Raw genomic sequence first — 55,467 nt, forward strand, 5'->3', positions numbered from 1 at the left:
TGGTGCCGCGACCGCAGACCGCGGTCGTGGGCGGCAAGCCCATCGCCGGCATCGCCCTGCTTCAATGGGCCCACGGTGTGATCGACGCCATCATCGACCCGCCGGAGACCACCAGCTGACCGCCCCGGTCCACCTCCAGGAGACGCCGTGAAGCAAGCCCGTCCCCTCCTCGGCCTCGCCGCCGCCTCGACCCTGCTCGCCTCCGGCCTGCTCAGCGGGTGCGGGGTGGCAGGGACCGGGTTCTCCCCGGGCGTCGCCGCCTCGGTCGGGGACACCGACATCACGGTCGACCGGGTGGACGGGCTGGCGGCGTCGTACTGCGACGCGATCACGCCGCAGCTCGAGGGGCAGGTGCTGCCGAACAGCTACCTGACCAGCGGCGTCGCCGGGCAGCTGACGCTCGCGGCGGCCGCCGAGCAGCTGGCCGAGGAGAACGGCGTGGAGCCCGGTGCGGAGTACTCCGGGCAGGTCGCCCAGCTCGAGTCCGCCGTCGCCGACCTCCCCGAGGACCAGCAGGAGGCGGTCGTCGAGGTCGAGTCGGCCGGCAGCCTGGTCAGCGACCTCGTCGTCGGGGTCGGCCGCCGGCTGGCCGAGGAGCAGGGCCTGGCCGACGCCTCGGAGGAGCAGGTCGCCCAGCTCGGCAACGAGGCCCTCGCCGCCTGGATCGACGACCACGACGTGGATGTCAACCCGCGCTACGGCGTGACGCTCGAGGGCGGGCAGCCGGTGGACACCGACACCTCGACCTCGGTCGCGGTCGGGGACGTCGCCACCGCCGCGATGGCCGAGTCGCCCGACGCGGAGTACGCCGCCACGCTGCCCGAGTCGCAGCGCTGCGGCTGACCGCATGCCCGACCCCCAGGCCGACCCGCAGGCCGACCCGCAGACCGACCCGCAGACCGACCCGCAGACCGACGGGGCACCGCTGCTGGAGTTCCTGGCCGTCATGCGCCGGTTGCGGGCCGAGTGCGGCTGGAAGCGCGCCCAGACCCACCGCACCCTGGCCCGGCACCTGCTCGAGGAGACCCACGAGACGCTCGAGGCGATCGACGTGGGGGAGGAGACCGGCGACTGGTCCCACCTGCGCGAGGAGCTCGGCGACCTGCTGCTCCAGGTCTACTTCCACGCGGTCGTGGCCGAGGAGCGCGGCGCGTTCACCATCGACGACGTGGCCGCCGACGTGACCGCGAAGATGCACCGGCGCAACCCGCACGTCTTCGGCTCCGCCGCGGACGCCGCGGGGGTCGACGCCGACGACCCGGCCGCGGTGAACGAGGCGTGGGAGGCCGCCAAGGCCGTGGAGAAGCAGCGCTCCTCGGTCACCGAGGGGCTGCCGCCCGGGCTCCCCGCGCTGCTGTACGCCGACAAGGTGCTCGACCGGCTCGAGCGGGCCGGCACGCCGGTCGCCGCGAGCCGGGGCGACGACGTGGGGGACCGCCTGCTCGCGCTCGTGGCGGAGTCCCGCGCGGCGGGCACCGACCCCGAGCAGGCGCTGCGCGACGCCGTACGCCGGGCACTGCGGCAGGCGGAGGGGCCGCGGGACTAGGGTCGGCCACGGCCCGTTCCGCCCCGAGAACCGTAGGAGACAACCCAACGTGGCATCCATCGAAGCTGTCGGCGCCCGCGAGATCCTGGACTCGCGCGGCAACCCCACGGTCGAGGTCGAGGTCCTCCTCGACGACGGCGCGTTCGCCCGCGCCGCGGTCCCCAGCGGCGCCTCCACCGGCGCCTTCGAGGCGGTCGAGCTGCGCGACGGCGGCGACCGGTACCTCGGCAAGGGCGTCGAGAAGGCCGTCGAGGCCGTGATCCAGACGATCGGCCCCGCCATCGAGGGCCTCGACGCCGACGACCAGCGCGTCGTCGACCAGACGATGCTCGACGCGGACGCCACGCCCAACAAGGCGACGCTCGGCGCGAACGCGATCCTCGGTGTCTCCCTCGCCGTCGCCCGCGCGGCCGCGGACTCCGCCGGCCTCCCGCTCTACCGGTACGTCGGCGGCCCCAACGCCCACCTGCTCCCGGTGCCGATGATGAACATCCTCAACGGTGGCGCGCACGCCGACACGAACGTCGACATCCAGGAGTTCATGATCGCGCCGATCGGCGCGCCCACCTTCCGCGAGGCGCTGCGCACCGGCGCGGAGGTCTACCACGCGCTGAAGTCGGTGCTCAAGCAGCGCGGCCTGGCCACCGGCGTCGGCGACGAGGGCGGCTTCGCGCCGGACCTGGAGTCCAACCGCGCCGCGCTCGACCTGATCGCCGAGGCGGTCGGGGCCGCCGGCCTCACGCTCGGCCGGGACGTCGTCCTCGCGCTGGACGTCGCCGCCTCGGAGTTCTGCGAGGGCGGGTCCTACACCTTCGAGGGTCAGCAGAAGAGCGCCGAGCAGATGACGGCGTACTACGCCGACCTGGTCTCCTCCTACCCGATCGTCTCCATCGAGGACCCCCTCGACGAGGACGACTGGGACGGCTGGAAGGCCATCACCGACCAGCTCGGCGCGAAGACCCAGCTGGTCGGCGACGACCTGTTCGTCACCAACGTCGAGCGGCTGCAGCGCGGCATCACCGGCGGCCAGGCCAATGCGCTGCTGGTCAAGGTCAACCAGATCGGCTCGCTCACCGAGACCCTCGACTCCGTCGAGCTCGCGCACCGCAACGGCTACCGCTGCATGATGAGCCACCGCTCCGGCGAGACCGAGGACACCACCATCGCCGACCTCGCCGTGGCCACCAACTGCGGCCAGATCAAGACCGGCGCCCCCGCCCGGTCCGAGCGCGTCGCCAAGTACAACCAGCTGCTGCGCATCGAGGACGAGCTGGGTGACGCAGCCCGCTACGCCGGCCCCGGCGCGTTCCCCCGCTACCAGGGCTGATCGTCGGGCAGGCTTGGCCCATGGCCGACGACCGACGCGACCCCCGCGGGGCACGACGCCCGCGGGGGCGCACCGGGCCCGGCCGGCCGAGCGCCGGTGCCGCTGCCGGAGCGGCGCGCGGCACCCGGCCCGGCCGCCCGGACGACGCACCTGCGCGGCGCCGCCCCCGGCTCACCGGCCGGGCGGCGGTGCTCGTGCTGGTGCTCGCCGTGCTGGCGGTCTCCTACGCCTCCTCGATGCGGGCCTTCCTGCACCAGCGGGGCGAGATCGCCGAGCTCAAGGCGCAGATCGCCGAGCGCAAGGCCGCGATCGACGACCTGGAGCGGGAGAAGAAGCGCTGGCAGGACCCGGCGTTCGTGCAGTCCCGGGCTCGGGCCGAGCTCGGCTACGTGCTGCCCGGTGAGACGCCGTTCGTCGTGCTCCAGGACGGCGAGCCGCTGACGACCGGCGCCCGCCTCAGCGACCCCGACGACCTCCCGGAGCAGGCCCCCGAGGCCTGGTGGGTCGGCGCATGGGAGTCGGTCGAGCTGGCCGGCCACCCACCCAAGGACGGCGCACCCCCGGCCGCCGAGATCGACGGCAGCGCCGAAGAGAACGAGGAGACCGAGTGATCGAGCCCCGCGACGAGGCGGCCATCGCCTCGCAGCTGGGACGTGAGCCGCGAGCCATCCACGAGGTCGGGCACCGCTGCCCCTGCGGCAACCCCGACGTCGTGACCACCGAGCCGCGGCTGCCGAACGGGACCCCGTTCCCGACGACGTTCTACCTGACCTGCCCGCGCGCGGCCTCCCGCATCGGCACCCTCGAGGGCTCGGGGCTGATGAAGGAGATGCAGGAGCGGCTGGCCGAGGACCCCGCGCTCGCCGAGCAGTACGCCGCGGCGCACGAGCGCTACCTCGAGGCCCGCGACGCGATCGGCCGGGAGGCCGGGCTCGACGTGCCGGAGATCGCGGGCATCTCGGCCGGCGGCATGCCCGACCGGGTCAAGTGCCTGCACGTGCTCGCGGGGCAGTCGCTGGCCCAGGGGCGCGGGGTGAACCCGCTCGGCGACGAGGTCCTCGACCTGCTCGGCGAGTGGTGGGCGGCCGGCCCGTGCGTGACGCCCGAGGCCCCGCCCGCGTGATCGCGGCGATCGACTGCGGGACCAACTCGATCCGCCTGCTCGTCTGCGAGACCCCCCACCGGCCGGTGGTCCGCGAGATGCGCGTGGTCCGGCTCGGGGAGGGCATCGACGCGACCGGTCGGATGTCGGAGGCCGCGCTGGCGCGGACCTTCGCCGCGCTCGACGAGTACGCCGCGCTGGTCCGCGAGCACGGCGCGACCCGGGTCCGGCTCTGCGCGACCTCGGCGACGCGGGACGCGGCGAACGCCGAGGTGTTCGCCGCCGGCGTCCGCGAGCGCCTGGGGATCGACCCCGACGTGGTGACCGGCGAGGAGGAGGCCGCGCTGTCGTTCGCCGGCGCCGCCCGCGGGCTGCGCGAGGAGCCGGCCTGGCCGGTCCTCGTGGTCGACCTCGGCGGCGGCTCCACCGAGCTGGTCCTCGGTGGTCCCGACGGCCCGCCGGAGGGGCACTCGATGGACGTCGGCTCGGTGCGCCTGCACGAGCGGCACGACTTCTCCGACCCCCCGACGGCGGCGGAGGTCGACGCCTGCGCCCGCGACGTCGACGCCGCGCTCGACGCCTGCCCGGTCGACCCGGCCCGGGCCGCGACGGTCGTCGGGGTCGCCGGCACGATCACGACGGTCGCCGCCGCGGCGCTGGACCTCACGGCGTACGACGCCGGCGCGATCGACCAGCAGGTGCTGGACGTCGCGGACGTGCACGCCGCGGTCGACCGGCTCGTCGCGATGACCGTCGAGCAGCGGCGCGCCCTGCCGTTCATGCACCCCGGCCGGGCCGACGTGGTCGGCGCGGGGGCGATCGTCCTGCGGCAGGTGCTGCGCCGCTCCGGCGTCGGCCGGCTGGTGGTCTCGGAGGCCGACATCCTCGACGGGATCGCCTGGTCGCTGGTCGACTGAGCGCCGCATCCGGGCCGTGACCGTTTGCGGCTCGCGCCTCGGGCAACCGGGTCAGGCATGAGCCACTCGACGACGGCGCACGGCAGCCACGCCGGCCCTCCCCGGGACGAGCCGGGGGACGACACCACGGTCGGCGCACTGGTGCACCGGCTGAGCGAGCAGGTCCCCGACCTGATCCGCAGCGAGATGCGGCTGGCCCAGGCCGAGCTCGCCGAGAAGGGCAAGAAGGCCGGTCTCGGCGTGGGCCTCTTCAGCGTGGCCGGGCTGCTCGGCTTCCTCGGCCTCGCGACGCTCGTCGCGACCGCCGTCCTGGCGCTCGACCTCGTGCTGCCCGCCTGGGCCGCCGCGCTGATCGTGGCCGCGGTCCTGCTGGTCGGCGCGGGCATCGCCGCGCTGGTCGGCAAGAAGGAGGCCCAGCAGGCGACCCCGGCGGCTCCCGAGCGAGCGGTCGCGGGCGTCAAGCAGGACGTCGCGACGGTGAAGGGAGCCCGGTCATGAGCCAGACGCCGGAGGAGATCGAGGCCGACATCGCGCGCCAGCGCGCGGAGCTGGCCGGGACCGTCACCGAGCTGCAGGCCAAGCTCGACGTCAAGACCCGGGCGCGCCGCAAGGTCGACGAGCTCGGTGGCCCACCGGTCGTCCTCGGCGCCGCCGGCGGCGTGGTCCTCCTCGTCGTCGTGCTCAAGGTGTGGCGCTCCCGGCGCTCCCGGCGCTGACCCCGGGCCACCGACCCGCAGACCTGTCCATCCACCGCACCACCCTCGAGGAGCAACCGTGAAGAAGCTCATCCTGCTGACCGGCATCGCCATCGGCTACGTCCTGGGCTCCAAGGCCGGGCGCGAGCGCTACGAGCAGATCCGCGCCGGCGCCAGCAAGGTCGCGGAGAACCCGACCGTCCAGACCGCCGCGGCCAAGGCGACCGAGCAGGCCGCCGCCGTGGCCGAGGCCGCCAAGGACAAGGCCACCGAGGCCGCCTCCAGCGTCGCCGACAAGGCCCGCCGCGAGACCTCGATCCAGCCCGCGCCCTGACCGAGGACACCGGCAGCCTCCTCCCGCACCCGGCGACCGGGCGCCCCTTCGCCTCGCCCGTGCCGCCCGGCACGGGCTGGCCGGGGGACCCGGCCGACGCGGCCACCCCGGTGGCCACCACGCCGGCGCAGGTACGCCGCACCGCCCGCGACGCCGGCCTCCACGAGCTGGGGGCCGGCGTCAGCGTGTGCCGGGCCTGCCCCCGGCTCGTCCGGTGGCGCGAGGACGTCGCGCACACGAAGCGGGCGTCGTTCGCCGGCGAGCCCTACTGGGGCCGCCCGATCCCCGGGTTCGGCGCCGAGCACCCGCGCATCCTGGTCGTCGGCCTGGCACCGGCCGCGAACGGCGCCAACCGGACCGGTCGGGTATTCACCGGCGACCGCTCCGGGGACTGGCTGTTCGCGAGCCTGCACCGGGTGGGGCTCGCGAACCGGCCGACCAGCGTGCACGCGGCCGACGGGCTGGAGCTGGTCGACACCCGGCTGGTGGCCACCGTCCGGTGCGCGCCGCCGCTGAACAAGCCGACCCCCGAGGAGCGCGACACCTGCGCCCCGTGGCTGGACCGCGAGGTGGCGCTGGTCGCCGACTCGGTCCGCGTGGTCGTCGCCCTCGGCTCCTTCGGCTGGGACGCCGCGCTGCGCACCTACCGCCGGGCCGGGCACGCCGTACCCGTCCCCAAGCCGCGGTTCGGGCACGGCGCGGAGGTCGAGCTGCCCGCGGAGGGTGGGGGAGTGACCCTGCTCGGCTGCTACCACCCCAGCCAGCAGAACACCTTCACCGGCACCCTCACCGAGCCGATGCTGGACGAGGTGCTCGGCCGCGCGGCGGCCCTTGCGAGAATGCCCGGGTGACCACCCCCGCACCCCTGCACGCCATCACCGTCCTGGGCCACGACCGGCCCGGCATCATCGCCGAGGCCACCGGTCGGCTGGCCGACCTCGGGCTCAACCTCGAGGACTCCACGATGACCTTGCTGCGGGGTCACTTCGCGATGATGCTGCTGTGCGCGGGCCCGGCCGAGGTCGCCGCCATCGAGGCCGCGCTGCAGCCGCTCACCGCCGACGGCACCCTCACCGTCACCGTCCGCGACGTGCCGCAGGAGGACACCGCCGGTCCGGCCGGCACCTCGTGGGTGCTCACCGTCCACGGCGGTGACCGGCCCGGCATCGTCTCCTCGGTCGTCGCGCGCGTCGCCGCGGTCGGCGGCAACATCACCGACCTCACCACGCGCCTGGCCGGCGACCTCTACCTGCTCGTCGCCGAGATCGACCTGCCCGCGGGTGCCGACGTGCCGGCCCTCGAGGCCGCCGTCGGCGCGGCCGCCGCCGAGCTCGGCGTCGGCGCGACCCTGCGTGCGGTGGAGGCAGACGACCTGTGAGCGTCAACGACACCGTCCTCGGCTGGTCGGAGCGGGAGCTCGGCGTCGAGGGGCGGGTGCTCGACGTCGTCCGCGCGCCCGACCCGGTGCTGTCGACCCGGGGGGCCGACGTCGACCCCACGGACGCCGCGACGGTCCGGCTCGCCGCCGACCTGGTCGCCACCATGCGGGTCAGCCCCGGTTGCGTCGGGCTCGCCGCCAACCAGGTCGGGGTGTCGGCGCGCGTCTTCTGCGTGGACGTCTCCGAGCACCCCAAGACCCGCGACCACCACGGCACGTTCGTGCTGTGCAACGCCGAGGTCGTGGAGTCCAGCCGCAACGAGAAGGCCCGTGAGGGCTGCATGAGCGTCCCGGACCTCACCGGCGACGTGAAGCGCTCCTCCCGGGTCGTCGTCCGCGGGCAGCTCCCCGGCAGCGGCGAGGAGGTCACCGTGACCGCCAACGCCTTCGAGGCGCGGGCCCTGCAGCACGAGATCGACCACACCGACGGCTTCCTGTTCGTGGACCGGGTCGCCGGCGCGCACGCCATCCACCCGCGCAAGACTTACCTGTAGCCACGCCGTGGCTGCGGGCCCCCGTGTCCCAACCGGCAGAGGAGACCGCCTTAAAAGCGGGTAGTTGCGGGTTCGAGTCCCGCCGGGGGCACCGTCGGGGCCGGCACGCTTGACTTCAGGTCGACCTGAAGCGGCAGGCTCCTCGACATGAGCGAGCACACCCACAGCCCCGAGCACACCCACCGGCACGGCACCGAGGGCCACGACCCGAGCCGGCCGGTCGACCCGGCCATGTGGACCGCCGGCTTCTGGGACGAGAGGTACGGCGCCACCGACGCGGTCTGGTCGGGCAACCCCAACCGGCGGCTGGTCGAGCAGGTCGCCGACCTCGCGCCGGGTCGCGCGGTCGACGTCGGGTGCGGCGAGGGTGCCGACGCCGTCTGGCTGGCCCAGCAGGGCTGGCAGGTCACCGGGGTCGACGTCTCCCCGGTGGCGCTGCAGAAGGCGGCGGCCCACGCCGCCGCGGCCGGGGTGGCGGTGGAGTGGGCGCTGGTCGACCTGGTCGCGGGGGAGGGGCTCCCGGCGACGTACGACCTGGTCTCGGCGCACTTCCTGCACCCGCCGGTCGAGCTGCGCGGCGACGTCCTGCGCCGGCTGGGCGCGGCGGTGACCGTCGGCGGCACGCTGCTGTACGTCGGTCACCACCCCCAGGACCTCGCTGCGCGCGACCAGCACGCGGCGATGCTGCCGCTGATGTCCACGCCGGAGGACGTCGTCGCCCACCTGGACCCCGCCACCTGGGACGTCCGGGTGGCCGAGGTGCAGACGCGCCGGCAGCTGGTCGAGGGCCGCGAGGTCACCGTCCACGACTCCGTCGTCCGGGCCGTGCGGATCTCCTGAGGGAAACGCGCCGGGACGGGAACGCGGGACGCTCGCCGGGCGTTGTACCTGCACAGGCCCCACTAGGGTGGGCCCACCAGTTCCACGGCCTCCAAGGAGAGACCATGCAGAGCAACAACCCGGTGTTCCGTCGCTCGGAGGAGTTCAACCGCGGCGGCGCGAACACCTACGGCAACCAGACGTACGCCGGAGGAGCCTCCTACCCCGGCGGCTCCGACCCGTCCCAGTGGGGCGTGGGCACCCCGGGTGCCCCCACCACCCCGCAGGCCACCGGCGGCCCGATGACGATCGACTCGACGGTGCAGAAGACCGCGATCACGCTCGGCACCGTCATCGTGTTCGCGTTCCTGACCTGGGTCCTGACCCCGGCCATCGACACCGCGACCACCGCCGAGGACCTCAGCGGCCTCTACGCCGCCGTGACGATCGGTGCCCTCGGCGCCTTCCTCCTCTCGATGGTGAACTCCTTCAAGCGCGTGATCAGCCCGGCCCTGGTGCTGGCGTTCGCGGCGCTCGAGGGCGTGGCCCTCGGCGGCCTGAGCAAGGTGTTCGACGCCCAGTTCGGCGGCGGCATCGTGACCCAGGCGGTCATCGGCACCTTCGCGGCGTTCGCGGGCACGCTCGCGGCGTACAAGTTCTTCAACATCCAGGTCGGGCAGAAGTTCCGCACCTTCGTCGTCGCCGCCGTCTTCGGCATGGTGGCGCTGAGCCTGCTCGAGCTCGTGCTCGGGTTCTTCGGCCCCTCGCTGGGCCTCTACGGCTTCGGCGGCGTGGGCCTGCTGTTCTCGCTGGCCGGCCTGGTGCTCGGTGTCTTCATGCTGATCCTCGACTTCGACTTCGTCGAGCAGGGTGTCGCCAACCGCGTCCCCGAGCGTGAGTCGTGGCGCGCGGCGTTCGCGATGACGGTCAGCCTCGTCTGGATCTACACCAACCTGCTGCGCCTCCTGGCGATCTTCAGCCAGGACTGACCCCCAGGTTCCGACCCCCGCAACGGTCGGCGCGGTACACGACGGCCCCGGACCTCGGTCCGGGGCCGTCGTGCGCCCGGACCCGCTCAGGTCTGGGCGGGCTCCGTCTGCGTGGCCGACTGGTCGCCGGCCTCGTCGTCGGCCTGCTCGGGCGCGGTGCCGTCGGTGGAGGGGTGGCGGCGGCGGTGCCGCAGCTCGACCCAGAGGCCGCGCACACCGCGGCGGTTGCCGCCGACCTCGGTGCCGCCGAGCTCGGTGCCCGGTGTGTTGACCGCCTGCAGCGCGGCCGCGGTGATCGGCAGGACGCCCTCGCCGCGGTACGGCTCGACGTCGGTGTCGCCGACGGCGAGCAGGCCGAGCGCGGCGAGCGTCGAGGGGAGCAGAACCGAGGCCAGCGAGCGGTAGCCCTGCGCGGAGGGGTGGAACTGGTCGGGCCCGAAGAGCAGGGCCGGCGCCGCGGCGAACTCCGGGCCGAGGATCGAGGCCAGCGAGACGGTCCGCCCGCCCTCCTCGACCACGGCGATCGTCTGGCCGGCGGCGAGCCGCCGCGACCAGGCGCGGGCGACCTGCTTGAGCGGGGGAGCGATCGGCTTGAGGGTGCCCAGGTCCGGGCAGGTGCCGACGAGCACCGCGACGCCGGCCTCGCGCAGGCGACGGACGCCCTCGGCGAGGTGGCGGACCGAGTGCGACGGCAGCACGGTGTGGGTGACGTCGTTGGCGCCCACGAGGATCACCGCGACGTCCGGCTCGATCGGCAGCGCACGCGTGATCTGCTCGTCGAGGTCGGAGGACTTGGCCCCCACGACGGCGAAGCTGCGCAGGTAGACGCGCCGGTGGGCGCGCTCCGCGACGCCGCTGGCGAGCAGGGCCCCGGGGGTCTCCTCGACCCGCTCCGCGCCGTACCCGGCGGCGCTGGAGTCACCGAGCAGCGCGACCTTGACGGCCGGTCCGGGACGACCCCGGCCGTACCACCCGGTCGCGTCCGGGGGCGGCTCGTCGCGCGGCTCGCCGATCGTCTTGCGGGCCAGCTTCGCCTCGACGCGCATCACCCCGTAGAGCGCGGCGCCCAGCGCGGACACCCCGCCCCCTCCGAAGGCCGCGGCGCCGGCGAGCTTCCGTGCTGCAGCTGCTTTCCCCACGCGTGCACTCTACGGATGCCCCTCGCCGGGTGGGTGCGGGGATGAGCGCGGGGTTTAGACGGGCGTGACGACCGCCTCTAGCCTGGTTCGGTGCAGTACGTGAACTCGCTCCTCGACCTCATCGGCAACACCCCGCTGCTCCGCCTCGGTCGCACGCTCGACGACCTGGGCGACGCCGAGGGACCGCTCGTGCTCGCCAAGGTCGAGTACCTCAACCCCGGCGGGTCGGTGAAGGACCGCATCGCGACGCGGATGATCGACGCGGCGGAGGCCTCCGGCGAGCTGAAGCCCGGCGGCACCATCGTCGAGCCGACCTCCGGCAACACCGGTGTCGGCCTGGCCATGGTCGCCCAGCAGCGGGGCTACAAGTGCGTCTTCGTGTGCCCGGACAAGGTGAGCGAGGACAAGCGCAACGTGCTGCGTGCGTACGGCGCGGAGGTCGTGGTCTGCCCGACCGCCGTCGACCCCGACCACCCGGACTCCTACTACAACGTCTCCGACCGGCTCTCCTCCCAGCCGGGCGCGTGGAAGCCGAACCAGTACGCCAACCAGAACAACCCCCGCTCCCACTACGAGACCACCGGTCCGGAGATCTGGGCGCAGACCGAGGGGCGGATCACCCACTTCGTCACCGGCATGGGCACCGGCGGCACGATCAGCGGCGTCGGCCGCTACCTCAAGGAGCAGAACCCCGAGATCCAGGTGGTCGGCGCCGACCCCTCGGGCTCGGTCTACTCCGGCGGGACCGGCCGGCCCTACCTCGTCGAGGGCGTCGGGGAGGACTTCTGGCCCGACACCTACGACCGCAGCGTCGCCGACCGGGTCATCGAGGTCTCCGACGCCGACTCCTTCGCCTTCACCCGCCGGCTGGCCCGCGAGGAGGCGCTGCTCGTCGGCGGCTCCTCCGGGATGGCGGCGTACGCCGCGAAGCAGCTGGCGACCGAGCTCGCCGCGGAGGGCCGCACCGACGCGGTGGTCGTGGTGCTGCTGCCGGACTCCGGCCGCGGCTACCTCGGCAAGATCTTCAACGACCAGTGGCTCTCGCAGTACGGCTTCGGCGGCGAGCAGGCCGCCCAGACCGTCGGCGAGGTCCTGCGCGGCAAGGACGGCCGGGTGCCCGACCTCGTGCACACCCACCCCGGCGAGACGCTCGCCGAGGCGGTGCAGATCCTCGAGGAGTACGGCGTGTCCCAGATGCCCGTCGTCCGCGCCGAGCCGCCGCTGGTCGCCGCGGAGGTCGCGGGGTCGGTGTCGTCCCGGACCCTGCTCGACGCGCTCTTCGCCGGCCACGCCAAGCTGACCGACCCGGTGGAGCAGCACATGTCGCCGGCGCTGCCGACGATCGGCGCCAACGCCGACGCCCGCGACGCCGTCGCGCTGCTCGAGGGCGCCGACGCCCTGCTGGTCCAGGAGGAGGGCAAGCCGGTCGGCGTCGTCACCCGCCAGGACCTGCTCAGCTTCCTCGCCGGCGCCTGACCGGCCGCGGGGCGGCGCCGCAGCCGCGCGCGACCGCTCCTGACCGGCGGGACCGTCCGTTTGGGTGAACGACGGGTGGGCACGGTGCCTGCGTCATGTGGGACTTCATCGTGGACCGTCGCGACCAGATCGCGTTCAACGCGCTCCAGCACGCCAACCTGGTGGTCCAGGCGGTGCTGGTCGCGACGGTGCTCGCGATCCTCGTCGCCGTCCTGGTGACCCGGGTGCCCCGGCTCCAGGGGGTCGCGAACGCCGTGAGCGCCATCGGGCTGACCATGCCGGCGTTCGCGCTGGTGGGTCTGCTCCTCGCGCTCATCGGCCTGGGGCCGATCACCGCTCTGGTGGCGGTCACGTTCTACGCCGTGCTGCCGATCCTCCGCAACGCCGTCGTCGGGTTCCAGGGGGTCGACCCGACCCTGGTGGAGTCCGCCCGCGGCATGGGGATGAGCGAGCTCGGTGCGCTGTGGCGGGTGCAGCTCCCGCTGGCGTGGCCGGTGGTCCTCGCCGGCATCCGCGTCTCGACCCAGATGTCGATGGGCGTGGCCGCGATCGCGGCGTACGTCCTCGGCCCCGGCCTGGGTGGCTTCATCTTCACCGGCCTGGCCCAGATCGGCGGGGCCAACGCCGTCAACTACGCGGTCGTCGGCACCGTGGGCATCGTGCTGGTGGCGCTCGTCGCCGACGCGCTGCTCGTGCTGCTCGGCCGGCTCACGATCTCGAAGGGGGTCCGCAGCTGATGGACCGGACCGTGCCCACCGCACCCGACGACCAGGTCGCCGAGCGCGCCGTCAGCGGTGCTGAGATCGTCCTCGAGGACGTCGTCAAGCGCTACCCCGGGCAGGAGCGGGCGGCCGTCGACTCGCTGTCGCTGACCATCCCGGCCGGCGAGATCGTCATGTTCGTCGGCCCCTCGGGCTGCGGCAAGACGACCTCGCTGAAGATGATCAACCGGCTCGTCGAGCCCACCTCCGGCACGATCCGGATCGGCGGCGAGGACATCAGCGGTCGCAGCCCGGACGAGCTGCGCCGCCACGTCGGCTACGTCATCCAGGGTGGCAGCCTCTTCCCGCACATGACGGTGGAGAAGAACATCGCGATCGTGCCGAGGCTGCTCGGCTGGAGCAGCGAGGACGTCGACCGGCGGGTGCACGAGCTGCTGGAGCTGGTCGGCCTGGACCCGGACCGGTACCGCGGGCGCTACCCGCGTGAGCTCTCCGGCGGCCAGCAGCAGCGGGTCGGCGTGGCCCGAGGCCTGGCGGCGGACCCGCCGGTAATCCTCATGGACGAGCCGTTCGGCGCCGTCGACCCGATCACCCGCCAGCGGCTCCAGGACGAGCTGCTCAGCATCCAGCGCGAGCTGGGCAAGACGATCGTCTGCGTCACCCACGACGTCGACGAGGCGATCAAGCTGGGCGACCGGATCGTCATCCTCGACGAGGGCGCCCGGGTCGCGCAGTACGACACCCCCGCGAACATCCTCGCCGCGCCGGCCGACGACTTCGTCAGCGACTTCATCGGCTCCGGCTCGACGCTCAAGCAGCTGTCGCTGGCGCGGGTCTCCGAGCTGCAGCTGTCGACCACCACCACCGCGACCGTGGGTGAGCCGGTCGCCGACGTGGTGACCCGTGCCGAGGAGGCCGGGGATCGCGCGGTGGTCGTGCTCGACCAGCGCGGCCGGCCCGTCGGCTGGCCCTGGGTGCGCCGGCTCCGCGGCCAGGACCGCGTGCCGTCGTACGACCCCGAGCGGCTGAACACCCTCGACCGCGGCGCCACGCTCAACGACGCGCTCGACCTGATGCTCACCTCCTCCCACGGCGCGGCGGTCGTCTGCGGCGACCGGGACCAGTACCTCGGCGTCGTCGACTTCGACCTCGTTACCGGGCACATGCGCGCGCTCGAGGAGCAGGCCGGTGACTGAGGCGGTCACGCAGCAGGCACCCGCGCCGAGCGCGGCACGACGGCGGCGGTTCGATGCCGAGACGCTGCTGATGCTCGTCGTGCCCCCGGCGCTGGTCCTCGTGGCCTTCCTCGCGTACGTCGTGTGGCGGCAGACCGCGGACCTCGGCTCGGTCGAGCGCTCCCAGCTGGGCTGGTCGACCGTCTGGGGCCTGATCGGCGAGCACGTGCGGCTCACCGTCTACAGCGCCGTGGCCGTGGTCGCTGTCGCGGTGCCGCTGGGCGTCCTCGTCACCCGGGGTCGCGCCCGCCGCGCAGCGCCGCTCGTCGTCGGCGTCGCGAACGCCGGGCAGGCGGCCCCGTCGGTGGGGCTCATCGTGCTCCTCGCGATGTGGCTCGGCTTCGGCCTGACGACCTCGGTGGTGGCCCTCACGCTCTACGGCCTGCTGCCGGTGCTGCGCAACACGATCACCGGCCTGCAGGGCGTCGACCCGATGCTGGTCGAGGCCGGCCGGGGGATGGGCATGTCCGCCGCGGGGGTGCTGCTGCGGGTCGAGCTGCCGCTCGCGGTGCCGGTGATCATGGCCGGCGTCCGCACCGCGCTGGTGCTGCTGGTCGGCACGGCCACGCTGGCGACGTTCATCAACGGCGGCGGCCTCGGCGCGATCCTGCAGACCGGCATCACGCTGTTCGAGACCTCGCTGATGGTGGTCGGCGCGCTGCTCGTCGCGCTGCTGGCCCTGCTCGTGGAGTGGGTCGGCCGGCTCCTCGAGCTCCTCGCCCGACCGAAGGGGGTCTGACGTGAAGCGCCTGCTCGCGGGCCTGGCCTGCGTCGCGACCCTCGCCTCCGGGTGCGGCCTGGCGACCGCGGGCGGCTACGTGCCCGACGCCGAGCTCGCCGGCCCGCTGGAGGACGTCGAGGGGCTCGACGGCGCCTCGATCGCGATCGGGTCGAAGAACTTCTCCGAGTCGATCCTGCTCGGCAAGATCGCCCTGATCCTGCTCAAGGCGGCCGGTGCCGAGGTCACCGACCTCACCAACATCCCCGGCAGCGCCTCCTCCCGGCAGGCGCAGCTGCAGGGCGAGATCGCTGCGATGTGGGAGTACACCGGCACCGGGTGGATCACCTACCTCGGCCACGAGAAGCCGATCAAGGACGAGCGCGAGCAGTACGAGGCGGTCGCGGAGGAGGACCTCGAGCAGAACTCGCTGGTGTGGCTCCCGCCGGCGCCGATGAACAACACCTACGGCTTCGCCGTCACCCAGGCCGGCAAGGAGAAGTACGGGATCGAGAAGCTCTCGCAGATCGGCGAGGTGCCGGTCCGGGAGCGGACGTTCTGCGTGGAGTCGGAGTTCGCGAACCGGCCCGACGGGCTCGAGGGGATGCTCCGCACCTACGGCGTGCCCCGCGGCAAGGCCGACGGCGTGCCCGGCGACAACATCCAGCTGTACCAGACCGGTGCGGTCTACGACGCGCTCGCAAGCGGGGAGTGCACCTTCGGGGAGGTCTTCACCACCGACGGCCGGATCGTCTCCCTCGACCTCGAGGTCCTCGCCGACGACAAGCAGTACTTCCCGAACTACAACGTCTCGCTGGTGGTCCGCGACGAGGTGCTCGAGGAGCACCCCCAGGTGGAGGAGCTGGTCGCCCCGGTGACCGAGGAGCTCACCAACGAGGTGCTGCTCCGGCTCAACGCGCGCATCGACGTCGAGGGCCTCGAGCCCGCCGACGTCGCCGAGGAGTGGCTGCGCGAGGAGGGCTTCATCTCGTGACGGACGCCTCCTGATCGGTTGACCGTCCAGCAGGACGTGGACGGGTTCCCCGGCGACCGGCCGCTAGGGTCGAAACACGTTCTAGTTTCGGAGGCCGGATGACGACGACCGCCACGCCCGCGATCGACGGGTGGTTCACCACGGGGGCCGAGCCGGCCCTCGTCGGATCACGCTGCACCGCGTGCACCACGGTGTACTTCCCGCCCGCCGGCGGCTTCTGCCGGAACCCGGCGTGCTCGGGTGAGGAGTTCGAGCAGGTCGAGCTCTCGCGGCGGGGGACCATCTGGTCCTACACCGACGCGCAGTACCAGCCGCCGCCGCCGTACGTGCCGGCCACCGACCCCTACGTGCCGTTCGCCCTCGCCGCCGTCGAGCTGCCCGAGGGCCTGACGGTCCTGGGCCAGGTCGCCGAGGGCTACGGCGTGGCCGACCTGCGGGTGGGTGCCGAGGCCGAGCTGGTCGTCGAGACGCTCTACACCGACGAGACGGGCGAGCGGTCGATCTGGCGCTGGAAGCCGGTCACCGAGCTGGGCGAGGAGGCCGAGCAGTGAGCGCCGGTCAGGTCAGCGTCCTCGGGGTGGGCATGCACCCCTGGGGCAAGTGGGGCAAGCCGTTCGTGGAGTACGGCGTCCACGCCGCACGCGCCGCGCTCGCCGACGCCGGCGTCGCCTGGGGCGACGTCGACCTGGTGGTCGGCGGCGAGACGGTCCGCAACGGCTACGGCGGGTACGTCGCCGGCGCGACGTTCGCGCAGGCGCTGGGGTGGAACGGCGCCCGCGTCGCGACGTCGTACGCCGCGTGCGCGACCGGCGCCCAGGCGCTCGACACCGCCCGGGCACGGATCCTCGCCGGGCTCTCCGAGGTCGCGCTGGTCGTCGGTGCCGACACGACCCCCAAGGGCTTCCTCGCCCCCAATGCCGGCGAGCGCTGGGACGACCCCGACTGGTTGCGGTTCCGCCTGCTCGGCATGACCAACCCGGCCTACTTCGCGCTCTACGCCCGCCGCCGGATGGACCTCTACGGGGCCACCAGCGAGGACTTCGCGCAGGTGAAGGTCAAGAACGCCCGCCACGGCCTGGCCAACCCCTACGCGCGCTACCGCAAGGAGGTCACCGTCGCGGACGTCCTCGGGTCCGCGGTCGTCTCCGACCCGCTGCACCTGCTCGACATCTGCGCGACCTCCGACGGCGCCGCCGCGGTGCTGGTGACCAGCACGGAGTACGCCCAGCGGCACGGCCTCGGCGACGCGGTCCGGATCGCTGGCATCTCCACGGTCACCCCGACCTTCCCGAACACGGTCATGGACATGCCGAACCTCTCCACCGACTCCACCGTCGCCACGGGCGAGCCCGAGCGGACCTTCAAGTCCTCCATCGGCCACGCGGCGTACGAGGAGGCCGGGGTGGGACCGGCGGACGTGGACGTCGCCGAGGTCTATGACCTCTCCACCGCGCTGGAGCTGGACTGGATCGAGGACCTCGCGCTGTGCGGGCCCGGCGAGGCCGAGAAGCTGCTGCGTGCCGGGGAGACCACCATCGGCGGCCGGATCCCGGTCAACCCGTCCGGCGGCCTGGCCTGCTTCGGCGAGGCCGTCCCTGCCCAGGCGCTCGCGCAGGTCTGCGAGCTCACCTGGCAGCTGCGCGGGCAGGCCGAGGGCCGCCAGGTCGAGGGCGCGCGCGTCGGCATCACCGCCAACCAGGGCCTCTTCGGCCACGGCTCCTCGGTCGTGCTCACCCGCTGAGGCTCCGCGCTGAGGCAGGTGCTCCTGCCGAAGTGCTGAACCAACGTCGCGGTTGACGGCTCGCTCGGGCGGCGTCCCGTCCCCCCGGGCCTCGTTGGTTCAGCACTTCGGCGAGCGCTACCGCTCGCAGGAGCACTGCGCGCACCTCGTCGGGGTGGAACATCACGTCCTCGTAGCTGAACCGGAGGACGATCCAGCCCGCGACCACCAGCCGGTTGTAGCGGCGGGCGTCGGAGGCCAGCGCGGACCGCCCGCCGTGCCACTCGAAGGAGTCGGCCTCGCACACGATGCGCAGCCGCTCGTCGACCAGGTCCGGGCGGGCCGCGAACGCGCCGTCGGTGACGGTCACCTGCGGACGCACCGCGAGGCCCGGCACGTCCATGCAGACGGCGCGGAGCGTCGACTCGAACGGGTTCGCCGCCAGGGCCGTGGCCTGCTCCGCCACGGCCCGCACCCGCCGTGAGCCCGGCCCCTGGGCCCGGTCCGCGACCTGCTGCAGCAGCTGGTGGCAGCCGGACTCGCGCAGTGCGGAGTCGGCCACGGCGAGCGCCTCGCTGAACGGCAGCGACCGGGCGCAGTCGAGCAGGGTCCGCGCGGGGCTCGTCACGCCGTCCTCGATCTCGCAGGGGGCGAGCTCGGCGCGGTGGACCGTCGCGGCGCCGGCCCTCGACCCGAGGCGCCGCCCTCGGCTGACGGTGACGTGCGGCCGGGTGGGCACGGTCGCGACGCCCCAGCCGTGGCGCAGCGCCGCACTGGTGTGGGACACCACGCCGCCCAGGCGCGCCGCGACCTCGACCGACTCGTCGACCCCGGGCAGCGCGTAGAGACCGCGCCCGACGCGGCCGACCCGGCCGGCGGAGACGGCGGCCTCCAGCACCCCTCGGTCGACGGCTGCCAGCAGGACTCCCCGGCGGGCGACCCCGCCGAGGTCGGCGAGCAGCTCGACGACGTCCGGCACGCGGCCGAGTCTGGTTCAGGCGGGCACCGCTCGCCCGCCGCTCTCCACAGGCCCGGGCGGCAGGGTCATCAGGACCACGTCGTCCTCGTCGACCGGCAGCCAGTCGGGGCGGACCCGACCGACCTCGACCCAGCCGCGGTGGCGGTAGACCGCGATCGCGCGGGAGTGGCGGGGGACGACGTCGAGCACCGGCACGCGCTCGTGCTCGTGGGCCCACGCCACGGCGGTGTCGAGCAGCAGCCCGCCGGTGCCGGTGCCGCGGACGGCGAGGTCGACGAACAGCACGGCGACCGAGACCATGTCGCCGGGGACCCCGAAGGCCTCGGGGTCGGGGACCGAGCAGACGGCGACGTGGCCGACGACGCGGCCGTCCAGCTCCGCGACCCAGGCCGCCTCCTCGGTCCCGCGGACCAGGAAGCGCTCGACGGGGAACGGCAGCGGCCACCGCATCGGGTAGCGCGAGCCGGGCTGCTGCGCGGCCAGCACCTCCACCAGGACGGGTACGTCGTCGGGCCGGCGTGGCCGGACCACCACGTCCGCCGTGCTCACCCGAAGACCCCGTCCAGGTAGACCCAGCGACCGGCGCGCCGCTCGAAGCGGGACCGCTCCCGCAGCTCGCCCGGCCCCGCCGGGGAGTCGTAGGACGCCACGAACTCCACCCAGTCCTCGCCGGAGCCGAGCACGGCGAGACCGGTCCAGGTCTGCGAGGCGTCCAGGACGAGGTCGTCGGGGCGGGTGCGCGGGTGCCAGGTGCGCCAGAGGTACGCCGTGTCGCCGAGCGCGAACGCGGCGTACCGCGAGCGCATCAGCTCCTCGGCGGTCGCCGCCTGCGCGGCGCCGCGGTGCAGCCGGCCGCAGCACGCGTCGTACGCCTCGCCGGATCCGCAGGGGCACAGGGGTCGCAGGGGCGGGGCGCTCACGTGCCGACGGTACGGGGGCCGGTCGCGGGTTTGCCTGCTGAGTAGCGTGAAAGCGTGACTTCTGCTCCCACGATCTCCACCGTCGGCGAGCTCCGCGCGTCGGGCCACGTGCACCGGCCCCTGCGCGTCGAGATCCGCGACAACCTGCTCGCCGCCCTCCGCGAGGGCCGCGACCCCTGGCCCGGCCTGCACGGCTTCGAGGACACCGTCGTCCCCCAGCTCGAGCGGGCGCTCATCGCCGGCCACGACGTCGTCCTGCTCGGCGAGCGCGGCCAGGGCAAGACCCGCCTGCTGCGCACGATGGTCGGCCTGCTCGACGAGTGGACGCCGGTCATCGCCGGCTCCGAGCTCGGCGAGCACCCGTTCGACCCCATCACCCACGTCTCCCGGCGGCGCGCCGCCGAGCTCGGCGACGACCTGCCCGTCGAGTGGCGGCACCGCGACGAGCGGTACGCCGAGAAGCTGGCCACCCCCGACACCAGCGTGGCCGACCTGATCGGCGACGTGGACCCGATGAAGGTGGCCGAGGGCCGCAGCCTCGGGGACCCCGAGACGATCCACTTCGGGCTGATCCCGCGCAGCCACCGCGGCATCGTGGCGATCAACGAGCTGCCCGACCTCGCCGAGCGCATCCAGGTCGCGATGCTCAACGTGATGGAGGAGCGCGACATCCAGATCCGCGGCTACGTGCTCCGGCTGCCGCTCGACGTGCTCGTCGTGGCCAGCGCCAACCCCGAGGACTACACCAACCGCGGCCGGATCATCACCCCGCTCAAGGACCGCTTCGGCGCGGAGATCCGCACCCACTACCCGACGGCGCTCGAGGACGAGGTCGCCGTCATCCGGCAGGAGGCCGACCTCGTCGCCGAGGTCCCCGACCACCTCGTCGAGATCCTCGCCCGCTTCACCCGCAACCTGCGCGAGTCCAGCGCCGTCGACCAGCGCTCGGGCGTCTCCGCCCGCTTTGCGATCGCGGGCGCCGAGACCATCGCCGCCGCCGCGATCCACCGCGCGACCAGCCGCGGCGAGGACGAGGCGGTCGCCCGGGTCGTCGACCTCGAGACCGCGGTCGAGGTGCTCGGCGGCAAGGTCGAGTTCGAGTCGGGCGAGGAGGGCCGCGAGGAGGAGGTGCTGATGCACCTGCTGCGCACCGCCACCGCCGAGACCGTCCGGACCCACCTGCGCGGGCTCGACATGAGCCTGCTGGTCGACGCGATCGAGAACGGCGCGATGGTCACCACCGGCGAGCGGGTCACGGCCCGGGACTTCCTGACCGGCCTGCCGGTGCTGGGCGAGTCCGAGCTGTACGACGACATCTGTGACCGGCTGGGGGCCACCAACGACGGCCAGCGCGCCGGTGCCATCGAGCTCGCCCTCGAGGGCCTCTACCTCGCGCGGAAGGTCGGCAAGGACACCGACGGCTCCGAGACGGTCTACGGCTGATGAAGGACCGCACGCGGTTCCGGCGCTACGAGGGGGGTGACCCGCTCGCGCCGCCGGTGGACCTCGCCGAGGCGCTCGACGCCATCGGCGAGGACGTCATGGCCGGCTACTCCCCGGAGCGGGCGATGCAGGAGTTCCTGCGCCGCGGCGGGCAGGACCAGCGCGGGCTCGACGACCTGGCGCGGCGGGTGGCCGAGCGGCGGCGCGAGCTGCTCCAGCGGCACAACCTCGACGGGACGCTGCAGGAGGTCAAGGAGCTGCTCGACCGGGCGGTGCTGGAGGAGCGCAAGCAGCTGGCCCGCGACGCGATGATGGACGACGCGGACCGGTCCTTCCGGGAGATGCAGCTGGAGAACCTGCCGAGCAGTCCCGCGGCCGCGGTGAGCGAGCTGTCGTCGTACGACTGGCAGAGCCGGCAGGCGCGCGAGGACTACGAGCGGATCAAGGACCTGCTCGGGCGGGAGATGCTGGAGCAGCGGTTCGCCGGCATGAAGCAGGCGCTCGAGGGCGCGACCGACGAGGACCGCGCGCGCGTCAACGAGATGCTGCAGGACCTCAACCGGCTGCTCGACGCGCACCGCCGTGGTGAGGACACCGACGAGCAGTTCGCGGACTTCATGGACAAGCACGGGGACTTCTTCCCCGAGGGTCCCTCGAACGTCGACGAGCTGCTCGACTCCCTCGCCCAACGCGCGGCCGCGGCCCAGCGGATGCGCAACTCGATGACCCAGGAGCAGCGCGACGAGCTCGACGCGCTCGCGGCCGAGGCCTTCGGCAGCCCCGAGCTGATGGACTCCCTGTCCCAGCTCGACTCGAACCTGCAGGCGCTGCGTCCCGACGAGGACTGGGGCGGCTCGGAGCGGATGGACGGCGAGGAGGGACTCGGCCTCGGCGACGGCACCGGGGTCTTCCAGGACCTGGCCGACCTCGACGAGCTGTCCGACCAGCTCTCGCAGTCCTACGGCGGCGCCCGGATGGACGACCTGGACCTCGACAAGCTGGCCCGCCAGCTCGGGGACCAGGCCGCCGCCGACGCCCGGACGCTGCAGCAGCTGGAGAAGGCGCTGCGCGACTCCGGGACCCTCAAGCGCGACTCCTCCGGGCAGCTGCGGCTGACGCCGAAGGCGATGCGCCAGCTCGGCAAGGCGCTGCTGCGCGACGTGGCCCAGCGGCTCTCGGGCCGCCAGGGCCAGCGCGACATGGACCGCGCGGGCGCTGCCGGCGAGCGCTCCGGGGCCACCCGCGAGTGGGCGTTCGGCGACACCGAGCCGTGGGACGTCACCCGCACCGTGCTCAACGGGGTCCTGCGGCGCGCCGGCGACCCGGGCGGACCTCTGGTCGAGATCGGCGACGTCGAGGTCCAGGAGACCGAGGCCCGGACGCAGGCCGCGGTCGCGCTGCTGGTCGACACGTCGTTCTCGATGGCGATGGACGGCCGGTGGGTGCCGATGAAGCGCACCGCGCTCGCGCTGCACACGCTGATCCGCTCCCGCTTCCGCGGCGACCACCTCCAGCTGATCGGCTTCGGCCGGCACGCGGAGGTCATGGACATCGAGCAGCTCACCGCGCTGGACGCGATGTGGGACAAGGGGACCAACCTCCACCACGCGCTGCTGCTCGCCAACCGCCACTTCCGCAAGCACCCCAACGCCCAGCCGGTGCTGCTGATCGTCACCGACGGCGAGCCGACCTCCCACCTCGAGCCCGGCGGCGAGGTGTGGTTCAGCTACCCGCCGCACCCGCTGACCGTCGCGTACGCCGTGCGCGAGCTGGACAACGCGGGGCGGCTCGGTGCCCAGACCACCTTCTTCCGCCTCGGCGAGGACCCCGGCCTGGCCCGCTTCATCGAGTCGATGGCCCGCCGGGTCGACGGCCGGGTCGTCGCGCCGGAGCTCGACGACCTCGGCGCGGCCGTGGTCGGCTCCTACCTCGGCAGCAGGGGCGGCTCGTCCGGCGGGGCCGGTGGCTCCGGGGACCTGGGCGGCTGGTTCGGCGGGCGGGGCTTCTGGGTCGGCTGACGCCGTACCCGCTCCCAGTTCGCGCAGGGGTGCGTCGACGTCGCGCCGACCCCGGCGCAGCGGGGCGCCTCAGGCGGCTGCTCGAGCTCGTCGGTGCGCACGTCGCGCACGAGCAGGTGCCGCCCCAGGGTCCACCGCTCGAGGGTGGCGCAGTCGCACGACGCGACCCTCTTCTCCAGACCCGTGGCGGCGGGCGACCGCAGCTCCCGGAACGTCCCCACCCACCGCAGCGTGTGGTCGCACCCCTCCAGCAGGACCTGGCGGGTGGTGAAGCAGACGAGGCACTCGGCACGCACGGGGACCGTCCTACCGGCGACCACCGACGGTGCCGAGCGGCGGCTTCCCGGGGCAGTACCTTGCTTCCCGGGGCAGATCTGCCCCGGGAAGCGAGGGAGTCACCGGTGGACCGGGGACCCCTGCGTCGCGCCCCACCCGTGCAGGAAACCCGCCAGCTCCTCGACGCCGTCGACCAGCCGGGTGCCGGGGCGGGCCCAGGAGGCGTCGGCGTCGACGGCGAGCACGCGGGCTCCGGCGGGGAGCAGCCCGGCGGCCAGCAGGGCGTCGGCCTGCGCCTGCGCGCCGGCCCGGTCGAACCCGCACGGCGCGACGACGTACACCTCCGGCTCGGCCGCGCGGACGGTCTCCCAGGTGACCCGCTCCGACTTCTTCCCGGCCGCTCCCAGCACGCACGTGCCGCCGGCGAGCTCGACCATCTCGGGGATCCAGTGGCCCGGCGCGTACGGCGGGTCGGTCCACTCCAGCACCGCGACCCGGGGCCGTCGGCGGCCGGCCACGTGCGCGGCCACGGCCGCCAGCCGGGCGCGGGTGGCGGCGACGAGCGCCTCGGCCTCGGCGGTGCGCCCGGTGGCCGCGCCGAGCCGCAGGAAGGAGTCCAGGACCTCCTCCAGCGTGTGCGGGTCGACGGTCAGCACGTCCGCGGTGCAGCCGAGGTGGGCCAGCGCGTCGTCGACGACCGAGACGTCGACCGCGCACACCGCGCAGAGGTCCTGGGTGACGACCAGGTCGGCGTCCAGCCCCGCCAGCGCGCCCTCGTCGAGGTGGTAGAGGTCCTCGCCGGCCGCCACCGCCCGCGCGACGTACGCGTCGATCTCGGCCGGCGGGAGCCCGGGTGGCATCGCCGACGTCGAGACGATCGGGCGGTCCCGCGCCTCGGGCGGGTGGTCGCACTCGAAGGTCACGCCGACCACGTCGGGGCCCGCGCCGAGGGCGAAGAGGACCTCCGTGGTCGACGGGAGCAGGGAGACGATGCGCATGCCTCGGACCCTAGGTGGGAGGTCCAGGTCACACCCGATTCGGGGGTGACGGCTACCACACGGTAACTTTCCGCCCTGAGGGTTCTAGGGAGAGGTACGGGAGCAAACGTGCGTGTGATCGTGGGACGAGTTCTGCTGGGGCTGGGCGCCTTTCTGCTGGTGGCCGGGATCCTGGGTGTCGCCTGGGCACCGGGGGCGGTGAAGAAGACGCCGGTGGAGGTCGACCAGAAGACCGACCTGACCGGCACCGCGGAGCGGTTGAACACCTCGACCGGGGAGACCCGCGAGCTCGAGGTGAAGTACACCAGCACCACCAAGTCCGACACCGACGCCTCGGACGACGACACCGTCTACTTCAAGCAGGCCACCTGCCTGGTCGAGGTCGACGGGGAGACGCCCGACTGCGTCGCGGACGACGACGACCGGCTGATCTCCGCCGGCGAGGAGACCTTCGCCACCGACCGGGAGACCGCGCTGGCGGTCGACGGCTCCGAGCTGCCCGACGACGTCGAGCCCTTCGAGGGCCTGGTCAACAAGTGGCCCTTCGACGCCGAGGAGAAGGACTACGAGGTCTACGACAACGTGATCGACGAGCCGGTCACCGCGCGCTTCGACCGCACCGAGGAGATCGACGGCCTCGACGTGAACGTCTACGTCACCGAGACCGAGCGCGCCCCGATCGACCTCGGCAGCGACATCGACGGCCTCTACTCCGACCGCAAGGAGTACTCCGTCGACCCGCGCACCGGCGCGATCATCAAGCAGGTCATCGACCAGCAGCGCTACCTCGCCGACGGCACCGAGGTGCTGGACCTGCAGATCCAGTACACCGACGAGGAGGTCGCCGACAACGTCGCCGACGCCGAGGACAACATCGCCAGCGTCGACCTGCTCACCAAGACGGTGCCGCTCGTCGGGTTCATCGGGGGCGCGCTGTGCGTCCTGGCCGGCATCGCCCTGGTCCTGACCGGCCGCCGGCAGAAGAAGGCCGCCCACACCGCCTGACCGGCCGGCGACTAGCGTCCTCCCGGTGGAGGACCCGACGCTGACCGTGCTGGCCCTCCTCGGGCTGGCGGCGCTGACCGCAGGCTTCGTGGACGCGGTGGTCGGCGGCGGGGGACTCATCCAGCTGCCCGCGCTGCTGGTGGGTCTCCCGGCCGCCTCGCCGGTCGAGATCCTGGCGACCAACAAGCTGGGCTCGATCTGCGGCACCACCGTCAGCTCCGCGACGTACTACCGACGGGTCCGGCCGGACCCCCGGACGTTCCTGCCGATGATGGCGCTCGCGCTGGCCGGTGCGTTCCTCGGAGCGCTGGCGGCCTCGCAGGTCCCGCGGGAGGCGTTCGAGCCGATCGTCCTGGTCGTGCTGGTGCTCGTCGGCGCCTACGTGCTCGCGAGGCCGCGGCTGGGCGAAGCCACCTCGCTGCGCTTCAGCGGCCACCAGCACGTCGGCCTGGCGATGCTCGTGGGCTTCGTGATCGGCTTCTACGACGGCGCCCTGGGCCCGGGCACCGGCAGCTTCTTCGTCTTCGCGCTGGTCGGGCTGCTCGGCTACGGCTTCCTCGAGGCGTCGGCGAAGGCACGGCTGGCCAACTGGGCCACCAACCTCGGTGCGCTGCTGCTGTTCGTGCCTCAGGGCGCCGTGCTGTGGCGCACCGGCCTGGTCCTGGGCGTGTGCAACCTCGTCGGCGGGTACCTCGGCGCGCGCACCGCCGTGAGCCGCGGCTCGGGCTTCGTCCGGGTCTTCTTCGTGCTGGTGGTCGCCGCCTTCGTCGTGCGCATCGGCGGCGAGGTGCTCGGGCTGTGGTCCTGAGCGGCTACCGCACGCTGGCCCGTGCCGCCGAGGCGGAGATCGAGGTCAAGCGCTCGCGCTTCCTGTGCACCCTGCGCCGGGTCGAGGACGAGCCGGCGGCCCGGGCGGTCGTCGAGGCGCTGCGCAAGGAGCACTGGGACGCCCGGCACCACTGCAGCGCGTTCGTCCTGGGCCCGCCTCCGGTCCCGGTCGAGCGGTCCAGCGACGACGGCGAGCCCGCCGGCACGGCCGGCGCGCCGATGCTGGAGGTGCTCCGCGGGAACGAGGTCTCCGACGTGGTGGCCGTGGTGACCCGCTGGTTCGGCGGGACCCTCCTGGGTGCGGGCGGTCTGGTCCGTGCCTACGGCGACGCGGTGCGTGCGGGACTGGAGGCGGCCGGCACCCTGCGCCGCGAGCTGCGCCGGGAGCTGGTCGTCGAGGTCGCCCACGCGGACGCCGGACGGGTCGAGACCGAGCTGCGCACGCGTGGCGTGGCGGTGCTCGGCACGGCGTACGCCGCGGCCGTCGAGCTGACCGTCGGGGTCGCCCCGCAGGAGGAGGACCGGCTGCACGCGCTCCTGGCCGAGCTGACCCACGGGGCGGCGTCGGCCCGGAACGCCGGTGAGCGCTGGGTCGACGTTCCCTAGGCTGGTGGGCGTGCACCCGTCCTGGCTCAGCGCGTTCCTCGACCTGGCCCCCGACGAGCTCGAGCGCGGGCTCGCCCACTGGGCGGCCGTCACCGGCTACGGGGTCTCCACCACCCGCGGCGACGACGGCGAGTTCGCCACGCTGCTGCCCGCCGACGGCGACGACCACCTGCGGGTCCAGCGCCTCGGGGAGGGTCCCTCCCGCATCCACCTCGACCTCCACGTGGCCGAGGTCGGGCCGGCCGTCGAGCGTGCGGTCGCCGAGGGTGCGACGCTCGTGCGGCCGGGGGAGTACGCCGTCCTCCGCTCGCCCGGCGGGCTGCCGTTCTGCTTCGTCACCCACCGTGCGGTGGTGCGACCCGCACCGGTCGACTGGGGCGGGCACACCTCGGCGGTCGACCAGGTGTGCCTGGACGTGCCGCCGCGGCTGCACGACGCGGAGCTCGCCTTCTGGGCGGCGGTGACCGGCTGGCCGGTGCAGTCGTCGGGCTCGGAGTTCCACCGGCTCACGCGCCCGCCGCAGCTCCCGCTCCAGGTCCTCGTCCAGCGCCTCGACGACGACCAGGAGCAGGTCACCGCGCACCTCGACCTCGCCACCACCGACCGGGCCGCCGAGACCGCGCGGCACGCGGCCCTCGGCGCGGAGGTGGCGGGCGTCTTCGAGGAGTGGACCGTGCTGCGGCCGCCCGTGGGGCCGGCGTACTGCATCACCGACCGCGTGCCCGACGTGCCGCCGCCGGCCTGAGTCAGCCGGCGAACCCGGGCAGGTGCTCCTCCAGGATCGCGCGGAACGGCGCCTCGGCCTCGAGCTGGCTGAGCACCCCGATCCCACCCAGCCAGGTGCGGTGGATGAGCAGGTACGACGGCGGCAGGTTCAGCTTCATCGCCAGCGTGTACGTCGGGGAGCGGGGGTCGTTGATCCGCTGGAACTGCTCGCGCATCCACTCCCGGGAGAACCGGAACCGCTCGACCTGGGTCGGCTCGACGAACGGCGCGAGGTACTCCAGCACCAGCTCGGGGTCGACCTGGATGCCGGGGCGCAGGAAGCCCTCCGCGCGCAGGCCCTCGACCAGTCCCTGGGTGTCGCCGGCCGCGGCGAGCCGGATCAGCGTGCCCATGGCCTCCGGCAGGCCCTGGGTCTCCAGCCGGGCGACGGCGCCGTAGTCGAGCACGCCCATCCTCGCCGGTCCGCCGTCGGGGTCCCGGACGACGCGGAAGTTCCCGGGGTGCGGGTCGGCGTGCAGCATGCCGGTGCGCTCGGGCCCGGCGAAGAGGAAGCGGGCGAACAGCTCGCCGAAGCGGTCGCGGTCCTCCCGGGTGCCCCCGGCGATGACGGCCGCGAGGGACGACTCGCTCTCGAGCCACTCGGTGACCAGGACGGTCTCGCCGACGGCGACCACGCCCGGGACCGCGATGTAGGGGTCGCCGGCGAACGCGTCGGCGTACACCTGCTGCGCCTCCGCCTCGAGCCGGTAGTCGAGCTCGTCGACCGCGCGCGCCTGCAGCTCGGCGACCAGCGGCTTGATGTCGACGCCGGGCACGACCGAGCCCACGGTGCGGGCGAGCCGCGCGAGCTGGCGCAGGTCGGAGCGGAGGGCGTCGCCGGCGCCGGGGTACTGCACCTTGACCGCGACCTCGCGCCCGTCGTGCCAGCGGCCGCGGTGGACCTGGCCGATGGAGGCGGCCGCGGTCGGCCCGCCGTCGAGCCAGACCAGCTGCTCGCGCCAGCCGGGGCCGAGGTCCCGGGCGAGCGCCTCTCGGACGGTGGAGGTGGGCATCGGGGGAGCGGAGTCCTGCAGCAGGGTGAGCTGCTCGCGGTAGGGACCGGCGAGCTCGTCGGGCAGGGCCGCCTCGAGCACCGAGAGCGCTTGCCCGAACTTCATCGCCCCGCCCTTGAGCTCGCCGAGGGTGCGGAAGAGCTGCTCGGCCGTGCGCTGCTGGATCTCGGTCATCACCGTCTCGGCCGGCCGGCCGCCGAGGCGCTTGCCCAGCCCGAGTGCGTTGCGCCCGGCGAAGCCGAGCGGCAGGGCCGCCAGCCGAGCGGTGCGGGCGACCGCCTTGCGCGGGAGCTCGGTCATGACTCCATCATGCCGTCGGGGTGGGCACCCGTCGGGGCGGTCCGGGCGTGGCGTCGCCGGGAGCACGACCTGGCCGTGGGCGTGCAACCGATCCGCCGCCCACCTCGTTCATGGGGCGTGCAGCTGAGCAGGAGCGACCGGTGACCGGGCGACGGGACCGCACCGACGAGGGGTTCACCGAGTTCGCGGTGGCCGCCCGCGGCCGGCTCCGACGTACGGCGTACCTCATGTGCGGCGACTGGGACCGGGCCTCCGACCACGTCCAGGAGGCGCTGGTCCGGGTCTACACGAACTGGCCCCGCCTGGAGCGGCAGGGCGGCGAGATGGCCTACGCGCGGCGCGCGGTGGTCAGCGCGTTCCTGGACGCGAGCCGGCGCCGCTCGAGCCGGGAGAGACCGGTGGAGGCCGACGTCACCCTGGCGTCGGGTGAGGACGTCGCCGCCGCGGTCACCGACCGGGCGGCGCTGATGGCGGCCCTCGGCCGGTTGCCGCGGCGGCAACGGGCCTGCGTCGTCCTGCGGTACTTCGAGGACCTCGACGTCCGCGAGACCGCGGCGGTCCTCGGCTGCCGCGAGGGCACGGTCAAGAGCCAGACCGCCCGAGGCCTCGCCTCGCTGCGCGACATGTTCGAGAGCGCGTCGTCCGACGAGCTCGCCATCCCCGGCACCCGGAGGTACCCGTGAACGAGCTCAGGCAGCTGCTGCACGACACGTCGGCCACCGAGCCGCCCGACCACCTCGACCTCACGGAGGTGGTGCGGCTCGGGGGACGCCGGCGCCGCCACCGCCGCGCGGCGACGGTCGCGTCGGTCGCCGCAGCCACGGCGATGGTGGCCGTGGTCGGTGCGACCGTCGGCGGGCCGGGACCCGACGGCCCGGCGCCCGCGACGGACGGCTCCGCCGGCCCGTCGGTGACGCTCGACGAGGCCCGGCCCGCGGTCGAGGGCACCGACTACCGCGTGCTGGCCAGCCGCCTGGAGGACCGCCGACGGGCCGAGAGGTTCGTGGGGGTCACCGACGACGGTCAGGGAGTCGTCCTCCGCGCGTCCACCGGGCGAGGCGGTCGCACGCCGGTGGGGATCGTCGACCCGTCCGACGGCGCGACGAGCTGGCTGCCCGGCGGTCCCCAGCCCCTCGACGAGACCTCGACGATCGCTCTCGGCGAGGACCGCCTGGTCTTCCGCGAGAGCCACTGGTCCGACGAGCGGCTGGCCGTGCGCGTCCTCGACCGCGCCGCCGGAACCTGGTCGACCATGCGCTGGCCCGGGCTGCCCCCGGCACAGGCGTACAGCCCGACCGAGCACGACGGGCGCCTCTACCTCACGCTCTACACCGAGCCGGGGCAGGCCGAGCACGAGCTCTGGTCGGTGTCGCTCGACGACAGCTCGGACGTCCGCGACGAGCACGCGACCGTGGTGGGTGACCTCGACGTCACCGGTGACGAGCTGACCTGGTCCGACGGGTCGACCGGGACGGCGGCCCGCGTGCACGTGCGGGACCTGGTCTCCGGGGAGGAGCAGTCGATCGACCCGCACCTGGACCCGGGCTGCGGCGTCCAGGCGCTGGAGCGGATCGGGGACCGGCTGCTGCTCGGCCAGGTCTGCGGCCGCTCGAGCGACCGGTTGCAGGTCGTCACCACCGAGGGGGACCGGGTCCTCACCATCGACGACGCGGGCGTCGGCGGGCACATCGGCGACGGGGGCCGGGTCGCGGTGGTCTCCGGCGGCGAGGGTGGCCCCTACGTCCTGGACCCGGTGAGCGGGGAGCTGTGGGCGGTGGGGGCCGCGACGTCGCTCTGGACCAGCCGGGAGCCGGTGCCGGACGGGTCCGACCTCACGCTGTGGAGCACGATCCAGGAGGTGGGTGGGGAGCCGGCGCCGGGCGTGGAGCCCGGGGCAGACGACGGCCCCGCGACCGAGCACCTCGTGGAGTGGCTCTCCTGAGCCCCGCCCGCGAGCGACGACGGGCCCCCGCCTGCGAGGCGGGGGCCCGTCGTCGGTCGATCAGGCGGTCTGCGGGAACTTCACGCCGGTGTTGGCGTGGCAGCGGTAGCCGTGCGGGTTCTTCGCGAGGTACTGCTGGTGCACGTCCTCGGCGTAGTAGTACGTCGGGACCTCGCGGATCTCGGTGGTGATCTCGCCCAGCCCGCGGCGGCGCAGCTCGGCGCCGTACACCTCGGTCAGCTCGCGGGCGACCCGCTCCTGCTCGGGGCTGGTGAAGTACAGCGCCGAGCGGTACTGCGTGCCCACGTCGTTGCCCTGGCGCATGCCCTGGGTCGGGTCGTGGACCTCGAAGAAGATCTTGACCAGGTCGGCGTAGGAGACGACCGCGGGGTCGAAGACGACGCGCACGGCCTCGGTGTGGTTCGTCGCGCCCGAGCACACCTCCTCGTACGACGGGTGCGGCGTCGTGCCGCCGGCGTACCCGACCGACGTCGACCACACGCCGGGCTGCTGCCAGTAGATCTCCTCGGCGCCCCAGAAGCAGCCGAGCCCGAAGACCGCCACCTCGAGGCCGGCCGGCGCCTCGTCGGTCACGACCGGCGTGCCCAGCACCAGGTGCTTGTCGGTCAGGTCGAACCAGCGCTCGGTGCGGCCGGGCAGCGTCTGCTCGGCGTCGATCAGCTGGGTCTGCTTGCGGGCGAAGAACACGTGGGCCTCCTGGGGGTCGTCCCGATCCTGGCACCAGGTCCAACACCGCGGCCGGTCGAGACGTTCCCGCCCCGCTGGACGTCGCCGGTCGTGGGTAACCTCACGGGGTGAGCGAACAGCAGCAGAAGGCAGGGTTCGAGACGCGGGCGATCCACGCGGGCTACGAGCCCGACGCCGCGACCGGTGCGGTCATCCCGCCCATCTACGCGACGTCGACGTACAAGCAGGACGGCGTGGGAGGACTGCGCGGCGGCTACGAGTACAGCCGGTCGGGCAACCCCACGCGCACCGCGCTGGAGGGCAACATCGCCGCGCTGGAGGAGGGGGAGCGGGGCTTCGCGTTCGCCTCCGGCCTTGCGGCCGAGGACACCCTCGTGCGCTCGGCGCTCAAGGCCGGCGACCACGTGGTCTTCCCCGACGACGCCTACGGCGGCACGCACCGCCTCTTCGACAAGGTCGTCAAGGTCTGGGGCGTCGACCACACCACCGCGGCGGTCTCCGACGTCGACGCGGTCCGCGCCGCGATCGAGCCGGGCCGCACGAAGATGGTGTGGATCGAGACGCCGACCAACCCGCTGCTCAACATCGCCGACATCGAGGCGCTCGCCGGTGTGGCACACGAGGCGGGCGCGCTCCTCGTCGTCGACAACACCTTCGCCTCGCCGTACCTCCAGCAGCCGCTCACCCTCGGCGCAGACGTGGTCGTGCACTCGACGACGAAGTACTGCGGCGGCCACTCCGACGTCGTCGGCGGTGCGCTCGTCGTCCGCGACCTCGAGCTGGCCGAGAGCATCGCCTTCCACCAGAACGCCATGGGCTCGGTGGCCGGCCCGTTCGACTCCTGGCTGGTGCTGCGCGGGCTGAAGACGCTCGCCCTGCGGATGGAGCGGCACTGCGACAACGCCGAGCGGGTCGTGGAGTTCCTCAGCAGCCACCCCGACGTGACGCAGGTGATCTACCCCGGCCTCGAGGAGCACCCGGGCCACGCGACCGCCAGCAGGCAGATGAAGCGGTACGGCGGCATGGTGTCCTTCCGCGTCGCCGGCGGCGAGCAGCAGGCGCTCCAGGTCTGCGAGCGCGCCCGGGTCTTCACCCTCGGTGAGTCCCTCGGCGGCGTCGAGTCGCTCATCGAGCACCCGGGCCGGATGACCCACGCGAGCGTCGCGGGCACCGATCTCGAGGTCCCCGCGGACCTGGTCCGCCTCAGCGTCGGCATCGAGACCGCCGAGGACCTGGTCGCCGACCTGGCCCAGGCGCTCGGGACGCGCGGCTAGGTCGACGAGGTGGACGAGCAGCCGGGCAAGGGCCCCGCAGAGAGCCCGGACAGCGGTCCGGCGGCAGGCCCGCCGGCGGGCACGGCGGGAGGCGGCGGCCGGGAGCGGGCCGAGCAGGAGCACCGCCGGCGCCTGGCGCTGCGGCTGCCGCGGATCGCCGACGACGACGACGGGCTCGCGCAGCGGCTCGCCCAGCAGTGGGCGCAGATGCGCGTGGACCGCCGCCCGGCGCCGGCGCCGATCCCGACCGGGCCGTCGAACTTCTCGCGGGCCCAAGTGCCCTGGGGCGTCGACCTCGCTGCGGCGTGGGCCTGGCGGCTGCTGGTCATCTGTGCGGCCAGCTACCTGCTGCTGCGGCTGGTCGGGTTCTTCTCGGTCATCAGCATCCCGCTCGCGGTGGCGCTGCTCGTCGCCGCGCTGGTCTCGCCGATCGTGGCGGGCCTGCACCGCCTCGGCCTGCCGCGGGGGCTGGCGTCGATCTCGGTGGTCATCGGCGGGCTCGGGCTGGTGGCGCTGCTGCTGACCTTCGCCGGGCAGCAGGTCGCCACGGGCGCGACCGACCTCGCCGACCAGACCGTCAAGGGGCTCGGCGAGATCAAGACCTGGCTCAAGGACGGGCCGCTCAACGCCAGCGACAGCCAGATCAACGACTACATCGACGCCACGCAGCAGGCGATCACCGAGGGCTCGCGCAACGGCGGGGTCGTCTCGCAGGTCAGCGAGGTCGGCTCGGCGGTCACCCACGTGTTCGCCGGTTTCTTCATCGTGCTGTTCGCGACGTACTTCTTCCTGGCCGACGGCGAGCGGATCTGGGCGTTCCTCGTCCGGATCGCGCCCCGCGCCGCCCGCGAGCACGTCGACAGCTCCGGCCGCGTCGCCTGGGTCTCGCTGACCCAGTTCGTGCGGGCGACGGTGATCGTCGCGCTCGTGGACGCCATCGGCATCGCGATCGTCGCCGCGGTGCTGGGCGTCCCGTTCGTGCTGGCGATCGGCGTGCTGGTCTTCCTCGGCTCGTTCGTCCCGATGATCGGTGCGACCATCGCCGGCTCGGTGGCGGTGCTGGTCGCGCTGGTCGACCAGGGACCCATCACCGCGCTGCTCATGCTCGCCGGCGTGATCGTGGTCCAGCAGGTCGAGGGACACGTGCTGCAGCCGTTCCTGCTCGGTCGCTGGGTCTCGGTCCACCCGCTGGCGGTCATCGTCGCCATCGCCTGCGGCGTCGTCGTCGCCGGCGTCGCCGGTGCCCTGGTCGCCGTGCCGCTCGCCGCCGCCGGCAACGCGGTGGTCGCCCACCTGGCCGCCAACACCGCGCCCGACGCGGATCCCGTCGAGGAGCTGCAGGAGGACTACGAGGAGACCGGCGCCCAGGTCGAGGTGCCGGAGGACCCGGAGAGCCCGCTGTGACCACCGGGCCCGTCTCCCTCGCCGAGATCGAGGCCGCCCGCGAGCTGCTCGAGGGCGTGGCCGTGCGCACGCCGATGGAGGAGTCGCGCTGGCTCTCCGACCTCGCCGGGGGACCGGTGCTGCTCAAGTGCGAGAACCTGCAGCGCACCGGGTCCTTCAAGGCCCGCGGCGCCTACGTCCGGATCGCGCGGCTCTCCGAGGAGGAGCGCGCCCGCGGCGTGGTCGCGGCCTCGGCCGGCAACCACGCCCAGGGCGTGGCGCTGGCCGCGCGGATGCTCGGCACCAAGGCCACCGTCTTCATGCCCGAGGGCGCCCCGATCAACAAGGAGAAGGCGACCCGCGGGTACGGCGCGGAAGTGGTGTTCGAGGGCCGCTTCCTCGAGGAGTCGCTGGTCGCGGCCCGCCGCTTCGAGGCCGAGACCGGTGCGGTGCTCATCCACCCCTTCGACCACGCCGACATCGTGGTCGGGCAGGCCACGGCCGGGCTCGAGGTCCTCGAGCAGGCGCCCGAGGTGCGGACCGTGCTGGTGCCGACCGGTGGCGGGGGACTGCTGGCCGGGATCGCGATGGCGGTCAAGGCGGCCCGGCCCGACGTCCGCGTCGTCGGCGTCCAGGCGGCCGGCGCCGCGGCGTACCCCGCCTCGCTGGAGCAGGGCCGGCCGGTCGCCCTGGAGACGATGAAGACGATGGCCGACGGCATCGCGGTCGGACTGCCCGGCGACCTCACCTTCGCCGCCGTCCGCGACCACGTCGACGAGATCCGGACGGTCTCGGAGGACTCGCTCTCGCGCGCCCTCCTCGCGCTGGTCGAGCGGGCCAAGATGGTCGTCGAGCCTGCCGGCGCCGCCGCCGTGGCGGCGCTGCTGGACGACCCGGCCGGCTTCCCGACACCCGCGGTCGCGGTGCTCTCCGGCGGCAACATCGACCCCCTGCTGCTGGGCAAGGTGATCCGGCACGGCATGGCCGCCGCCGGTCGGTACGTCAACCTGACGCTGACGATCCCCGACGTCCCCGGCGGCCTCGCCCAGCTCCTGGTCGAGGTCAGCGCCGCGGGGGCGAACGTCCTCGAGGTCGTGCACGAGCGGATCTCGCCCACCCTGCACCTCGACGAGGTCGAGGTGCACCTCCAGCTGGAGACCCGGGGCGCGCCGCACGCCGAGCGGGTCGTCGCCCGGCTCCGCGAGCGTGGCTACCGCGTCGCCGAGGGTCGCTCCTGAGCCGTCGCGGGACGCAACGCGCCGTTCGCTCATCCACCGCGTCGTCCGGTGGCCTCCCGCGCTGTTCGAGCGTGTACCGCGCCGTTCGAGCGTCCACCGCGCCGACCCGTCGGCGCGGTAGACCTCTGGACAGCGCGTTGCAAGCCGGCGCGGCGTCCGGCCGCAGCCAGCGACGCACCCAGGACGCAGCAGCGCCCCCGGCCGACCGGCCGGGGGCGCTGCTGGTGGGGCTCCTGCTGGGTGGAGGCGCGTCAGCCGGTGTACGGCGTGGCGTCGACGATGACGACCTCGAGGGTCTTGCCGTTCGGCGCCTCGTAGGCGACGGTGTCGCCCTTCTTCTTGCCGTTGATCGCCGAGCCGAGCGGCGACTGCGGGGAGTACACCGTGAGGCCTTCGGGCTCGATCTCGCGGGCACCGAGGAGGAACGTCTCGGTCTCGTCGTCGTCGTCGCCGACGAACTTGTAGGTCACGATCATGCCGGGCTCGACGATGCCGTCGTCGGGAGGCGTCTCGCCGATCTCGGCGCGGCGCAGCATGTCCTCGAGCTGCCGGATCCGGCCCTCGACGCGACCCTGCTCCTCACGGGCGGCGTGGTAGCCGCCGTTCTCCTTCAGATCGCCCTCGTCGCGGGCGGCGGCGATCCGCTCGATGACCTCCTGGCGGACGGGGCCCTTGAGGTTCTCGAGCTCGGCCGCGAGCTTGTCGTGGGCGTCCTGGGTCAGCCAGACGGTGCCCTGCTCGGTCGACTGGGTCATGGCAACTCCTGATGGTGCGAACGGGTGGGGCGGGGGGTGCCCGCCCTGCGTGCGTGGAACTGGTCCCGATCGGGTGCGCCGAGGGTGTGCTCGTACGCCGCGGCACTGGTGCTGACGCCGTGGGCCGGCGTCTCGGGCCCTCCTCTGGACGGCCCGGGCGGGACAGTCAGATCGGCCACTGTAACAAGCGGCCACCGGTTCCGCAGGTCAGCGATAGCGGGTCTGCCCGTCGGCCTTGCAGCCGAGCAGCTCCAGGGACGTCGCGCGGCGGTCGGTGCGCACCGACTGCTCCTGGCGCTGCCCCAGGGCCGGGTCGGGCCGGAACTCCAGCTCGCCCACCGTGGTGTGGTCCTCGGCGAAGGCGCGCAGCAGGCAGTCCGCCTCCACGCCGTCGTCGCGCAGGTCGACGACCACCACCGCGTCGACGGTGTGCTCGTCGACGACCTCGAACGTCTCCAGCTCCGAGGTGACCTCGGGGGTCGAGTGCGCCCACGCCGTCCAGGCCAGCCAGCCGAGGAAGAGGACCCCCAGGACCACCGCCGCGACCACCGACGCCCGACGTCGCCAGGGCGCCGGGGCGCCGTACCGCTCGGCCAGGACGTCGGTGCTCATGGCTCCCATGGTCCCACCCGTCCGGTGGCCGGGGGCGGGCGACCTAGGATCGGCCCCATGTCGCACCACGGGTCACCGCAGCCCCGGTCGGGTCTCCGGCTGATGCACGTCCACGCCCACCCCGACGACGAGTCGAGCAAGGGCGCCGCGTCCACGGCGATGTACGTCGCCCAGGGGGTCGACGTCCACGTCGTCACCTGCACCGGTGGCGAGCGCGGCTCGATCCTGAACCCGAAGATGGACCGGCCCGACATCGCGGCGAACATCACCGAGATCCGGCGCCAGGAGATGGAGCGGGCCCGCGACATCCTCGGCGTCACCCAGGACTGGCTCGGCTTCGTCGACTCCGGCTGGCCCGAGGGGGACCCGAAGCCGCCGCTGCCCGAGGGCTGCTTCGCGCTGGTGCCGCTGGAGGAGGCGGCCGCGCCGCTCGTGCGGCTGATCCGCGAGCTGCGCCCGCACGTCGTCACGACGTACGACGAGCGCGGGGGCTACCCCCACCCCGACCACATCAAGTGCCACGAGGTGACCGTCGCGGCGTTCGAGGCGGCCGGCGACCCCGAGCGGTACCCCGACCTCGGTGAGCCGTGGCAGCCGCTCAAGCTCTACTACCACCACGGCTTCAACCGCCCCAAGACCCAGGCGATCCACGACGCGATGCTGGCCCACGGGCTGGAGTCGCCGTACGTCGAGCGGCTCGCGGACTGGAAGCCCGAGCCCGACTGGGACGCCCGGATCACCACCCGGGTGCCCTGCGCGGAGTACTTCGGCGTCCGCGACCAGGCCCTCCTCGCCCACGCCACCCAGATCGACCCCGACGGCATGTGGTTCGCGGTGCCGCGGGAGATCCAGGAGGAGGTGTGGCCGACCGAGGACTTCGAGCTCGTCGTGAGCCACGTCCCCTCCGAGGTCCCCGAGAGCGACCTCTTCGCCGGCATCACCGACCCCGCCTGAGAGGATGGGCACCATGGCCCTCGACCTCGTCCCGCTCCTCACCGACGCGCTCGTCCGTGCCGCGGAGCAGGCGCCGGAGCCCGAGGACGTCAAGGCCGGCTGGCTGGCCTTCGGCATCTTCATCGCGCTCGCGGTCGCGGTCGGCCTGCTCGGGTGGAGCCTGACCCACCGGCTGCGCAACGCCCAGTCCTCCGAGGACGCCGGCCGGTACGACCCCTCGGACCGCCGCCCGCGCTCGGAGGAGCCGCAGGCGCGTGCCGAGGAGATGCGGCGGGAGTCGCCCGGCGCGCCGGAGTCGCCCGGGTCACCCGGCCCCTCCACCGACTGAGAGGGCGCGGATGGCCCGCACGGGCCATTCCTCCGCGCGGACGGCTGCATCTGGGTCCGGACCCTTCGGTCGGGGCACCCGTCCTGCCTAGGGTCGCGCAGTGCCCTCCTCCAGCCCCGCGCCCGGACGACGCGTCCGCGCCCTCGTCGCCTGCTGCGTGACCGCCCTCGTGGCGGCCGTCCTGGCGACCGGACCGGTCGCCGCGCCGCTGCTGTCCCCGGCGGGTGCGGAGCCCGCCCGCCCGATCAGCCCGACCTTCGACATCGGCACCTTCAACCAGCTCGGCAGCCAGCACACCGCCGGCAAGGGCGGCTGGGGGCCCGGGCGGATGCGCGCGCGGGTCACCGCCGGCCTGGTGCAGCGCAAGGGCCTCGACGTCGTGGGCTTCCAGGAGGTCCAGGCCGACCAGCTGCAGGTGCTGCAGCGCCGGCTCGACGGGTACGCCGTGTGGCCGGGCACGTCGCTCGGCGGCGGCGGCCTCCGGCTCCAGATCGCGTGGAAGTCCTGGATGTTCCGCCTGCTCGACCACGGCAGCGTCACCACGGCGTTCGACCGGCAGCGGCGACCGGTCCCGTGGGTGCTGCTGGAGCACCGCGGCACCGGCCGCAAGCTCTACGTCGTCGACGTGCACAACAGCCCCCGCGGCCTGGAGGCCGAGCGCGACTCGGCCACCCGCAAGGTGGTCCGGCTCGTGCGCGAGCTGCGCGCCACGGGTCGGGCAGTCTTCGTCGTGGGCGACATGAACGAGCACGAGGAGGTCTTCTGCTCGCTGGTCGGCCGGACCGACCTCGTCGCCGCGAACGGAGGGTCGGCCGCCTCCCCACGCGAGTGCAGCCCGCCGCCGGGCCGCCTGCTCATCGACTGGATCTTCGGCGGTGGTCCGATGAGGTTCTCCGGCTACGGCGTCCTGGAGGGGTCCTCGGTGCGGGTGGCCAGCGACCACGCCCTGGTCCGGGCGTCGGTCACCATGCGGGCGCGTCGCCGCTGACGCGACGGCCCGGTCCGCGGGCGGTGCCGCGAAGGTAAGGCGACTTGCTGGTCTGGACCAGTCCTGACTACCGTCCCCGGATGCCCCGAGTCACGACCGCACCATCCGTCACCCACGCCCAGGGCCCCCAGCGACCGGCCCGCACCCACACGGTCACCGTCACCCTCGCGCTCGTGGTGGCCCTCGCCGCCAGCCTCCTGGTGGGCGCGCCCGCGCGCGCTGCCGTGGAGTCGGCGCGCAAGCCGACCGGCTTCGGCTTCAAGATCGGCACCTTCAACGTGCTCGGCAGCCAGCACACGCGTGGCCGCGGCGGCTTCGCGCCCGGCACCCAGCGCGCCCGGTGGACCGCCGGCTCGATCCAGAAGCGCGGGATCGACGTCATCGGCCTGCAGGAGGTGCAGAAGGACCAGCTGCGTGTGCTGCGCAACCGGCTGCCCGGCTACCGGATCTGGCCCGGCACCAGCCTGGGCAACCAGGGCGTGCGGCTGCAGATCGCCTTCCGCAAGCGGCAGTTCGAGATGGTCGGCCACGGCTCCGTGGTGACCCGCTTCGACCGCCAGCGGCGCCCGATCCCGTGGGTGCGCCTGCGGGACCGGCGCACCGACCGCCGCTTCTTCGTCATCGACGTGCACAACTCGCCCAGGGGCATGGAGGGCGAGCGCGACTCCGCCACCGCCAAGCAGGTCCGGCTCGTCCAGCGGCTGCGGAGGAAGGGCAACCCGGTGTTCCTGACCGCCGACGCCAACGAGAAGCGCGAGTTCTACTGCAAGCTCACCGCCCGCACCGACCTGCGCGCCGCGAACGGGGGCAACCCCGGCGCCCGTGGCTGCAAGCCGCCGAAGCGACGCCTGCGCATCGACTGGGTCCTCGGCGGCCGCCGGGTGAAGTTCAGCCACTACCAGGAGGACCGCGGCCCCCGCGTCCGGAAGTCGAGCGACCACGAGCTCATCCACGCCCGGGTGCGCGTGCGCCCGGCGCGCGGGCGCTGACCCGCGGGACCAGCTCGCGCAGGAAGGACACGGAGACGTGCAGGACCGGTACCCTGCTGCGGTGCGTCGCCGTCCCACCGTCCCTGTCGTCCTCGTGGTGGCCGCGATCCTCACCGGGCTGGCGGTCGCCGCCGGCCTGACCCTCGCCCCGCGCGAGGTGCGCGTGCCGATCGCGGTCGGCACGCCGGCAGAGGTGAGCGGAGCCCGCGTGGTCGCCCGTGCCGACCAGGTCTCGCGGTCCGCGGGCCGCGCCGCCGAGGCCTCCCGTGGTCGCGTCGCAGCGGTCTCCGGCCTCGTCGCGCCGGCCGCCCCGCCGTACCGCCTCGAGGAGGCCGGCGCCCCGCTGCGCCGCCTGCCGAAGGTCTCGGTGCGGTCGGCCGCCGGCCTGGTGGACGCGGTGGAGTCCGGGGCCACCGCCGTGACCGGGCAGGCGAGCGGTGCGCCGTTCACGTTCGACATCGGCACGCTCAACGTCCAGGGCAGCCAGCACCGCGCCAATGGCACCGGACGCGCCGCGATGCACGCGACGACGATCCTCGGCCGCGGGGTCGACCTCGTGGGGCTGCAGGAGGTCCAGGACGACCAGCTCGCGGTCCTGCAGGGCCGCCTGCCGGGCTGGACGATCTGGCCGGGCCAGGCGCTGGGGAACCAGGGCGTCCGGCTCCAGATCGGCTGGCGCAACGACCTCTTCACGCTCGTCGACAGCGGCTCCATCACGACCACGTTCGACCACCAGCAGCGCCCGATCCCGTACGTGCTGCTGCGCGACCTGGCGACCGGTGGCGAGTTCTGGGTGATCGACGTCCACAACTCCCCGCGCGACCAGGAGGCCGACCGCGACAGCGCCACGGCCGCCGAGATCGCGCTGGTCCAGCGGCTGCGCGCCAGCGGCCACCCGGTGCTGCTGATGGGTGACACCAACGAGCACACCGAGTTCGGCTGCCGCGTCGCCGCGGCGACGGGCATGGTCGGCTCGAACGGCGCGACGCCGTCGTCCTGCGTGGGTGCCGGGCCCGTGAAGATCGACAAGATCATGGGCGTCGGGGGAGTGTCCTTCAGCGGTCACGTCGTCGACTACGGCGCTCCGGTGCGGTCCGCGACCGACCACGCGTTCATCCACGCGACGGTGACGATCAGCCCGCTGGGCTAGGCCCCGGCGGCGCGCTCACGCGCGCCGGACCTGGACGACGCAGTCCCACGCCGTCCGCTCGGCCTCCCCGCCGTGGCCGGGCTCGACGGTGCGCGCGGCGCGCTCGGCCCGCACCACCTCGTGCGGCCGGTCGGCGAGGTCGCCGAGGACGTCCTCGGCGGTCATCAGCACCGCGGGGTCGCGGGGACCGCCGGTGCCCTCGGCGAGGTTGCTGCTGTCGTGCGCGACGAGCAGGAGCGTGCCACCCGGCACCAGTGCGTCGTACGCCGTCGCGACGGCGGCGCGGCGCTCGACGGCGGGCAGCTGCAGGTAGGCCACCACCACCAGGTCGTACGCCGTGCCGGCCGGCGGGCGCCAGGTGGTCGCGTCGGCCAGCACCCACCCCACGGCCGGGTCGCCGGCGAGCCGGCGGCCCTTGTCCAGCGCGACCGGGGAGAAGTCGAGCGCGGTCACCGACCAGCCGCGGTGAGCCAGCCAGAGGGCGTTGCGTCCCTCGCCGGCCGCCAGGTCGAGCGCGCGGCCCGGCGGCAGGTCGGCGCAGGCCTCGGCGACGAACACGTTCGGCCCGGCGGACCAGACGAGCTCGCTGGCGGCGTACCGCTCGTCCCAGTCCTCGGCGTCCACCGCCCGATCCAAGCACGCCGGGTCGCCGCGCGCCGGGTCAGGCGCCGGCGGCGTCCTGGCCGGCCGCGGCCGCCTGGCGACGCACGTCGTCCATGTCGAGCTCGCGCACCGCGCCGATGAGCTGCTCGAGGCCCTGCGGCGGGAGCGCACCGGGCTGGGCGAACACGAGGATCCCCTCGCGGAACGCCATCAGCGTCGGGATCGAGGTGATCCGGGCCGCTGCGGCGAGCTCCTGCTGGGCCTCGGTGTCGACCGAGCCGAAGGTGATGTCGGTGTGCTGCTCGGAGGCCGCCTCGTAGGTCGGCGCGAACTGGCGGCACGGGCCGCACCAGCTCGCCCAGAAGTCGACGAGGAGGATGTCGCTCCCCGCGACGTTCTGCTCGAAGTTCGCAGCGGTCAGCTCGATGGTCGCCATGCCTCAACGGTACGACGCGCGGGGTGACGGCCGGACCGGGCCGACGACCACCTGCCGACTCCTCCGAGCAGCGACTCGGCACGGCGCTGGTCCAGACCAGTGGAAGCGTTTCCACCCAGGGGACCGTGAGGCGACGGTCGTGTTACAGAATCGTGACGCGACGCCCCGCCGGTGACCTTGACCACAGGGTGCGCAAGCGCTTGCATCTGTTGCGGCACGGTCGCCGCGAGTCCGACGCAGGCGACCGACCACGGGACAAGATAGGGAGAACGCATGCGTTCACTGAAGAGATCCGGCCTCGCAGGCGCGGCCGTCCTGCTCGCCGCCAGCGCGGTGCTCGCAGGGTGCGCCGACGACAGCGAAGGCGGCGGCGGCAGCGCCGGCGGCACCTCGCCCGGGGAGGGCAAGGCCGAGTGCGAGGGCCTGACGGAGTTCGGCGACCTGAGCGGTCGCGACGTCACGGTCTACACCTCGATCGTCGCCCCCGAGGACCAGCCGCACATCGACTCCTGGAAGGTCTTCGAGGACTGCACCGGGGCCGACGTCAAGTACGAGGGCTCCAAGGAGTTCGAGGCGCAGCTGCAGGTGCGCGTGCAGGCCGGCAACCCGCCGGACATCGCCTACGTCCCGCAGCCGGGCCTGCTGAAGAACCTGGTCAGCACCGGCAAGGTCGTCGAGGCGCCCGAGGGCACCGAGGCGAACGTCGACGAGTTCTTCGGCGAGGACTGGAAGGGCTACGGCAGCGTCGACGGCAAGTTCTACGCGGCTCCGCTGGGCGCCAACGTCAAGTCGTTCGTCTGGTACTCCCCGTCGATGTTCGAGGAGAACGGCTGGGAGATCCCCGAGACCTGGGACGACATGATCGCCCTGTCCGACCAGATCGCCCAGGACGGCAAGATCAAGCCCTGGTGCGCCGGCATCGAGTCCGGCGAGGCGACCGGCTGGCCGGCCACCGACTGGCTCGAGGACGTCCTGCTGCGCACCGGCGGCCCGGACGTCTACGACCAGTGGGTCAACCACGAGATCCCCTTCAACGACCCCGCGGTCGTCGAGGGCCTCGACACCGTCGGCGCGATCCTCAAGAACGAGGAGTACGTCAACGGCGGCATCGGCGACGTGAAGTCGATCGCGACGACCCCCTTCCAGGAGGGCGGCCTGCCGATCCTCGACGGCGAGTGCGCCATGCACCGGATGGCGAGCTTCTACGCCGCCAACTGGCCCGAGGGCACCAAGATCGCCGAGGACGGCGACGTCTTCGCCTTCTACCTCCCGGCGATCGGTGAGGACTTCGGCAGCCCGGTCCTCGGCGGCGGCGAGTTCGTCGCGGCGTTCTCCGACGAGCCGGAGGTCCAGGCCTTCCAGACCTACCTGTCCAGCGACGTGTGGGCCAACGAGAAGGCCAAGGCCACCCCGGGCGGCGGCTGGGTCAGCGCCAACACCGGCCTGGAGATCTCCAACCTCTCCAGCCCGATCGACCAGCTGTCGGCGGAGATCTTCCAGGACCCCGACGCGGTCTTCCGCTTCGACGGCTCCGACCAGATGCCCGGTGCCGTCGGCGCCGGCTCCTTCTGGACCGAGATGACGGCCTGGATCGCGCAGGACCAGAGCACCGAGGACTCCCTCACCAAGATCGAGGAGTCCTGGGAGGAGTGACTGAGGACCCTCCCGGCCGGTCGTGACGACCGGCCGGGAGGGCCTGTGTCGTCCTGCCCCCGTCGTACGACCCGGCCGGTGAGCGTCCGCGCCCGGCCCGAGCCCTCCGGAGTGCCCCATGTCAACCGGTGAGAAGTTCACCCAGATGGTGATCGCGGTCGCGGTGTTCTTCGCCGTGGTCGGGCTGATCCTGCTGCTGACCCAACGTCTCCGGTCGCGCCGCGGCGAGCTGGTGCAGTCGGCCGCCTTCGTGCTGCCGGCGGTCCTGCTGATCGCCCTCGGCCTGCTCTACCCGGCCATCACCAGCATCTACCAGTCGTTCCTCGACAACACCGGCGACGAGGTCGTCGGGCTCGAGAACTACCAGACGATCTTCACCGACTCCGACCAGGTGCGCGTGCTGCTCAACACCGCCGCCTGGGTGATCCTGGTGCCGGTCGTCTCCACCCTCGTCGGCCTGGTGTACGCCGTGCTGGTCGACCGCTCCCGGTTCGAGAAGTTCGCCAAGGCGCTGATCTTCCTGCCGATGGCCATCTCGCTGGTCGGCGCGTCGATCATCTGGAAGTTCGTCTATGACTACCGCGACAGCAGCCGCGGCCAGATCGGCCTGGCCAACCAGCTGCTCAACTGGGTCGGCATCGACTCCTACCGGTTCCTGCTCACCGAGCCCTGGAACACCGTCTTCCTGATCGTCATCCTGATCTGGGTCCAGGCCGGCTTCGCGATGACGATCCTCTCGGCCTCCATCAAGGCGATCCCCGAGGACATCATCGAGGCGGCCCGGCTCGACGGCGTGGGCGGCATGAAGATGTTCCGCCACATCACCGTGCCGAGCATCCGGCCCTCGCTCATCGTCGTGCTCACCACGATCAGCATCACCACGCTCAAGGCCTTCGACATCGTCCGCACGACGACCGGTGGCAACTACGACACCAGCGTGCTGGCCTACCAGTTCTACGTGGAGTACTTCCGCTCCTACGACCAGGGCACGGCCACCGCGATCGCCGTCCTGATCTTCGTGCTCGTCATGCCGATCGTGATCTACAACGTCCGTCAGATGCGCAAGCTGGAGGCACGATGACCGTCATCCCCGAGGAGAAGGGCGTCGAGGCGATCGTCGCCCAGGAGTCCGTGGCCTCGAGCGCCAAGCGGGGCCTGAGCTCGCCGTGGGCGTCCCTGGCGGCCGTGGTCATCGCGGTCGTGTGGACCATCCCGACCTTCGGCCTGCTGGTCACCTCCTTCCGGCCCGAGAAGGAGATCACCAGCAGCGGCTGGTGGACGTCGCTGTGGAACTGGGGGTTCACCCTCGACAACTACGACGAGGTGCTCAACGGCTCCACGACCAACCTCGCGACGTACTTCATCAACTCGATCGTCATCACCATCCCCTCGGTGCTGATCCCGATCAGCATCGCGACGATGGCGGCCTACGCCTTCGCGTGGATGAAGTTCCCCGGCCGCGACTTCCTGTTCGTGGCGATCTTCGCGCTGCAGATCGTGCCGATCCAGGTCACGATGATCCCGCTGCTCAAGCTCTACGTGCAGCCGCCGTTCAACCTGCAGCCGCTCGCGGGCTCCGACGCGCCGGGCGGCGGGCTCTACACGATCTGGCTCTCGCACTCGATCTTCGCGCTGCCGCTGGCGATCTACCTGCTGCACAACTTCATGAACCAGATCCCCGGCGAGCTCATCGAGTCCGCCCGGGTCGACGGCGCGGGGCACGTGCAGATCTTCACCAAGATCATGCTGCCGCTCATGGCGCCCGCGATCGCGGCGTTCGGCATCTTCCAGTTCCTGTGGGTCTGGAACGACCTGCTCGTCGCGCTGGTCTTCGGCAGCAACCCGGAGATCGCCCCGCTGACGGTGCGGCTCGCGGAGCTCTCGGGCACGCGCGGGCAGGACTGGTACCTGCTGTCCGCGGGCGCGTTCGTGTCGCTGATCGTCCCGCTCGTGGTGTTCCTGGCCCTGCAGCGCTACTTCGTCCGCGGCCTGCTCGCGGGAAGCGTCAAGGGGTGACCGGCCCGCGGGTGGGGGCCCGATGACCAGCATCGACGACCTCGCCCGCGAGGTCGGCGTCTCGACCGCGACGGTCTCCCGCGCGCTGCGCGGGCTCCCGCGGGTCTCCGAGGAGACCCGGCAGCGGGTCGTCGACGCGGCCGTCCGGCTCGGCTACGTGCCCAGCGCGAGCGCGCGGGGGCTGGCGACCGGCCGCACCCGCACGGTCGCGGTGGTGGTGCCGTTCGTGACGCGGTGGTTCTTCGGCACCGTCGTGCACGGCGCCGAGCAGGTGCTGCGCGAGCGCGGCTACGACCTGCTGCTCTACAACCTCGCCGGCGACACCCACGCCCGTGACCGGGTCTTCGGCCGCGGCCTGCTCACCAAGCGGGCCGACGCCATGCTGGTGCTCGGCCTGACGCCGACCGCCCAGGAGGTGCGCCAGCTCGAGCGGGCGGGCCGGCCGGTCGCGCTGGTGGGCTCCTCGGTCGAGGGCTGGCCGAGCGTGCGCATCGACGACCACGCGGCCGCGCGCACCGCCGTGGAGCACCTGGTCGCGCTGGGTCACCGCAGGATCGGGTACGTCGGCGGCCTGGGCGACGACCTGCCGTTCGACCTGGCCGTGCCGACGGCCCGCCGCCGCGGCTACCGAGCGGCGCTCGCGGACGCCGGCATCGCGGCGGACCCGGCGCTCGAGGCCGAGGGGCTGTTCACCATGGACGGCGGCCTGTCCGCCGGCCGACGGCTGCTGGCCTCCGAGCGGCCGCCGACGGCCGTCCTGGCGGCCTCGGACGAGATGGCCATCGGGGTGCTGCGCGCGGCCCGGGAGACCGGCTGCAGCGTGCCGGGGGACCTGTCGGTCATCGGCATCGACGACCACGAGGCGGCGTCGTTCTTCGACCTCGCCACGATCCGGCAGCCGGTCGACCAGCAGGGCCGCACCGCGGCCCGGCAGGTGCTCGCCCGGCTCGGCGAGGTGACCGAGGAGGTCCCCGACGACGTCGTGCTCCCGACCGAGCTGGTGCTGCGCGCGACGACCGGGCCGCCGCTCGGCTGACCGGCCGGCCGGACCTCGACGGACCCCGACGGACCTCCGACGGGGTCAGCGCAGGGAGTACGTCGCGAGCGAGACGCCCACGTAGTGCGCGGCGAAGGCCAGGATCGTGAAGGTGTGGAACACCTCGTGGAAGCCGAACCAGCGCGGCCACGGGTTGGGCCGCTTGAAGCCGTACACGACGCCGCCGAGGGTGTAGAGCATCCCGCCGGCCACGATCATCACGAACACCGCGACGCCGATGCCGACTCCCAGGTCGAGCGCGCCGTCGAGCAGGCTCGGGATGAAGAACACCGCCGCCCACCCCAGGGCGATGTAGATGGGGACGTAGAGCCAGCGGGGGGCATCGGTCCAGAACACGCGGAAGCCCACGCCCAGCAGCGCTCCGGTCCACACCGCGGTGAGCAGCGCGGTCCGCTCGAGGCCGTCGAGCAGCATCAGCGCGAACGGCGTGTAGGAGCCGGCGATGAGCAGGAAGATGTTCGAGTGGTCGAAGCGGCGGAGGAACGCCCACGTCCGCGGTGACCAGGTCCCGGTGTGGTAGATCGCGGAGACCGTGAAGAGCAGCAGGGCGGTCGCGGTGAAGACCGCCGATCCGATGCGCGTGGTCGCGTCGGGCGAGAGGGCCACCAGCACGATGCCCGCCGCCAGGGTCATCGGCGCACTGGCCAGGTGCAGCCAGCCCCGCAACTTCGGCTTGATCTCGGCGATCGTGTCGTGGATCGACTCGCCGAGGTGCTCGAGTCGGTGCTCCAGTCCTGCGCGCACGTCGTTGCTCCGGCTCATGCCACGAAGTTACCGGCCGGCGGGAGTGACCCGGTCGGGTGCCGGGTGTGACGGTCGACGTCACCTGCGGACGGGACCGTCCGGAGGGTCCGGGGGACCGGCCCGGCGGCGTACCCTGCTGCCCGTGGCGGACTGGAAGCGGGGCGTGCGACGGGTGCTCTACCCGGCCTACGAGGCCCGGATGCTGCGCCGCCTGCCGACCGAGCAGCTGCCCAAGCACGTCGGGGTGATGCTCGACGGGAACCGCCGGTGGGCGCGCGCCGTCGGGCGCGAGACCGCGCACGGCCACCGCGCCGGCGCGGCGAACATCGAGCCGCTGCTCGGCTGGTGCGACGAGGTGGGCATCGAGGTCGTCACCCTCTGGCTGCTCTCGACCGACAACCTGAACCGGCCGGCCGCCGAGCTCGCCCCGCTGCTGGAGATCATCGAGGACGCCGTCGACAGCCTCGCCGCCCAGCAGCGCTGGCGCCTGCACCCCGTCGGGGCCCTCGACCTGCTGCCGGCCCGGACCGCCGAGCGGCTCAAGGCCGCCGCCGAGGCGACCCGCGAGGTCGACGGGATGCTCGTCAACGTGGCCGTGGGGTACGGCGGGCGCCGCGAGATCGCCGATGCGGTCCGCTCCCTGCTGCAGGAGCACGCCGAGCGCGGCACCACCCTCGAGGAGCTGGCCGGCCAGATCGACGTCGAGCACATCGCCGACCACCTCTACACCAAGGGCCAGCCCGACCCCGACCTGGTCATCCGCACCTCCGGCGAGCAGCGCCTGGGCGGCTTCCTGCTCTGGCAGAGCGCGAAGTCGGAGTTCTACTTCTGCGAGGCCTACTGGCCCGACTTCCGCCGGGTCGACTTCCTGCGCGCGATCCGCGCCTACGCCCAGCGGGAGCGCCGGTTCGGGTCCTGAGCCCGTCACACGTTGTTCACCGACGTTCACCCCTGCGGACGGGCGTGTCGCCGCCGGCGGTCCCTCGGCGGGCGTACGTTCGGCAGCAGTGGCCGGTGGGGAAGCCGGCCGCGTCGGGAGGTCCGCTCGTGAGCGATCACGACCGCAGTGCACAGCAGGTCGGGTCCTGCTGCGCGCGAGGGGGCCGGCACTCCGGCCTGCGGGCCCGGTCCCGGTCCAACCGCGTGAGCTAGGACCGGGGCGTCGAGTGCGCGTGCCGGTCCGTGAGGGGTGCACCGTGCCGACGACGACGGCCAAGAAGTCCCGGACCACCGCAGCCAGGGGGTCCACCACCCGTACCTACGTGCTCGACACCAGCGTCCTGCTCGCCGACCCGGGCGCGATCCGCCGGTTCGCCGAGCACGAGGTCGTGCTGCCGGTGGTCGTGATCACCGAGCTGGAGGGCAAGCGGCACCACCCGGAGCTGGGCTTCTTCGCCCGCAGCGCGCTCCGGATGCTCGACGAGCTGCGGATCACCCACGGTCGGCTCGACGAGCCGGTGCCGGTGGGGGAGGAGGGCGGTACGGTCCGGGTCGAGCTGAACCACACCGACCCGCAGTCGCTGCCGTCGGGCTTCCGGCTCGGCGACAACGACACGCGGATCCTCGCCGTGGCCAAGAACCTCGCCGACGAGGGCCACACGGTCACCCTGGTCTCCAAGGACCTCCCGCTGCGGATCAAGGCCTCGGCGGTCGGCCTCGACGCCGAGGAGTACCGCGCGGAGGCGGTCAGCGACTCCGACACCGGCTACTCCGGGATGGCGGAGCTCGAGGTGGCGGCCACCGAGCTCGACGAGCTGTACGACGACGGCGTGCTCGACCTCGAGGTCGCCCGCGACCTGCCCTGCCACCAGGGCCTCGTGCTGCTCTCCGACCGGGGCACCGCGCTGGGCCGGGTGGGTCCGGACAAGCGGATCCACCTGGTGCGCGGGGACCGCGAGGCGTTCGGCGTCCACGGCCGCTCCGCGGAGCAGCGGATCGCCCTGGAGATGCTGCTCGACCCCGAGGTCGGCATCGTCTCCCTCGGCGGCCGGGCCGGCACGGGCAAGTCGGCGATGGCGCTGTGCGCCGGCCTGGAGGCGGTGCTCGAGCGGGGCCAGCACCAGAAGGTCGTCGTGTTCCGGCCGCTGTTCGCCGTCGGCGGGCAGGAGCTCGGCTACCTCCCGGGCTCGGAGGCGGAGAAGATGGGGCCGTGGGCCCAGGCGGTCTTCGACACCCTCGGGGCGGTGACCAGCCGCGAGGTGATCGAGGAGGTGCTCGCCCGCGGGATGCTCGAGGTGCTGCCGCTCACCCACATCCGGGGCCGGTCGCTGCACGACGCCTTCGTCATCGTCGACGAGGCGCAGTCCCTGGAGCGCAACGTCCTGCTGACCGTGCTGTCCCGGATCGGTGCGAACTCCAAGGTCGTGCTCACCCACGACGTCGCCCAGCGCGACAACCTGCGGGTGGGCCGCCACGACGGCGTCGTCGCGGTGATCGAGAAGCTCAAGGGGCACCCGCTGTTCGCCCACGTCACGCTGACCCGGTCCGAGCGCTCGCCGATCGCGGCGCTCGTCACCGAGATGCTGGAGAACGTGACGCTGTAGACACCGGTCTGGACCGTTGGGGCCGGCGGGGCGGATGTGGCGCGTGTGCCACCTGTCCCGCCGGATCCCGACGGGGCCCGGCGAGCCGCTTTTGCGGCCGCCGGGGGAGGTCGTGCATGGTGTCCCGGTCCCCCGGCCTCTACCCCGTGGATACCTCCCCTGTGACCAAGCACGTGAAGCACGTCCCGAAGCACCGTCGCGCACCCGAGCCCCGCCTCACCCGCGCGCCCCGTCAGGCACTGCGCACCACGGCCGTCCTCTCCGGCGTCGCGGTCGCGACCACCGGCGCCGCCGTCGCCGGCGGGGTCGTCAACGGCCCCACGCCGGTCAGCGCCGCCGCGGGCGACATCGCCGCGACCGCCGACGCCCGGCTGAGCGCCACGGGCACGGACGCCGACCCGGGCACCACGGAGGCGGCCGGCTCCGCGCTCGCCTTCGAGCGGTCGGGCGCGGCGACGCGCTCCTCCGACCGCCGGCAGGGCGCGGTCCCGGCCAAGCAGGTCTCGCTCGGTGAGGGAGCGACCCAGGCGATGACCCGGACCGAGGACCTCTCCGACGCCGACCCCCGCGACATCGCGCGGGCGATGCTGGGCGAGTTCGGCTTCTCCTCCGACCAGTTCTCCTGCCTGGACTCGCTGTGGGTCAGCGAGAGCGACTGGCGCATCGACGCCGACAACCCCTCGTCCTCGGCGTACGGCATCCCGCAGGCGCTCACCCAGCTCCACGAGCTCCCGGCCGACTACATGACGTCGGCCGAGACACAGATCCGCTGGGGCCTGGACTACATCCGCGACTCCTACGGCTCGCCCTGCAACGCCTGGTCGTTCAAGCAGGGCAACAACTGGTACTGAGCCCACCGGCCTCGTGCTGCCCATCGCGCGCCCTGGCGCGCGCTGGGCAGCACGAGGCGGGCGGCGGCCTCACGGGTGGGTCATCGACTCCACGTCGAGCGCCTCGTCGAGCTGGGCCTCGGTGAGCTCGCCCCGCTCGAGGTAACCCATCCGCACCACGGTCTCGCGGATCGTGGCGCCGTCGGCGAGCGCCTGCTTGGCCACCTTCGCGGCGTTCTCGTAGCCGATGTGCTTGTTCAGCGGCGTGACCACCGACGGCGAGGACTCGGCGTACTGCCGCATCCGCTCGGCGTCGGCGGTGATCCCGTCGACGCACCGCTGCGCGAGCACCGTCGAGGACGTCGCCAGGAGCCGCACCGACTCCAGGACGTTGCGCGCCATCACCGGCATCGCGACGTTGAGCTCGAAGCTGCCGCTCGCGCCGGCGAAGCCTACGGCCGCGTCGTTGCCGACGACCTGGGCGCACACCATGAGCGTGGCCTCGGGCAGGACCGGGTTCACCTTGCCGGGCATGATGCTCGACCCCGGCTGCAGGTCGGGCAGGTGGATCTCGGCCAGTCCGGTCGTCGGTCCCGAGGACATCCAGCGCAGGTCGTTGCAGATCTTGGTCAGGCCGACCGCGATCGTCCGCAGGACGCCCGACAGCTCGACGAGCGAGTCGCGCGTGCCCTGGGCCTCGAAGTGGTTGCGCGCCTCGGTGAACGGCTGGCCGGTCCGCTCGCCGAGCACCTCGATCACCCGCGCGGCGAAGCCGGGAGGGGTGTTGATGCCGGTGCCGACCGCGGTGCCGCCCAGCGGCAGCTCGCGGACGCGGGGGAGGACCGACTCGAGCCGCTCCGCGGCGTACCGCACGGTGGCGGCGTAGCCGGAGAACTCCTGCCCGAGCATGACCGGGGTCGCGTCCATCAGGTGGGTGCGGCCGGACTTCACGAGGCCGGCGAACTCCTCGGCCTTGCCCTCCAGGCTGGTGGCCAGCACGTCGAGGGCGGGGAGGAGCTGGTCGGTGACCGCGAGCGCGGCGGCGACGTGGATCGCGGTCGGGAAGGTGTCGTTGCTGGACTGGCTGGCGTTGACGTGGTCGTTGGGGTGCACGTCGGTGCCGGCCCGGGCGGCCAGCGAGGCGATGACCTCGTTGGCGTTCATGTTCGAGCTGGTGCCCGAGCCGGTCTGGAAGACGTCGACGGGGAACTCGCCGTCGTGACGGCCCTCGGCCACCTCGCCGGCGGCGGCGACGATCGCGTCGGCCTTGTCCTGGTCGAGCACCCCGAGCTCGCCGTTCGTGGTCGCGGCGGCCCCCTTGACCAGGCCGATCGCGTGCACCAGCGCCGGCTCGATGGGCGTGCCGGAGATCGGGAAGTTCTCCACGGCGCGCTGGGTCTGGGCCCGCCAGAGGGCCTCGCGGGGCACCTGGACCTCGCCCATGCTGTCGTGCTCGGTGCGGTACCCGGTCTGGTTCTCGTCGCTCACGCGGGGCCCGGTACCCGACCGACGTAGAGCCAATAGCGCTCGTCGCGGTCCTGCAGCCGCACGTCGTGCGGGCGGCCCTCGGCTCCGCCGAACGCCGTGCGCAGCGCCGCCTCGAGGTCAGCGGCCTCGGCCGCCGACCAGACCACGAGCGCACCCCCGGGCCGCAGCACCTCGCGGACGGTGCGGAGGAAGGGCTCCCGGTAGAGCGCGGCGTTCGCGTCGTGGACGAGGTAGCCGGGGCCGTTGTCGACGTCCAGCAGCACCAGGTCGTACGTCGCCGGGCGGGCCTCGGCGAGCGCGACGGCGACGTCGGCGACGACGACGTGCACCCGCTCGTCGGCGAGCAGGGCCGGTCCGTGGGGGATCGTCCCGTCGCGCATCCAGCCGACCAGCGCCTCCTCGATCTCGACGACCGCGCAGCGCTCGACCCGGGAGTCGGCCAGCACCTCGTGCATGGTGAACCCGAGCCCGAGGCCGCCCACCACGACCGCCCGCGGGTCCTCCACCAGCGCCAGGGCGGCGGTCGCGAGCGCCCGCTCGGTGCTGGTCTCGAGGGTGTCCATCACGAAGACGCCGTTCGCCCGCAGCTCCAGCGACGTCGGACCGGTCCCGCCGCGCCGCTCGCGCAGCACCAGCTCGCCGCGCTCGGACTCCGCGCGGGCCACCTCCACGTGCTCGGGCTCCGTCGGCCCGGGGCTGCTGGTGTCCACGAGAGGCATCGTGGCACTCCGCACGGGCTAGGCCCGCTCGGGCCCGGGTACCGGGACCCCATGAGCGACGACAAGCCGACCAGCGTGCAGACCGAGGTCGACGGCGGGCAGGTCTCCGAGGCCGCCTCGATGGACCCCGCCGCGCAGGACCAGCCGATCTCCGACGACCAGGGCGTCGCCGGCAACCCCGACCAGCCCGTCGGCCGGGACGGCGAGGGCGTCGAGGCGGGCCCCAACGCCAAGCCGCGCGCCAACGTGGAGTCCGCCCGCGACTCGACGGAGTGACGGTCGCCGTGCGGCGTCCCCGACCGCTCGGGGACGCCGCACGGCCGCCGACTACTGGGCCGAGCGCACCCGCAGGCCGGTGATCGGGACGGTCGTGGTGCCGGAAGGGTCGGTGAAGAAGTCGTTGCCCTGGTCGTCGACGACGATGAACGCGGGGAAGTCCTCGACCTCGATCCGCCAGACGGCCTCCATGCCCAGCTCGGGGTACTCGATGACCTCCTGGGACCTGATGCAGTCCTGGGCGAGGCGGGCGGCAGGGCCGCCGATCGAGCCGAGGTAGAAGCCCCCGTGCGCGTGGCAGGCCTCGGTGACCGCCTTGGAGCGGTTGCCCTTGGCGAGCATCACCATCGAGCCGCCGGCGGCCTGGAACTGCTCGACGTAGGAGTCCATGCGACCGGCCGTGGTCGGGCCGAAGGACCCTGACGCCATGCCCTCGGGGGTCTTGGCCGGGCCGGCGTAGTACACCGGGTGGTCCTTGAGGTACTGCGGCATCTCCTCGCCGGCGTCGAGGCGCTCCTTGATCTTGGCGTGCGCGATGTCCCGCGCCACGACCAGCGGACCGGTGAGGGACAGCCGCGTCTTGACCGGGTGCCGACGCAGCTCGGCGAGGATCTGGTCCATCGGCAGGGTGAGGTCGATCGGCACGACCTCGCCGCCGGCGATGTCCTCGGCGACCCCGGCGTCGGGCATGTACTGCGCGGGGTCGGTCTCGAGCTGCTCGAGGAAGACGCCGTCGGGGGTGATCTTGCCCAGCGCCTGCCGGTCCGCCGAGCAGGAGACGGCGATCGCGACGGGGCAGGACGCGCCGTGGCGGGGGAGCCGGACGACGCGGACGTCGTGGCAGAAGTACTTGCCGCCGAACTGCGCGCCGATCCCGAAGGACTGGGTCAGCTCGAAGACCTGCTGCTCCAGCTCGAGGTCGCGGAAGCCGTGGGCACTCACCGAGCCCTCGGTCGGGAGGTCGTCGAGGTAGTGCGCGGAGGCGTACTTGGCGGTCTTGAGCGCGTACTCCGCGCTGGTGCCGCCGATCACGACCGCCAGGTGGTACGGCGGGCAGGCGGCCGTGCCGAGCGAGCGGATCTTCTCGTCGAGGAACTGCAGCATCCGCTGCGGGTTGAGGACCGCCTTGGTCTCCTGGAACAGGAACGACTTGTTGGCCGACCCGCCGCCCTTGGCCATGAACAGGAACTTGTACTCCGGCTTCCCGCTCGTCTGCGGGGTGGAGTAGATCTCGACCTGCGCCGGCAGGTTCGAGCCGGTGTTCTTCTCCTCGTACGTCGTGAGCGGCGCGAGCTGGGAGTAGCGCAGGTTCAGCTGCGTGTAGGCGTCGTACACGCCCTGGCTGACCGCCTCGCCGTCGTCGATGCCGGTGAGGACGCCCTCGGACTTCTTGCCCATGACGATGGCGGTGCCGGTGTCCTGGCACATCGGCAGCACGCCGCCGGCGGAGATGTTGACGTTCTTGAGCAGGTCGAGCGCGACGAAGCGGTCGTTGCCCGAGGCCTCGGGGTCGTCGATGATCCGCCGCAGCTGCGCGAGGTGCGCCGGCCGCAGGTAGTGGCTGATGTCGTGCATCGCCTCGCGGGTCAGCAGCCGGATCGCCTCGGGGGAGACCTTGAGGAACGTCTGCCCGTCGGCCTCGAAGGTGGAGACGCCCTCGGTGGTCAGCAGCCGGTACGGCGTGCGGTCCGGGCCGAGGGGCAGCAGGTCGGAGTAGCGGAACTCGGGAGCGCTCGACACAGGTCGGCAGGGTACGCCGCTCCGGGCGGGCGCGGAGCACCGGCCGGCGCTCTAGGCTGGGCCCATGGACGGCACCCCGGAGCAGCGTCCCGCCTCGGGCCGGGAGCCCGTGACCGACCCCTCGCAGCTGCGCGTCTCCGACGCCGACCGGCACCGCACCGCGGAGGTCCTGCGCGAGGCGGCGGGCGAGGGCCGGCTCGACATGGACGAGCTCGGCGAGCGGCT

Annotated in this window: 63 protein-coding genes and 1 tRNA gene (2 of these 64 running past the window's edge); 48 read left to right on the forward strand and 16 right to left on the reverse strand. The window is 73.4% G+C overall.

Going from position 1 to position 55,467, the window contains the following annotated elements; genetic code table 11:
* From mfd to AB0N29_RS00595, 16 genes are all read left to right on the forward strand, one after another.
* Positions 1–119, forward strand: partial view of a transcription-repair coupling factor gene (gene mfd / locus AB0N29_RS00520; protein WP_364863231.1) — the 3' portion only. 3,448 nt of this gene lie to the left of the window's left edge; only the last 119 of its 3,567 coding nucleotides appear in the window; its start codon lies beyond the left edge, outside the window; its stop codon occupies positions 117–119.
* A 28-nt stretch (positions 120–147) separates the two neighbouring features.
* A complete protein-coding gene (locus AB0N29_RS00525; RefSeq protein ID WP_364863233.1) occupies positions 148–843 on the forward strand; it encodes a hypothetical protein in 696 nt (231 codons plus the stop codon).
* A gap of 4 nt (positions 844–847) precedes the next feature.
* Positions 848–1,546, forward strand: coding sequence for a MazG family protein (locus AB0N29_RS00530; RefSeq protein ID WP_364863235.1), 699 nt, complete (start codon positions 848–850; stop codon positions 1,544–1,546).
* A 49-nt stretch (positions 1,547–1,595) separates the two neighbouring features.
* Positions 1,596–2,873, forward strand: coding sequence for a phosphopyruvate hydratase (gene eno, locus AB0N29_RS00535; protein WP_364863237.1), 1,278 nt, complete (start codon positions 1,596–1,598; stop codon positions 2,871–2,873).
* Between the two features lie 20 nt (positions 2,874–2,893).
* A complete protein-coding gene (locus AB0N29_RS00540; RefSeq protein WP_364863239.1) occupies positions 2,894–3,484 on the forward strand; it encodes a septum formation initiator family protein in 591 nt (196 codons plus the stop codon).
* Entirely contained in the window at positions 3,481–3,996 is a 516-nt protein-coding gene (locus AB0N29_RS00545) for a DUF501 domain-containing protein (protein ID WP_364863240.1), read from the forward strand. The genes AB0N29_RS00540 and AB0N29_RS00545 overlap by 4 nt, the downstream gene beginning before the upstream one ends.
* Entirely contained in the window at positions 3,966–4,892 is a 927-nt protein-coding gene (locus tag AB0N29_RS00550; RefSeq protein WP_364863242.1) for a Ppx/GppA phosphatase family protein, read from the forward strand. Before AB0N29_RS00545 ends, AB0N29_RS00550 begins: the two co-directional genes overlap by 31 nt.
* A 57-nt stretch (positions 4,893–4,949) precedes the next feature.
* Entirely contained in the window at positions 4,950–5,390 is a 441-nt protein-coding gene (locus AB0N29_RS00555) for a phage holin family protein (RefSeq protein WP_364863244.1), read from the forward strand.
* Positions 5,387–5,608: a DUF3618 domain-containing protein gene (locus tag AB0N29_RS00560; RefSeq protein WP_302269889.1), complete on the forward strand. Its 222-nt coding sequence runs from the start codon at positions 5,387–5,389 to the stop codon at positions 5,606–5,608. Before AB0N29_RS00555 ends, AB0N29_RS00560 begins: the two co-directional genes overlap by 4 nt.
* 58 nt (positions 5,609–5,666) lie before the next feature.
* Positions 5,667–5,921: a hypothetical protein gene (locus AB0N29_RS00565; RefSeq protein WP_302269890.1), complete on the forward strand. Its 255-nt coding sequence runs from the start codon at positions 5,667–5,669 to the stop codon at positions 5,919–5,921.
* Positions 5,922–5,980: 59 nt separating this feature from the next.
* On the forward strand, positions 5,981–6,772 hold the full coding sequence (locus AB0N29_RS00570) for a uracil-DNA glycosylase (protein ID WP_364863247.1): 792 nt from the start codon (positions 5,981–5,983) through the stop codon (positions 6,770–6,772).
* A complete protein-coding gene (locus AB0N29_RS00575) occupies positions 6,769–7,299 on the forward strand; it encodes an ACT domain-containing protein (RefSeq protein ID WP_364863249.1) in 531 nt (176 codons plus the stop codon). Before AB0N29_RS00570 ends, AB0N29_RS00575 begins: the two co-directional genes overlap by 4 nt.
* Positions 7,296–7,853, forward strand: coding sequence for a peptide deformylase (gene def, locus AB0N29_RS00580; RefSeq protein ID WP_364863251.1), 558 nt, complete (start codon positions 7,296–7,298; stop codon positions 7,851–7,853). The genes AB0N29_RS00575 and def overlap by 4 nt, the downstream gene beginning before the upstream one ends.
* Positions 7,854–7,870: 17 nt before the next feature.
* Positions 7,871–7,944, forward strand: a tRNA-Leu gene (locus AB0N29_RS00585).
* A 56-nt stretch (positions 7,945–8,000) separates the two neighbouring features.
* The gene (locus tag AB0N29_RS00590; protein ID WP_364863253.1) at positions 8,001–8,693 is read left to right on the forward strand and encodes a methyltransferase domain-containing protein; all 693 of its coding nucleotides are present in this window, start codon (positions 8,001–8,003) and stop codon (positions 8,691–8,693) included.
* A 104-nt stretch (positions 8,694–8,797) separates the two neighbouring features.
* Positions 8,798–9,661 carry a Bax inhibitor-1/YccA family protein gene (locus AB0N29_RS00595; protein ID WP_302269896.1) on the forward strand — a complete coding sequence of 288 codons (864 nt, stop codon included), beginning with the start codon at positions 8,798–8,800 and terminating at the stop codon, positions 9,659–9,661.
* A gap of 86 nt (positions 9,662–9,747) precedes the next feature.
* Here AB0N29_RS00595 and AB0N29_RS00600 read toward each other — a convergent pair whose 3' ends face one another.
* Positions 9,748–10,800 (reverse strand): SGNH/GDSL hydrolase family protein, encoded by a 1,053-nt coding sequence (locus tag AB0N29_RS00600; protein WP_364863256.1) that lies wholly within the window; start codon positions 10,798–10,800, stop codon positions 9,748–9,750.
* Positions 10,801–10,890: 90 nt separating this feature from the next.
* On the opposite strand from AB0N29_RS00600, the gene AB0N29_RS00605 reads away from it, so the two are divergent.
* From AB0N29_RS00605 to AB0N29_RS00635, 7 genes are all read left to right on the forward strand, one after another.
* On the forward strand, positions 10,891–12,276 hold the full coding sequence (locus AB0N29_RS00605; RefSeq protein ID WP_364863258.1) for a cystathionine beta-synthase: 1,386 nt from the start codon (positions 10,891–10,893) through the stop codon (positions 12,274–12,276).
* Positions 12,277–12,371: 95 nt separating this feature from the next.
* A complete protein-coding gene (locus AB0N29_RS00610) occupies positions 12,372–13,013 on the forward strand; it encodes an ABC transporter permease (RefSeq protein WP_364863260.1) in 642 nt (213 codons plus the stop codon).
* Between the two features lie 11 nt (positions 13,014–13,024).
* Positions 13,025–14,194, forward strand: a complete 1,170-nt coding sequence (locus AB0N29_RS00615; RefSeq protein ID WP_364863262.1) for an ABC transporter ATP-binding protein — start codon at positions 13,025–13,027, stop codon at positions 14,192–14,194.
* Positions 14,187–14,972: an ABC transporter permease gene (locus AB0N29_RS00620; RefSeq protein WP_364863264.1), complete on the forward strand. Its 786-nt coding sequence runs from the start codon at positions 14,187–14,189 to the stop codon at positions 14,970–14,972. Before AB0N29_RS00615 ends, AB0N29_RS00620 begins: the two co-directional genes overlap by 8 nt.
* 1 nt (position 14,973) lies before the next feature.
* A complete protein-coding gene (locus AB0N29_RS00625) occupies positions 14,974–15,945 on the forward strand; it encodes a glycine betaine ABC transporter substrate-binding protein (protein ID WP_364863266.1) in 972 nt (323 codons plus the stop codon).
* A gap of 98 nt (positions 15,946–16,043) precedes the next feature.
* Complete coding sequence (locus tag AB0N29_RS00630) at positions 16,044–16,496, forward strand: OB-fold domain-containing protein (RefSeq protein ID WP_302269899.1); 453 nt, start codon at positions 16,044–16,046, stop codon at positions 16,494–16,496.
* Positions 16,493–17,686, forward strand: coding sequence for a lipid-transfer protein (locus AB0N29_RS00635; RefSeq protein ID WP_302269900.1), 1,194 nt, complete (start codon positions 16,493–16,495; stop codon positions 17,684–17,686). The genes AB0N29_RS00630 and AB0N29_RS00635 overlap by 4 nt, the downstream gene beginning before the upstream one ends.
* Here the strand turns inward: AB0N29_RS00635 and AB0N29_RS00640 are convergent.
* From AB0N29_RS00640 to AB0N29_RS00650, 3 genes are read right to left on the reverse strand one after another with little or no spacing between them, the layout of a single operon-like run.
* Complete coding sequence (locus AB0N29_RS00640; RefSeq protein ID WP_364863269.1) at positions 17,676–18,644, reverse strand: DUF559 domain-containing protein; 969 nt, start codon at positions 18,642–18,644, stop codon at positions 17,676–17,678. The two genes, AB0N29_RS00635 and AB0N29_RS00640, sit on opposite strands and share 11 nt — an antisense overlap.
* 15 nt (positions 18,645–18,659) lie before the next feature.
* Entirely contained in the window at positions 18,660–19,193 is a 534-nt protein-coding gene (locus AB0N29_RS00645; protein ID WP_364863271.1) for a GNAT family N-acetyltransferase, read from the reverse strand.
* Complete coding sequence (locus AB0N29_RS00650; RefSeq protein WP_364865411.1) at positions 19,190–19,549, reverse strand: YchJ family metal-binding protein; 360 nt, start codon at positions 19,547–19,549, stop codon at positions 19,190–19,192. The genes AB0N29_RS00645 and AB0N29_RS00650 overlap by 4 nt, the downstream gene beginning before the upstream one ends.
* Positions 19,550–19,618: 69 nt before the next feature.
* Here AB0N29_RS00650 and AB0N29_RS00655 point away from each other — a divergent pair, with 69 nt between their 5' ends.
* The gene (locus AB0N29_RS00655; protein ID WP_364863273.1) at positions 19,619–21,007 is read left to right on the forward strand and encodes a magnesium chelatase; all 1,389 of its coding nucleotides are present in this window, start codon (positions 19,619–19,621) and stop codon (positions 21,005–21,007) included.
* A complete protein-coding gene (locus tag AB0N29_RS00660) occupies positions 21,007–23,025 on the forward strand; it encodes a VWA domain-containing protein (RefSeq protein ID WP_364863275.1) in 2,019 nt (672 codons plus the stop codon). Before AB0N29_RS00655 ends, AB0N29_RS00660 begins: the two co-directional genes overlap by 1 nt.
* Here AB0N29_RS00660 and AB0N29_RS00665 read toward each other — a convergent pair.
* Both AB0N29_RS00665 and AB0N29_RS00670 read right to left on the reverse strand, forming a co-directional pair.
* Positions 22,932–23,345: a DUF2695 domain-containing protein gene (locus tag AB0N29_RS00665; RefSeq protein ID WP_364863277.1), complete on the reverse strand. Its 414-nt coding sequence runs from the start codon at positions 23,343–23,345 to the stop codon at positions 22,932–22,934. The two genes, AB0N29_RS00660 and AB0N29_RS00665, sit on opposite strands and share 94 nt — an antisense overlap.
* Before the next feature lie 75 nt (positions 23,346–23,420).
* The gene (locus AB0N29_RS00670; RefSeq protein WP_364863279.1) at positions 23,421–24,299 is read right to left on the reverse strand and encodes a cobalamin-binding protein; all 879 of its coding nucleotides are present in this window, start codon (positions 24,297–24,299) and stop codon (positions 23,421–23,423) included.
* 120 nt (positions 24,300–24,419) lie between these two features.
* Between AB0N29_RS00670 and AB0N29_RS00675 the strand changes: the two genes are divergently transcribed.
* Genes AB0N29_RS00675 through AB0N29_RS00690 form a run of 4 tightly spaced genes read left to right on the forward strand, consistent with a single transcriptional unit; the run spans position 24,420 to position 27,483 of the window.
* A complete protein-coding gene (locus tag AB0N29_RS00675; RefSeq protein WP_364863281.1) occupies positions 24,420–25,304 on the forward strand; it encodes a DUF3068 domain-containing protein in 885 nt (294 codons plus the stop codon).
* Between the two features lie 25 nt (positions 25,305–25,329).
* Positions 25,330–26,112: a TSUP family transporter gene (locus tag AB0N29_RS00680; RefSeq protein WP_364863283.1), complete on the forward strand. Its 783-nt coding sequence runs from the start codon at positions 25,330–25,332 to the stop codon at positions 26,110–26,112.
* On the forward strand, positions 26,103–26,738 hold the full coding sequence (locus AB0N29_RS00685) for a YigZ family protein (protein WP_364863285.1): 636 nt from the start codon (positions 26,103–26,105) through the stop codon (positions 26,736–26,738). The genes AB0N29_RS00680 and AB0N29_RS00685 overlap by 10 nt, the downstream gene beginning before the upstream one ends.
* Before the next feature lie 10 nt (positions 26,739–26,748).
* Positions 26,749–27,483 (forward strand): VOC family protein, encoded by a 735-nt coding sequence (locus tag AB0N29_RS00690; protein ID WP_364863288.1) that lies wholly within the window; start codon positions 26,749–26,751, stop codon positions 27,481–27,483.
* Position 27,484: 1 nt separating this feature from the next.
* Here AB0N29_RS00690 and AB0N29_RS00695 read toward each other — a convergent pair whose 3' ends face one another.
* Positions 27,485–28,816, reverse strand: a complete 1,332-nt coding sequence (locus tag AB0N29_RS00695; protein WP_364863291.1) for an AarF/ABC1/UbiB kinase family protein — start codon at positions 28,814–28,816, stop codon at positions 27,485–27,487.
* A 140-nt stretch (positions 28,817–28,956) separates the two neighbouring features.
* Here AB0N29_RS00695 and AB0N29_RS00700 point away from each other — a divergent pair, with 140 nt between their 5' ends.
* Together AB0N29_RS00700 and AB0N29_RS00705 are read left to right on the forward strand one after the other, a co-directional pair.
* Positions 28,957–29,499, forward strand: coding sequence for a SigE family RNA polymerase sigma factor (locus AB0N29_RS00700; RefSeq protein ID WP_364863293.1), 543 nt, complete (start codon positions 28,957–28,959; stop codon positions 29,497–29,499).
* Positions 29,496–30,758 carry a hypothetical protein gene (locus tag AB0N29_RS00705; protein ID WP_364863295.1) on the forward strand — a complete coding sequence of 421 codons (1,263 nt, stop codon included), beginning with the start codon at positions 29,496–29,498 and terminating at the stop codon, positions 30,756–30,758. The genes AB0N29_RS00700 and AB0N29_RS00705 overlap by 4 nt, the downstream gene beginning before the upstream one ends.
* A gap of 60 nt (positions 30,759–30,818) precedes the next feature.
* Here AB0N29_RS00705 and msrA read toward each other — a convergent pair whose 3' ends face one another.
* On the reverse strand, positions 30,819–31,466 hold the full coding sequence (msrA, locus tag AB0N29_RS00710; RefSeq protein WP_302269918.1) for a peptide-methionine (S)-S-oxide reductase MsrA: 648 nt from the start codon (positions 31,464–31,466) through the stop codon (positions 30,819–30,821).
* A 107-nt stretch (positions 31,467–31,573) separates the two neighbouring features.
* Between msrA and AB0N29_RS00715 the strand changes: the two genes are divergently transcribed.
* Genes AB0N29_RS00715 through ilvA form a run of 3 tightly spaced genes read left to right on the forward strand, consistent with a single transcriptional unit; the run spans position 31,574 to position 35,361 of the window.
* Positions 31,574–32,740, forward strand: coding sequence for a cystathionine gamma-synthase (locus AB0N29_RS00715; RefSeq protein ID WP_302269920.1), 1,167 nt, complete (start codon positions 31,574–31,576; stop codon positions 32,738–32,740).
* A 9-nt stretch (positions 32,741–32,749) separates the two neighbouring features.
* Positions 32,750–34,144 carry an AI-2E family transporter gene (locus AB0N29_RS00720; RefSeq protein WP_302269921.1) on the forward strand — a complete coding sequence of 465 codons (1,395 nt, stop codon included), beginning with the start codon at positions 32,750–32,752 and terminating at the stop codon, positions 34,142–34,144.
* Complete coding sequence (gene ilvA, locus AB0N29_RS00725; RefSeq protein WP_302269922.1) at positions 34,141–35,361, forward strand: threonine ammonia-lyase; 1,221 nt, start codon at positions 34,141–34,143, stop codon at positions 35,359–35,361. Before AB0N29_RS00720 ends, ilvA begins: the two co-directional genes overlap by 4 nt.
* A 251-nt stretch (positions 35,362–35,612) precedes the next feature.
* On the opposite strand, the gene greA is transcribed toward ilvA, so the two are convergent.
* Together greA and AB0N29_RS00735 are read right to left on the reverse strand one after the other, a co-directional pair.
* Positions 35,613–36,116 carry a transcription elongation factor GreA gene (greA, locus tag AB0N29_RS00730; protein ID WP_302269923.1) on the reverse strand — a complete coding sequence of 168 codons (504 nt, stop codon included), beginning with the start codon at positions 36,114–36,116 and terminating at the stop codon, positions 35,613–35,615.
* Between the two features lie 207 nt (positions 36,117–36,323).
* Positions 36,324–36,728 (reverse strand): DUF4307 domain-containing protein, encoded by a 405-nt coding sequence (locus AB0N29_RS00735; RefSeq protein ID WP_302269924.1) that lies wholly within the window; start codon positions 36,726–36,728, stop codon positions 36,324–36,326.
* 57 nt (positions 36,729–36,785) lie between these two features.
* Here AB0N29_RS00735 and mca point away from each other — a divergent pair, with 57 nt between their 5' ends.
* The 5 genes from mca to AB0N29_RS00760 all read left to right on the forward strand — a co-directional run bounded on the left by mca (position 36,786) and on the right by AB0N29_RS00760 (position 41,137).
* A complete protein-coding gene (gene mca / locus AB0N29_RS00740; protein WP_302269925.1) occupies positions 36,786–37,682 on the forward strand; it encodes a mycothiol conjugate amidase Mca in 897 nt (298 codons plus the stop codon).
* Positions 37,683–37,695: 13 nt separating this feature from the next.
* On the forward strand, positions 37,696–38,010 hold the full coding sequence (locus tag AB0N29_RS00745; protein WP_302269926.1) for a hypothetical protein: 315 nt from the start codon (positions 37,696–37,698) through the stop codon (positions 38,008–38,010).
* 100 nt (positions 38,011–38,110) lie between these two features.
* Positions 38,111–38,998, forward strand: coding sequence for an endonuclease/exonuclease/phosphatase family protein (locus tag AB0N29_RS00750; protein ID WP_364863300.1), 888 nt, complete (start codon positions 38,111–38,113; stop codon positions 38,996–38,998).
* An 80-nt stretch (positions 38,999–39,078) separates the two neighbouring features.
* Complete coding sequence (locus AB0N29_RS00755) at positions 39,079–39,987, forward strand: endonuclease/exonuclease/phosphatase family protein (RefSeq protein WP_364863302.1); 909 nt, start codon at positions 39,079–39,081, stop codon at positions 39,985–39,987.
* 61 nt (positions 39,988–40,048) lie between these two features.
* Entirely contained in the window at positions 40,049–41,137 is a 1,089-nt protein-coding gene (locus AB0N29_RS00760) for an endonuclease/exonuclease/phosphatase family protein (protein ID WP_364863304.1), read from the forward strand.
* A 15-nt stretch (positions 41,138–41,152) separates the two neighbouring features.
* Here the strand turns inward: AB0N29_RS00760 and AB0N29_RS00765 are convergent, their stop codons facing one another.
* Together AB0N29_RS00765 and AB0N29_RS00770 are read right to left on the reverse strand one after the other, a co-directional pair.
* Positions 41,153–41,761, reverse strand: a complete 609-nt coding sequence (locus AB0N29_RS00765) for a class I SAM-dependent methyltransferase (RefSeq protein ID WP_364863306.1) — start codon at positions 41,759–41,761, stop codon at positions 41,153–41,155.
* 37 nt (positions 41,762–41,798) lie between these two features.
* On the reverse strand, positions 41,799–42,176 hold the full coding sequence (locus tag AB0N29_RS00770; RefSeq protein ID WP_364863308.1) for a thioredoxin domain-containing protein: 378 nt from the start codon (positions 42,174–42,176) through the stop codon (positions 41,799–41,801).
* A 273-nt stretch (positions 42,177–42,449) separates the two neighbouring features.
* On the opposite strand from AB0N29_RS00770, the gene AB0N29_RS00775 reads away from it, so the two are divergent.
* The 4 genes from AB0N29_RS00775 to AB0N29_RS00790 all read left to right on the forward strand — a co-directional run bounded on the left by AB0N29_RS00775 (position 42,450) and on the right by AB0N29_RS00790 (position 46,881).
* Positions 42,450–43,829 carry an ABC transporter substrate-binding protein gene (locus AB0N29_RS00775; RefSeq protein ID WP_364863310.1) on the forward strand — a complete coding sequence of 460 codons (1,380 nt, stop codon included), beginning with the start codon at positions 42,450–42,452 and terminating at the stop codon, positions 43,827–43,829.
* Positions 43,830–43,947: 118 nt separating this feature from the next.
* Positions 43,948–44,910: a sugar ABC transporter permease gene (locus AB0N29_RS00780; protein WP_302269935.1), complete on the forward strand. Its 963-nt coding sequence runs from the start codon at positions 43,948–43,950 to the stop codon at positions 44,908–44,910.
* Entirely contained in the window at positions 44,907–45,845 is a 939-nt protein-coding gene (locus AB0N29_RS00785) for a carbohydrate ABC transporter permease (protein ID WP_364863313.1), read from the forward strand. Before AB0N29_RS00780 ends, AB0N29_RS00785 begins: the two co-directional genes overlap by 4 nt.
* Before the next feature lie 22 nt (positions 45,846–45,867).
* Entirely contained in the window at positions 45,868–46,881 is a 1,014-nt protein-coding gene (locus AB0N29_RS00790) for a LacI family DNA-binding transcriptional regulator (protein WP_302269937.1), read from the forward strand.
* 45 nt (positions 46,882–46,926) lie between these two features.
* Here the strand turns inward: AB0N29_RS00790 and AB0N29_RS00795 are convergent, their stop codons facing one another.
* Positions 46,927–47,664 carry a hemolysin III family protein gene (locus AB0N29_RS00795; protein ID WP_364863316.1) on the reverse strand — a complete coding sequence of 246 codons (738 nt, stop codon included), beginning with the start codon at positions 47,662–47,664 and terminating at the stop codon, positions 46,927–46,929.
* A gap of 124 nt (positions 47,665–47,788) precedes the next feature.
* Between AB0N29_RS00795 and AB0N29_RS00800 the strand changes: the two genes are divergently transcribed.
* The 3 genes from AB0N29_RS00800 to AB0N29_RS00810 all read left to right on the forward strand — a co-directional run bounded on the left by AB0N29_RS00800 (position 47,789) and on the right by AB0N29_RS00810 (position 51,040).
* The gene (locus AB0N29_RS00800) at positions 47,789–48,565 is read left to right on the forward strand and encodes an isoprenyl transferase (protein ID WP_302269940.1); all 777 of its coding nucleotides are present in this window, start codon (positions 47,789–47,791) and stop codon (positions 48,563–48,565) included.
* A gap of 277 nt (positions 48,566–48,842) precedes the next feature.
* Positions 48,843–50,189, forward strand: a complete 1,347-nt coding sequence (locus AB0N29_RS00805; protein ID WP_302269941.1) for a PhoH family protein — start codon at positions 48,843–48,845, stop codon at positions 50,187–50,189.
* A gap of 161 nt (positions 50,190–50,350) precedes the next feature.
* Positions 50,351–51,040, forward strand: a complete 690-nt coding sequence (locus AB0N29_RS00810) for a lytic transglycosylase domain-containing protein (RefSeq protein ID WP_364863319.1) — start codon at positions 50,351–50,353, stop codon at positions 51,038–51,040.
* Positions 51,041–51,109: 69 nt separating this feature from the next.
* On the opposite strand, the gene AB0N29_RS00815 is transcribed toward AB0N29_RS00810, so the two are convergent.
* Together AB0N29_RS00815 and AB0N29_RS00820 are read right to left on the reverse strand one after the other, a co-directional pair.
* Complete coding sequence (locus tag AB0N29_RS00815; RefSeq protein WP_364863321.1) at positions 51,110–52,507, reverse strand: class II fumarate hydratase; 1,398 nt, start codon at positions 52,505–52,507, stop codon at positions 51,110–51,112.
* Positions 52,504–53,217: a hypothetical protein gene (locus AB0N29_RS00820; RefSeq protein WP_364863323.1), complete on the reverse strand. Its 714-nt coding sequence runs from the start codon at positions 53,215–53,217 to the stop codon at positions 52,504–52,506. Before AB0N29_RS00820 ends, AB0N29_RS00815 begins: the two co-directional genes overlap by 4 nt.
* A 60-nt stretch (positions 53,218–53,277) precedes the next feature.
* Between AB0N29_RS00820 and AB0N29_RS00825 the strand changes: the two genes are divergently transcribed.
* Positions 53,278–53,502: a hypothetical protein gene (locus AB0N29_RS00825; protein WP_302269947.1), complete on the forward strand. Its 225-nt coding sequence runs from the start codon at positions 53,278–53,280 to the stop codon at positions 53,500–53,502.
* A gap of 51 nt (positions 53,503–53,553) precedes the next feature.
* Here AB0N29_RS00825 and AB0N29_RS00830 read toward each other — a convergent pair whose 3' ends face one another.
* A complete protein-coding gene (locus AB0N29_RS00830) occupies positions 53,554–55,242 on the reverse strand; it encodes a fumarate hydratase (RefSeq protein ID WP_364863325.1) in 1,689 nt (562 codons plus the stop codon).
* 64 nt (positions 55,243–55,306) lie between these two features.
* Here AB0N29_RS00830 and AB0N29_RS00835 point away from each other — a divergent pair, with 64 nt between their 5' ends.
* On the forward strand, positions 55,307–55,467 hold the 5' end (the start) of the coding sequence (locus tag AB0N29_RS00835; protein ID WP_364863327.1) for a DUF1707 domain-containing protein. The gene runs 544 nt beyond the window's last position; 161 of the gene's 705 nt are visible here — the first part of the coding sequence; its start codon is at positions 55,307–55,309; its stop codon lies beyond the right edge, outside the window.

It is taken from the genome of Nocardioides sp. NPDC092400, assembly GCF_040684155.1.
In the GTDB taxonomy this organism is placed as follows: domain Bacteria; phylum Actinomycetota; class Actinomycetes; order Propionibacteriales; family Nocardioidaceae; genus Nocardioides.

Bases quoted from the DNA above. Each gene is read 5' to 3' on its own strand.
- AB0N29_RS00530 (WP_364863235.1), top strand. From the start codon at position 848: ATGCCCGACCCCCAGGCCGACCCGCAGGCCGACCCGCAGACCGACCCG.
- AB0N29_RS00540 (WP_364863239.1), top strand. From the start codon at position 2,894: ATGGCCGACGACCGACGCGACCCCCGCGGGGCACGACGCCCGCGGGGG.
- AB0N29_RS00555 (WP_364863244.1), top strand. From the start codon at position 4,950: ATGAGCCACTCGACGACGGCGCACGGCAGCCACGCCGGCCCTCCCCGG.
- AB0N29_RS00560 (WP_302269889.1), top strand. From the start codon at position 5,387: ATGAGCCAGACGCCGGAGGAGATCGAGGCCGACATCGCGCGCCAGCGC.
- AB0N29_RS00590 (WP_364863253.1), top strand. From the start codon at position 8,001: ATGAGCGAGCACACCCACAGCCCCGAGCACACCCACCGGCACGGCACC.
- AB0N29_RS00595 (WP_302269896.1), top strand. From the start codon at position 8,798: ATGCAGAGCAACAACCCGGTGTTCCGTCGCTCGGAGGAGTTCAACCGC.
- AB0N29_RS00610 (WP_364863260.1), top strand. From the start codon at position 12,372: ATGTGGGACTTCATCGTGGACCGTCGCGACCAGATCGCGTTCAACGCG.
- AB0N29_RS00630 (WP_302269899.1), top strand. From the start codon at position 16,044: ATGACGACGACCGCCACGCCCGCGATCGACGGGTGGTTCACCACGGGG.
- AB0N29_RS00660 (WP_364863275.1), top strand. From the start codon at position 21,007: ATGAAGGACCGCACGCGGTTCCGGCGCTACGAGGGGGGTGACCCGCTC.
- AB0N29_RS00670 (WP_364863279.1), bottom strand. From the start codon at position 24,299: ATGCGCATCGTCTCCCTGCTCCCGTCGACCACGGAGGTCCTCTTCGCC.
- AB0N29_RS00695 (WP_364863291.1), bottom strand. From the start codon at position 28,816: ATGACCGAGCTCCCGCGCAAGGCGGTCGCCCGCACCGCTCGGCTGGCG.
- greA (WP_302269923.1), bottom strand. From the start codon at position 36,116: ATGACCCAGTCGACCGAGCAGGGCACCGTCTGGCTGACCCAGGACGCC.
- AB0N29_RS00735 (WP_302269924.1), bottom strand. From the start codon at position 36,728: ATGAGCACCGACGTCCTGGCCGAGCGGTACGGCGCCCCGGCGCCCTGG.
- mca (WP_302269925.1), top strand. From the start codon at position 36,786: ATGTCGCACCACGGGTCACCGCAGCCCCGGTCGGGTCTCCGGCTGATG.
- AB0N29_RS00745 (WP_302269926.1), top strand. From the start codon at position 37,696: ATGGCCCTCGACCTCGTCCCGCTCCTCACCGACGCGCTCGTCCGTGCC.
- AB0N29_RS00755 (WP_364863302.1), top strand. From the start codon at position 39,079: ATGCCCCGAGTCACGACCGCACCATCCGTCACCCACGCCCAGGGCCCC.
- AB0N29_RS00770 (WP_364863308.1), bottom strand. From the start codon at position 42,176: ATGGCGACCATCGAGCTGACCGCTGCGAACTTCGAGCAGAACGTCGCG.
- AB0N29_RS00775 (WP_364863310.1), top strand. From the start codon at position 42,450: ATGCGTTCACTGAAGAGATCCGGCCTCGCAGGCGCGGCCGTCCTGCTC.
- AB0N29_RS00780 (WP_302269935.1), top strand. From the start codon at position 43,948: ATGTCAACCGGTGAGAAGTTCACCCAGATGGTGATCGCGGTCGCGGTG.
- AB0N29_RS00785 (WP_364863313.1), top strand. From the start codon at position 44,907: ATGACCGTCATCCCCGAGGAGAAGGGCGTCGAGGCGATCGTCGCCCAG.
- AB0N29_RS00790 (WP_302269937.1), top strand. From the start codon at position 45,868: ATGACCAGCATCGACGACCTCGCCCGCGAGGTCGGCGTCTCGACCGCG.
- AB0N29_RS00795 (WP_364863316.1), bottom strand. From the start codon at position 47,664: ATGAGCCGGAGCAACGACGTGCGCGCAGGACTGGAGCACCGACTCGAG.
- AB0N29_RS00825 (WP_302269947.1), top strand. From the start codon at position 53,278: ATGAGCGACGACAAGCCGACCAGCGTGCAGACCGAGGTCGACGGCGGG.